53 protein-coding genes and 1 pseudogene (2 of these 54 running past the window's edge) are annotated in these 55,301 nt (G+C 65.2%); 28 read left to right on the plus strand and 26 right to left on the minus strand.

The window, feature by feature from the left end; translation table 11 throughout:
- Nucleotides 1-787 carry the 5' portion of a dihydrodipicolinate synthase family protein gene (locus D8676_RS09455; RefSeq protein ID WP_121580629.1) on the minus strand. It extends 125 nt beyond the left edge of the window, so only the first 787 of its 912 coding nucleotides appear in the window; it begins with the start codon at nt 785-787; its stop codon lies off the left edge, out of view.
- A gap of 102 nt (nt 788-889) precedes the next feature.
- Here D8676_RS09455 and D8676_RS09460 point away from each other — a divergent pair, with 102 nt between their 5' ends.
- On the plus strand, nt 890-1,543 hold the full coding sequence (locus D8676_RS09460; protein ID WP_121580630.1) for a GntR family transcriptional regulator: 654 nt from the start codon (nt 890-892) through the stop codon (nt 1,541-1,543).
- A gap of 15 nt (nt 1,544-1,558) precedes the next feature.
- Here the strand turns inward: D8676_RS09460 and D8676_RS09465 are convergent, their stop codons facing one another.
- A complete protein-coding gene (locus tag D8676_RS09465; RefSeq protein ID WP_245426689.1) occupies nt 1,559-1,858 on the minus strand; it encodes a hypothetical protein in 300 nt (99 codons plus the stop codon).
- 222 nt (nt 1,859-2,080) lie between these two features.
- A complete protein-coding gene (locus D8676_RS09470) occupies nt 2,081-3,577 on the minus strand; it encodes a CoA-acylating methylmalonate-semialdehyde dehydrogenase (protein ID WP_121580631.1) in 1,497 nt (498 codons plus the stop codon).
- Between the two features lie 142 nt (nt 3,578-3,719).
- Between D8676_RS09470 and D8676_RS09475 the strand changes: the two genes are divergently transcribed.
- From D8676_RS09475 to D8676_RS09490, 4 genes are all read left to right on the plus strand, one after another.
- Nucleotides 3,720-4,601, plus strand: coding sequence for a LysR family transcriptional regulator (locus D8676_RS09475; RefSeq protein WP_121580632.1), 882 nt, complete (start codon nt 3,720-3,722; stop codon nt 4,599-4,601).
- A gap of 120 nt (nt 4,602-4,721) precedes the next feature.
- Entirely contained in the window at nt 4,722-5,192 is a 471-nt protein-coding gene (locus tag D8676_RS09480; RefSeq protein WP_121580633.1) for a hypothetical protein, read from the plus strand.
- Entirely contained in the window at nt 5,189-7,327 is a 2,139-nt protein-coding gene (locus D8676_RS09485; RefSeq protein ID WP_121580634.1) for a phosphatidylserine/phosphatidylglycerophosphate/cardiolipin synthase family protein, read from the plus strand. The genes D8676_RS09480 and D8676_RS09485 overlap by 4 nt, the downstream gene beginning before the upstream one ends.
- Before the next feature lie 192 nt (nt 7,328-7,519).
- On the plus strand, nt 7,520-8,719 hold the full coding sequence (locus D8676_RS09490; protein ID WP_121580635.1) for an aromatic ring-hydroxylating dioxygenase subunit alpha: 1,200 nt from the start codon (nt 7,520-7,522) through the stop codon (nt 8,717-8,719).
- 26 nt (nt 8,720-8,745) lie between these two features.
- Here D8676_RS09490 and D8676_RS09495 read toward each other — a convergent pair whose 3' ends face one another.
- From D8676_RS09495 to D8676_RS09515, 5 genes and pseudogenes are all read right to left on the minus strand, one after another.
- Complete coding sequence (locus D8676_RS09495) at nt 8,746-9,624, minus strand: lipase family protein (protein ID WP_183097044.1); 879 nt, start codon at nt 9,622-9,624, stop codon at nt 8,746-8,748.
- A gap of 201 nt (nt 9,625-9,825) precedes the next feature.
- On the minus strand, nt 9,826-10,920 hold the full coding sequence (locus tag D8676_RS09500) for a metallophosphoesterase (protein WP_121580637.1): 1,095 nt from the start codon (nt 10,918-10,920) through the stop codon (nt 9,826-9,828).
- Nucleotides 10,917-11,546 carry a class I SAM-dependent methyltransferase gene (locus tag D8676_RS09505; RefSeq protein WP_121580638.1) on the minus strand — a complete coding sequence of 210 codons (630 nt, stop codon included), beginning with the start codon at nt 11,544-11,546 and terminating at the stop codon, nt 10,917-10,919. Before D8676_RS09505 ends, D8676_RS09500 begins: the two co-directional genes overlap by 4 nt.
- Before the next feature lie 133 nt (nt 11,547-11,679).
- Nucleotides 11,680-13,367: pseudogene (locus tag D8676_RS09510) on the minus strand (arylsulfatase).
- A gap of 550 nt (nt 13,368-13,917) precedes the next feature.
- Nucleotides 13,918-15,333: an aminotransferase gene (locus D8676_RS09515; protein WP_121580639.1), complete on the minus strand. Its 1,416-nt coding sequence runs from the start codon at nt 15,331-15,333 to the stop codon at nt 13,918-13,920.
- Nucleotides 15,334-15,693: 360 nt separating this feature from the next.
- Between D8676_RS09515 and D8676_RS09520 the strand changes: the two genes are divergently transcribed.
- From D8676_RS09520 to D8676_RS09535, 4 genes are all read left to right on the plus strand, one after another.
- The gene (locus tag D8676_RS09520) at nt 15,694-16,608 is read left to right on the plus strand and encodes an ABC transporter permease (RefSeq protein WP_121580640.1); all 915 of its coding nucleotides are present in this window, start codon (nt 15,694-15,696) and stop codon (nt 16,606-16,608) included.
- Nucleotides 16,605-17,417 (plus strand): ABC transporter permease, encoded by an 813-nt coding sequence (locus D8676_RS09525; protein WP_121580641.1) that lies wholly within the window; start codon nt 16,605-16,607, stop codon nt 17,415-17,417. The genes D8676_RS09520 and D8676_RS09525 overlap by 4 nt, the downstream gene beginning before the upstream one ends.
- Nucleotides 17,418-17,451: 34 nt before the next feature.
- A complete protein-coding gene (locus D8676_RS09530) occupies nt 17,452-18,522 on the plus strand; it encodes an ABC transporter ATP-binding protein (RefSeq protein ID WP_121580642.1) in 1,071 nt (356 codons plus the stop codon).
- 90 nt (nt 18,523-18,612) lie between these two features.
- A complete protein-coding gene (locus D8676_RS09535) occupies nt 18,613-18,984 on the plus strand; it encodes a nuclear transport factor 2 family protein (RefSeq protein ID WP_121580643.1) in 372 nt (123 codons plus the stop codon).
- A 21-nt stretch (nt 18,985-19,005) separates the two neighbouring features.
- Here the strand turns inward: D8676_RS09535 and D8676_RS09540 are convergent, their stop codons facing one another.
- Nucleotides 19,006-19,809: a transporter gene (locus tag D8676_RS09540; protein WP_121580644.1), complete on the minus strand. Its 804-nt coding sequence runs from the start codon at nt 19,807-19,809 to the stop codon at nt 19,006-19,008.
- A 188-nt stretch (nt 19,810-19,997) separates the two neighbouring features.
- Between D8676_RS09540 and D8676_RS09545 the strand changes: the two genes are divergently transcribed.
- The 6 genes from D8676_RS09545 (at nt 19,998) to D8676_RS09570 (ending at nt 23,472) form a co-directional block, all read left to right on the plus strand.
- Nucleotides 19,998-20,357: a metalloregulator ArsR/SmtB family transcription factor gene (locus tag D8676_RS09545; RefSeq protein ID WP_121580645.1), complete on the plus strand. Its 360-nt coding sequence runs from the start codon at nt 19,998-20,000 to the stop codon at nt 20,355-20,357.
- Entirely contained in the window at nt 20,354-20,836 is a 483-nt protein-coding gene (locus D8676_RS09550; protein ID WP_121580646.1) for an SRPBCC domain-containing protein, read from the plus strand. Before D8676_RS09545 ends, D8676_RS09550 begins: the two co-directional genes overlap by 4 nt.
- A gap of 70 nt (nt 20,837-20,906) precedes the next feature.
- Complete coding sequence (locus D8676_RS09555) at nt 20,907-21,626, plus strand: thioredoxin family protein (RefSeq protein ID WP_121580647.1); 720 nt, start codon at nt 20,907-20,909, stop codon at nt 21,624-21,626.
- 116 nt (nt 21,627-21,742) lie between these two features.
- A complete protein-coding gene (locus D8676_RS09560) occupies nt 21,743-22,159 on the plus strand; it encodes a GFA family protein (protein WP_121580648.1) in 417 nt (138 codons plus the stop codon).
- A gap of 82 nt (nt 22,160-22,241) precedes the next feature.
- On the plus strand, nt 22,242-22,757 hold the full coding sequence (locus D8676_RS09565) for a DUF488 domain-containing protein (protein ID WP_121580649.1): 516 nt from the start codon (nt 22,242-22,244) through the stop codon (nt 22,755-22,757).
- Nucleotides 22,732-23,472, plus strand: coding sequence for a hypothetical protein (locus D8676_RS09570; RefSeq protein ID WP_245426690.1), 741 nt, complete (start codon nt 22,732-22,734; stop codon nt 23,470-23,472). The genes D8676_RS09565 and D8676_RS09570 overlap by 26 nt, the downstream gene beginning before the upstream one ends.
- 34 nt (nt 23,473-23,506) lie before the next feature.
- Here D8676_RS09570 and gnd read toward each other — a convergent pair whose 3' ends face one another.
- The 6 genes from gnd to D8676_RS09600 all read right to left on the minus strand — a co-directional run bounded on the left by gnd (nt 23,507) and on the right by D8676_RS09600 (nt 30,101).
- Nucleotides 23,507-24,511: a phosphogluconate dehydrogenase (NAD(+)-dependent, decarboxylating) gene (gene gnd / locus D8676_RS09575; RefSeq protein WP_121580650.1), complete on the minus strand. Its 1,005-nt coding sequence runs from the start codon at nt 24,509-24,511 to the stop codon at nt 23,507-23,509.
- 77 nt (nt 24,512-24,588) lie between these two features.
- On the minus strand, nt 24,589-26,013 hold the full coding sequence (locus tag D8676_RS09580) for a sugar porter family MFS transporter (RefSeq protein ID WP_183097045.1): 1,425 nt from the start codon (nt 26,011-26,013) through the stop codon (nt 24,589-24,591).
- Nucleotides 26,014-26,113: 100 nt separating this feature from the next.
- Nucleotides 26,114-27,391: a flavin monoamine oxidase family protein gene (locus D8676_RS09585; RefSeq protein ID WP_121580652.1), complete on the minus strand. Its 1,278-nt coding sequence runs from the start codon at nt 27,389-27,391 to the stop codon at nt 26,114-26,116.
- Between the two features lie 25 nt (nt 27,392-27,416).
- Nucleotides 27,417-28,496, minus strand: a complete 1,080-nt coding sequence (locus D8676_RS09590; RefSeq protein ID WP_121580653.1) for an extracellular solute-binding protein — start codon at nt 28,494-28,496, stop codon at nt 27,417-27,419.
- Between the two features lie 24 nt (nt 28,497-28,520).
- Complete coding sequence (gene betI / locus D8676_RS09595) at nt 28,521-29,204, minus strand: transcriptional regulator BetI (protein ID WP_121580654.1); 684 nt, start codon at nt 29,202-29,204, stop codon at nt 28,521-28,523.
- Between the two features lie 105 nt (nt 29,205-29,309).
- Nucleotides 29,310-30,101 (minus strand): methyltransferase domain-containing protein, encoded by a 792-nt coding sequence (locus D8676_RS09600; RefSeq protein WP_121580655.1) that lies wholly within the window; start codon nt 30,099-30,101, stop codon nt 29,310-29,312.
- 181 nt (nt 30,102-30,282) lie between these two features.
- Here D8676_RS09600 and D8676_RS09605 point away from each other — a divergent pair, with 181 nt between their 5' ends.
- Genes D8676_RS09605 through D8676_RS09620 form a run of 4 tightly spaced genes read left to right on the plus strand, consistent with a single transcriptional unit; the run spans nt 30,283 to nt 34,950 of the window.
- Nucleotides 30,283-31,902: an NAD(P)/FAD-dependent oxidoreductase gene (locus D8676_RS09605; protein ID WP_121581069.1), complete on the plus strand. Its 1,620-nt coding sequence runs from the start codon at nt 30,283-30,285 to the stop codon at nt 31,900-31,902.
- Nucleotides 31,889-33,457 carry an NAD(P)/FAD-dependent oxidoreductase gene (locus D8676_RS09610; RefSeq protein WP_121580656.1) on the plus strand — a complete coding sequence of 523 codons (1,569 nt, stop codon included), beginning with the start codon at nt 31,889-31,891 and terminating at the stop codon, nt 33,455-33,457. Before D8676_RS09605 ends, D8676_RS09610 begins: the two co-directional genes overlap by 14 nt.
- A gap of 3 nt (nt 33,458-33,460) precedes the next feature.
- Complete coding sequence (locus tag D8676_RS09615; protein WP_121580657.1) at nt 33,461-34,699, plus strand: aminomethyltransferase family protein; 1,239 nt, start codon at nt 33,461-33,463, stop codon at nt 34,697-34,699.
- Between the two features lie 2 nt (nt 34,700-34,701).
- Entirely contained in the window at nt 34,702-34,950 is a 249-nt protein-coding gene (locus D8676_RS09620; protein WP_121580658.1) for a hypothetical protein, read from the plus strand.
- A gap of 8 nt (nt 34,951-34,958) precedes the next feature.
- Here the strand turns inward: D8676_RS09620 and D8676_RS09625 are convergent, their stop codons facing one another.
- Nucleotides 34,959-36,107 carry a Xaa-Pro peptidase family protein gene (locus tag D8676_RS09625; protein ID WP_121580659.1) on the minus strand — a complete coding sequence of 383 codons (1,149 nt, stop codon included), beginning with the start codon at nt 36,105-36,107 and terminating at the stop codon, nt 34,959-34,961.
- A gap of 241 nt (nt 36,108-36,348) precedes the next feature.
- Between D8676_RS09625 and ehuB the strand changes: the two genes are divergently transcribed.
- From ehuB to D8676_RS09650, 5 genes are all read left to right on the plus strand, one after another.
- Nucleotides 36,349-37,221 carry an ectoine/hydroxyectoine ABC transporter substrate-binding protein EhuB gene (ehuB, locus tag D8676_RS09630; protein ID WP_121580660.1) on the plus strand — a complete coding sequence of 291 codons (873 nt, stop codon included), beginning with the start codon at nt 36,349-36,351 and terminating at the stop codon, nt 37,219-37,221.
- A gap of 150 nt (nt 37,222-37,371) precedes the next feature.
- Nucleotides 37,372-38,100 (plus strand): ectoine/hydroxyectoine ABC transporter permease subunit EhuC, encoded by a 729-nt coding sequence (gene ehuC / locus D8676_RS09635; protein WP_121580661.1) that lies wholly within the window; start codon nt 37,372-37,374, stop codon nt 38,098-38,100.
- Nucleotides 38,097-38,756: an ectoine/hydroxyectoine ABC transporter permease subunit EhuD gene (gene ehuD / locus D8676_RS09640; protein ID WP_121580662.1), complete on the plus strand. Its 660-nt coding sequence runs from the start codon at nt 38,097-38,099 to the stop codon at nt 38,754-38,756. Before ehuC ends, ehuD begins: the two co-directional genes overlap by 4 nt.
- Entirely contained in the window at nt 38,753-39,532 is a 780-nt protein-coding gene (gene ehuA / locus D8676_RS09645; RefSeq protein ID WP_121580663.1) for an ectoine/hydroxyectoine ABC transporter ATP-binding protein EhuA, read from the plus strand. The genes ehuD and ehuA overlap by 4 nt, the downstream gene beginning before the upstream one ends.
- Complete coding sequence (locus tag D8676_RS09650; RefSeq protein ID WP_121580664.1) at nt 39,529-40,254, plus strand: GntR family transcriptional regulator; 726 nt, start codon at nt 39,529-39,531, stop codon at nt 40,252-40,254. Before ehuA ends, D8676_RS09650 begins: the two co-directional genes overlap by 4 nt.
- Here D8676_RS09650 and D8676_RS09655 read toward each other — a convergent pair.
- Complete coding sequence (locus D8676_RS09655) at nt 40,235-42,040, minus strand: ABC transporter transmembrane domain-containing protein (RefSeq protein WP_121580665.1); 1,806 nt, start codon at nt 42,038-42,040, stop codon at nt 40,235-40,237. The genes D8676_RS09650 and D8676_RS09655 overlap by 20 nt on opposite strands.
- A gap of 203 nt (nt 42,041-42,243) precedes the next feature.
- Between D8676_RS09655 and rpmE the strand changes: the two genes are divergently transcribed.
- Complete coding sequence (gene rpmE, locus D8676_RS09660) at nt 42,244-42,465, plus strand: 50S ribosomal protein L31 (RefSeq protein ID WP_121580666.1); 222 nt, start codon at nt 42,244-42,246, stop codon at nt 42,463-42,465.
- 151 nt (nt 42,466-42,616) lie between these two features.
- Here the strand turns inward: rpmE and D8676_RS09665 are convergent, their stop codons facing one another.
- The 4 genes from D8676_RS09665 to D8676_RS09680 all read right to left on the minus strand — a co-directional run bounded on the left by D8676_RS09665 (nt 42,617) and on the right by D8676_RS09680 (nt 47,840).
- Complete coding sequence (locus tag D8676_RS09665; RefSeq protein WP_121580667.1) at nt 42,617-43,195, minus strand: CarD family transcriptional regulator; 579 nt, start codon at nt 43,193-43,195, stop codon at nt 42,617-42,619.
- A 368-nt stretch (nt 43,196-43,563) separates the two neighbouring features.
- A complete protein-coding gene (gene fdxA / locus D8676_RS09670) occupies nt 43,564-43,902 on the minus strand; it encodes a ferredoxin FdxA (protein ID WP_121580668.1) in 339 nt (112 codons plus the stop codon).
- 146 nt (nt 43,903-44,048) lie between these two features.
- Complete coding sequence (locus D8676_RS09675) at nt 44,049-44,432, minus strand: RNA-binding S4 domain-containing protein (protein ID WP_121580669.1); 384 nt, start codon at nt 44,430-44,432, stop codon at nt 44,049-44,051.
- Nucleotides 44,433-47,840: a helicase-related protein gene (locus tag D8676_RS09680; RefSeq protein WP_121580670.1), complete on the minus strand. Its 3,408-nt coding sequence runs from the start codon at nt 47,838-47,840 to the stop codon at nt 44,433-44,435. It abuts the gene before it with no gap.
- 767 nt (nt 47,841-48,607) lie between these two features.
- Here D8676_RS09680 and aqpZ point away from each other — a divergent pair.
- Complete coding sequence (aqpZ, locus tag D8676_RS09685; protein WP_121580671.1) at nt 48,608-49,297, plus strand: aquaporin Z; 690 nt, start codon at nt 48,608-48,610, stop codon at nt 49,295-49,297.
- Nucleotides 49,298-49,375: 78 nt separating this feature from the next.
- Here the strand turns inward: aqpZ and D8676_RS09690 are convergent, their stop codons facing one another.
- Both D8676_RS09690 and D8676_RS09695 read right to left on the minus strand, forming a co-directional pair.
- Nucleotides 49,376-50,098 carry a beta-ketoacyl-ACP reductase gene (locus D8676_RS09690; RefSeq protein WP_121580672.1) on the minus strand — a complete coding sequence of 241 codons (723 nt, stop codon included), beginning with the start codon at nt 50,096-50,098 and terminating at the stop codon, nt 49,376-49,378.
- Between the two features lie 112 nt (nt 50,099-50,210).
- A complete protein-coding gene (locus tag D8676_RS09695) occupies nt 50,211-51,392 on the minus strand; it encodes an acetyl-CoA C-acetyltransferase (protein ID WP_121580673.1) in 1,182 nt (393 codons plus the stop codon).
- A 283-nt stretch (nt 51,393-51,675) separates the two neighbouring features.
- Here D8676_RS09695 and phaR point away from each other — a divergent pair, with 283 nt between their 5' ends.
- The gene (gene phaR, locus D8676_RS09700) at nt 51,676-52,278 is read left to right on the plus strand and encodes a polyhydroxyalkanoate synthesis repressor PhaR (RefSeq protein WP_121580674.1); all 603 of its coding nucleotides are present in this window, start codon (nt 51,676-51,678) and stop codon (nt 52,276-52,278) included.
- Between the two features lie 59 nt (nt 52,279-52,337).
- Here phaR and D8676_RS09705 read toward each other — a convergent pair whose 3' ends face one another.
- The 3 genes from D8676_RS09705 to D8676_RS27015 all read right to left on the minus strand — a co-directional run bounded on the left by D8676_RS09705 (nt 52,338) and on the right by D8676_RS27015 (nt 54,559).
- A complete protein-coding gene (locus D8676_RS09705) occupies nt 52,338-52,745 on the minus strand; it encodes a hypothetical protein (RefSeq protein ID WP_121580675.1) in 408 nt (135 codons plus the stop codon).
- Nucleotides 52,746-52,825: 80 nt separating this feature from the next.
- Entirely contained in the window at nt 52,826-54,076 is a 1,251-nt protein-coding gene (locus tag D8676_RS09710) for a PqqD family protein (RefSeq protein WP_183097046.1), read from the minus strand.
- Between the two features lie 147 nt (nt 54,077-54,223).
- Entirely contained in the window at nt 54,224-54,559 is a 336-nt protein-coding gene (locus D8676_RS27015; protein ID WP_183097047.1) for a hypothetical protein, read from the minus strand.
- 254 nt (nt 54,560-54,813) lie between these two features.
- On the opposite strand from D8676_RS27015, the gene glmM reads away from it, so the two are divergent.
- On the plus strand, nt 54,814-55,301 hold the 5' portion of the coding sequence (gene glmM, locus D8676_RS09720; RefSeq protein ID WP_121580677.1) for a phosphoglucosamine mutase. It continues 865 nt past the right edge of the window; the window shows 488 of its 1,353 coding nt (coding positions 1-488); its start codon is at nt 54,814-54,816; the stop codon falls past the right edge of the window.

Below are 55,301 nucleotides of genomic sequence, written 5' to 3' on the forward strand. Positions count from 1 at the left end.
CGTTGGTGCCGATCGCCAGCATTTCGGCGAGCTTGATGTTCTGGACGAGATAGGTCGAGACATCGAGATCGAGCAGCGGGCGGAACCAGCGGTAGATTTTCAGCGCTTCGTCGCGCCGGCCCTGCTTCATGAGCTGGTAGATCGCCACCGTCTCCTTCGGGAAGGCCACCACCAGGCCGGCCACCCAGCCGATCGCGCCGACCGACAGCGCCTCGAAGGCGAGGTTGTCGACGCCGGTGAAGAGGTCGTAGCGGTCGCCGAAATGGTTGATGATGTCGGTCGAGCGGCGGATGTCGTCGGACGATTCCTTGATGGCGACGAAACGCTCGTCCTTCGCCAGCCTCTCCATGTCGGCGATCGACACGTCGACCCGGTAGGCGATCTTGTTGGAATAGATCATCACCGGCAGGTCGCCGGCCTTGGCTACTGCCGAGAGCGCGGCAACCGTCTCGTCGGGGTTGGTGTGGTAGATCGGCGAGGGCACCACCATCAGGCCGTTCGCGCCGGCGTCCGCGGCGCGCTTGGCCATGGCGGCGGCCTCGCGGGTGCCGGCCTCGTTGACGGTCATCAGCACGGGCCTGCGGCCGGCGATTTTCTGGGCCGTTTTCAGCACCTCGATCTTTTCGTCCTGGGAAAGCATCGGGCCCTCGCCGAGCGAGCCGGCGACGATCAGGCCGTCGCATCCAGCCTCGATCTGCAAGGCGAAACAGCGCTCCATCTCGGCGTGGTCGAGGCGGTCATCCTCGGTGAACTTGGTCGTGACTGCTGGGAAAATACCGGCCCACATGGCAACCTCCATCTGATATATCACTGATATATCTTAAGGAGACATGCCCTGTCAATGCTGATTCCAATGTGATATATCAAAAATATATCAAAGGAGTTTAGCTTGAATTCCAACAACATAGCCCAGGAACCCGCGGCGAGCAGAGCCTATCACGCCCTGGAGAGGATGATCGTCACGCTCGACCTCCTGCCGGGAAGCGTGGTGACCGAGGGGGCACTGATCGACCGCCTCGGGCTCGGACGGACGCCTGTTCGCGAGGCCATCCAGCGGCTTGCCTGGGAGGGTCTGATCGAGATCAGGCCGCGCGCCGGCCTGGCGATCGCACCGCTGCATCCGGGCGACTGGGTGAGGGTGATCGACGCGCGGCGCAGCCTCGAACTGCTGCTGGCCCGCTCGGCGGCGCGCTTCGTCACCCGCAATGCGGCCGACCTGTTCCACGCCTCGGCGCTTGCCATGCGGCAGGCGGTCGTCGCAAATGACGTGCTGGCTTTCCTGCAGGCCGACAAGGCGCTCGACGAGGCGCTCGCATTTGCGGCTGACAATCCGTTCGCGGTGCGGGTCGCAGCACCACTCCAGAGCCACAGCCGCCGCTTCTGGTATCGCTACAACGCCGAAACCGGGCTGGCGGAATCGGCGGAGCATCACGTCGCCCTGATCCGCTCGATCCTCGAAGGCGACGAGGAAGGGGCGGCGGCGGAGGCCGACCGCCTCATGATCCTCCTGCGGGCATACGCCGAAGCCGCGGCCAGGCGGTAGGCCTGACCCGGCCGGTCAGGCGCCTTCGCCGAGTGCGGCGACGTTGAACTCAAAACCTTCGCCGGCGGAAACGACGCAGCTCTGGCCGTTGGTGTCGGTGGCGAGGATCGTCCAGCTGCCTTTCTCCGACACGAAGACCTCGATCACCGCGCTGCCGTCGATCTGCCCGACAGCGGTCGGGTTCTCCTTGAACTTGTCGGCCAGCGACTTCACCATTTCGGCGCGGGCGGCGCAGAAGTTCTGGGCGGGGGCTGGATTGGCGGTCATTAGCAGGCCGCCGATCAAGGCGGGAAAGAGGACGATCTCGCGTTTCATCTCGACATCTCCTTGGTCCAGGCGACGTTTGGGACTTCGGGAGCCTGCCTTGCGGCCAGTACAGTCGAGGTGGCGACCCGGTTGCAAGTCAAGCAAATCCGGGCTTCGGCCGTTCCATCACGAATCCGTAACAGCGAAATTCCGGATGTGATGGAACGAAAACGGCCCGGAGTTTTGCTCCGGGCCGTGAAGGACTTAGCCGCAGTGGCGGTTTCGTTCGGATCAGTTCATCGTCGGAATTACGAACTCGGCGCCGTCCTTGACGCCGGACGGCCAGCGCGAGGTGACCGTCTTGGTCTTGGTGTAGAAGCGGAAGGCGTCCGGCCCGTGCTGGTTCAGGTCGCCGAAGGACGAGGCCTTCCAGCCGCCGAAGGTATAGTAGGCGATCGGCACCGGGATCGGCACGTTGACGCCCACCATGCCGACCTGGACGCGGCTGGCGAAATCGCGCGCGGCGTCGCCGTCGCGGGTGAAGATCGCGACGCCATTGCCCATCTCGTGGTCGTTGGTGATCTTCAGCGCATATTCGTAGTTCGGCGCCCGCACCACCGAGAGCACCGGCCCGAAGATCTCTTCCTTGTAGATCTTCATCTCCGGCGTCACGTCGTCGAACAGGCAGCCGCCCATATAGTAGCCGTTCTCGTAGCCCTGCATCTTGAAGCCGCGGCCGTCGACGACCAGCTTCGCGCCTTCCTTCACGCCCGCGTCGACGTAACCCTTGACGCGCTCCAGCGCCTGGGCAGTCACCAGCGGGCCGAAATCGGCGGAACCGTCGGTCGAGGGGCCGACCTTGAGGCTCTCGACGCGCGGGATGAGCTTGTCCATCAGGCGGTTGGCGGTGTCGTTGCCGACCGGCACGGCGACCGAGATCGCCATGCAGCGCTCGCCGGCCGAGCCATAGCCGGCGCCGATCAGCGCGTCGACCGTCTGGTCCATGTCGGCGTCGGGCATGATGATCATGTGGTTCTTGGCACCGCCGAAGCACTGCACGCGCTTGCCGGCTGCGCAGCCCCGCGCATAGATGTACTGCGCGATCGGCGTCGAGCCGACGAAGCCGATGGCCTTGATGTCATGGTCGTCGAGGATGGCGTCGACCACTTCCTTGTCGCCGTTGACGACATTGAGCACGCCCGCCGGCAGCCCTGCCTCGATGAAGAGTTCGGCGATGCGCAGCGGCACGCCCGGATCGCGCTCGGACGGCTTCAGGATGAAGGCGTTGCCGGCGGCCAGCGCCGGGCCGATCTTCCACAGGGGGATCATGGCCGGGAAATTGAACGGGGTGATGCCGGCCACGACGCCGAGCGGCTGGCGCATCGAATAGGTGTCGATGCCGGTGCCGGCATTGTCGGTGAACTCGCCCTTCATCATGTGCGGGGCGCCGAGCGACACTTCCACCACTTCGAGGCCGCGCTGGATGTCGCCGCGCGCATCGGCGATGGTCTTGCCGTGCTCGCGGGCGAGGATGTCGGCGAGTTCCTCATAGTCGCGATGCACGAGATCGATGAACTTCATCAGGACGCGCATGCGCCGCTGCGGATTGGTGGCGGCCCAGGCCGGCTGCGCGGCCGAGGCGTTCTCGACGGCGGCGCGCAGCTCCGCGGCCGAGGCGAGCGCCACCGTGCCGCGCACGGTGCCGTCCATTGGCTGCATCACGTCCTGCTTGCGTCCGCTGGTGCCGGCGACGCGCTTGCCGCCGATGAAATGGCCGTATTCGATCATGACTCGCTCCCTGGCGTTTCTCTGGTGGCTCGGATTGTCCCGCTTTGCGCCTGTCTTTGCAACGCGAGCCGGCACGCAACCGTTGTGCGTTAAATAAAGAACGACGTTGGCGATCCCTTGAATTTCTGCATAGATAGATCCCATGAACTGGGACGACGTCAGAATCTTCCTGGCCGTCGCCCGCGCCGGCCAGATCCTCGGCGCGGCGCGGCGGCTGGAGCTCAACCACGCCACCGTGTCGCGCCGCGTCGCCACGCTCGAGGACGCGCTCGGTGCAAAGCTCTTTCGCCGGCTCACCACGGGCAGCGAACTGACGCCGGCGGGTGAGCGTTTCCTCGGCGTCGCCGAGCGCATGGAGGCCGACATGATCGCCGCCCGCTCGGAACTTGCCGGCGGCGACGAGGCCGTCTCCGGCACGGTCCGAATCGGCGCGCCGGACGGCTTCGGCGTCGCCTACCTCGCGTCGCGGCTCGGCACGCTGACCGCCCAGCACCCAGACCTGAAGATCCAGCTCGTGCCGGTGCCCCGTTCCTTCTCCCTGTCGCGGCGCGAGGCCGACATCGCCATCACCACCGAACGTCCGTCGGAAGGCAGGCTGGTGGCGCAGAAGCTCGTCGACTATTCGCTGGGCCTCTACGCCTCTCGCGCCTATGCCGACGCCAACGGCCTGCCGGCCAGCCAGGCAGAACTCAAGGCGCATCGCCTGGTCGGCTACGTGCCGGACCTCGTCTTCAGTCCCTCGCTCGCCTATGCGCAGGAGTTCAGCCCCGACTGGGACGCCGCCTTCTCGATCTCCTCGGCGCTCGGCCAGGTCGAGGCCGTGCGCTCGGGGGCGGGCATCGGCATATTGCACGCCTTCATCGCCCGCTCGCTGCCGGAGCTTGTACCAGTCGCCGCCGCAAAACCCATCCGCCGCGCCTACTGGCTCGTCTACCACGAGAGCGTGCGGCCGCTGAGGCGCATCCAGGCGGTAGCGGGTTTCATCACCAAGGCGGTGGAGCGCGAGAAGCGGCTCTTCGGCTGAGCACAGGCATCCGGGTGGAAATCGCACCGCCTTGCAACGCAACCGGAGCGGGACGCCACAGTTTGCGCTACATTGCCGGCTTGCTTGGGATGCCGCCCGCCCGGAAACACCGCCGACGCCATGCGTTTCGAATTCGCTGCCGCATCGATCGTCCTCGCCGCGCTCTCGGTTGCGGCCTGCTCGAATCCCTGGGGAACGAAGCCGGTGAGCGAACTGCCGAAGCCGCTTCGTTATGCCGTCGCCAAGCCGTCCAACTTCGTCTTCGGCAATTATTGCGGCCTCGGCACGCGCACCGGCGACCTCACCGCCAAACCGGTGGACAGGCTCGACATGATCTGCTTCCGTCACGACAGTTGTTATGTCGACCGCAAGAACCATTGCGATTGCGATTCCGCGCTGGTGCGCGACGCCTCCGCCGTCCGCGACGACGAGATGCTGCCGAAGAAGATGCGCCGGCAGGCGGCGCTACTCGTCAACACCTTCTCGCTCGGCGTCTGCAAGGTCTTTCCGCAAGGCTTCATGCCGCCGCGCCCGCGCGACAGACGCGAGCTCGGCCTGCCGCCGGCCCAGCCAGTGATGTCCACCGGATGAGGTCGGTCCGGCCGGCCGTCGCCACGGCGGCGCTTTGCTGCGCCGCCGTGTTGCTCGCCGCCTGCGCCGGCCCGCTTGCCGGCATCGACACGGACTGCCGGCTGGCGCCGGGCGAGACGCGTTGCAGCGTGGCGTCGCTGGAGACGGCGCTGCTGCCCGGCGTGGGGTCGGAGGACGCCGACTATGCCAGCGGCTTCCTGGCGCTGCTTGCCGAACAGAAGCTCGGCGAAGCCGACCGCGCCAACGGCACAGGGCCGTTCGGTCGCGACGTCGACACGATCACCAACCGCGACTTCCTCGCCGCCTATCGCGGGCTGGAGCGGGCCGCCGACAGGTCCCGCCTGCTGCCGTCGCGCAAGGCCAAGAGCGGCAGCTTCTCCGCGGCCTGGCGCCTGTCGCGCCAGACGCTCTATATCGACGCCGATGCGCTCGATCGCGACGCCGGCACCTTCTTCTTCTCCGGCCTGCAGGCGCGAGAGATCGAGATCGATGTCAGGCAGATCGGCGGCGGCCCTGCCAACATCTCGGGCCGCTGCGACGGCCAGATGGCCGTGGGGCCGGGCCGGCGCATCGTGCAGCCGGGCGAGACGCTGCATCTCAGCCTCACCGGTGCGGTCACCTCCGGCAGCGCCTCGGTGCTTTTTCCCGGTCCCGATCTCAGGCGCTGCGACCTTTCTGTCCGCTCGAAAGGGAAGATCCGCCGCCTGACATTGCTGCGCGAAGAGAAAGCCGACAGGAAGCTCGCCCGCCTCGACAGCCTCTACCAGCGCTGCCCGTCTCCCGACCCGCAAAAGCTCTCGCCGCTCGAGCGCGTCTTCCATGCCAGCCGCGAACTCTCGCAGACCTGCCCGATGGTGCTGGGCACGCCCCGCCTGCTTCTCAATTCACGCGAGGGGTTCAACGCCAAGGTCGAGGCGCTGGCCGGAACCCGACTGTCCGACGCCTTCTTCGACGCCGGCGATCCGGAGGCGCCGATCGATCTGACCCATGCGCCAAAACTCAAGCTGATCTACTTCTCCTATCTCGACTACAAGGCTGATTTTTCCGGCCGGGTCATGGAGCGGCTGATCCGCCACCACGCGGCGCGCGGCACCAAGGTGCGCATCATGGTCACCGACGTGTTGCAGCGGGAGAAGGACCGCGTGCTGCTCGAAAGGCTGGCGGCCGACCATCCCAATGTCCAGCTACAGGAGTTTTCCTGGAAACCGGCGACCGGCGCGCCGGTCGGCGAGCAGCTCTCGCAGTTCTACAAGACCCACCATGTCAAGATGCTGGCGACGCTAGCCGCCGACCGCAGGCGTTCGCGCGCCATCATCGGCGGCCGCAACATCCATGACGGCTTCCTCTTTCACGAGCCGCTCGACCTGTCGCGCTATCCCGAGCTGCACCAGTATGGCCGCACCAACGGGCTGTCGCTCAACTACTATTCAAACTGGAGCGACTTCGAGATCGAGTTCGAGCAGCCGAAGACGGTGGAGACGCTCGTCGCGCATCTCGCCACGCTCTGGCATCGCGACGCCAGGACCGACCTGGCGCGGCCCTTCTCAATCGAAGGCAAGACGGTGAGGCGACCGCCGGCCGGCGCCAGCGCGCGCCATTTCATCTCGGTGCCCTACGCAGACGGGCGGGCGCTCGAGGATTATTATGTCGAGCTGATCGACGCCGCCGCCGAGACTGTCGAGATCGTCAATCCCTATCTCAACCTGACGCAGAAGCTCGCCGACGCCTTCGGCCGCGCGATCGACCGCGGGGTCGCGATCACGCTGGTCACCCGCATCGACCTCAAGGGCGATTTCGGCGGCCAGTTCCTCACCGAGCTCAACGAGCTTTTCGTCGAGAAATATGCCAGCCGCATCACCATGTACGAATTCCGCGCGCCGGATGTCGTGCTGCATTCGAAGATCCTCATGATCGACGGCCGCTACGTCTCCGTCTCCTCGGTCAATCTCAACAACCGCAGCTTCATGCAGGACAGCGAGAACGGCATCGCCGTGCTCGATCCCGCTTTCTACCGGCGCATGAAGCCGGTCTTCGATTACTACGTGACCCGTTCGCGACGGGTCGACCCGGACGTCCACGTGCCGCTCTTCTATCGCTTCCTGTTCTCGACGCAGCATTTTCGCGAGGCGTTCTGACCGGCTTTCCACGACGGGGCGCTGCGAAACCGTCCCGGAAGGGCATCGGTTAACGCCCGGAAAACACGGGGCTTTCCGGGCCGGAATGCCAAAATGCTGCGCTGCGAAAATCTGAAATTCCCGTAAAGCATTGCAAATGAACGAAAAATGTGCGCATATTGAATGAACATTCAACAATTTCAGAGCGCTCACATGAACCCACATCTTCGGAACGTGGCCGTCCCGAACGATTGGGACAGGCGGGGTCTGCCAGGCTGGGCCTATCACAGCCCGGCCCTTCTCGAGCTCGAGAAGGAGCATGTCTTCCGCAATCACTGGCAGATCGCCGGCCATGTGTCCGACGTGCCGGATCCGGGCGACTATCTCACCATGGACGTCGTCGGCGAGCGCGCGCTCATCGTGCGCGGCAAGGACGGCGTGGTGCGCGGCTTCCACAATATCTGCCGCCACCGCGGCAGCCGCGTCGTCGCCGAGAACCAGGGCAACTGCAAGAACGCTCTGGTCTGCCCCTTCCACGGCTGGGTCTACAATCTCGACGGCACGCTGCGCGGGGCGGCCCGCCCGCGTTCCTTCCCGGACCTCGACAAGGACGAGTTCGGCCTCATGCCGCTCGACCTGGAAGTGTGGATGGGCTTCATCTTCATCCGCTTCCATCCTGGCCCGCAGCCTTCGGTCGCCGAGCTGATGAAGCCGGTCGAGGCCGAGATGGCGCATTACGACGCCGCCAACATGGTTCCCTCCTGGGGCATCTGGACCCAGACCTCGCCGGTCAACTGGAAGTCGGTGCGCGACGTCGACAATGAGGGCTATCACGTCGCCATGGCGCATCCGGCGCTGCAGGACCTCTACGGCGCGACCTATTTCGACGAGCCTTTCGTCGGCGGCGTGTCGCGCTCCTTCGCGACCTACAATCCGCATGCCGGCCGCCGCTGGAGCGTGAAGAACTACGTCAAGTTCGCGCCCGAGCCGGCGCGCCTGCCGGAGGTGCTGCGCAAGGCCTGGCTCTACTACGGCATCTTCCCCAACAACGTCATGGCGATGACGCCTGAATCGGTGCAGTTCTACCAGGAGTTCCCGCTGTCGACCGGCGAGACGGTGCTGCGCGGCGCGATCTACCGCTACAGGGACGAGACCCGCGAGCAGGCCGCGGCGCGCTACCTCGCCTTCCGCATTGACCGCGACACCATGGCCGAGGACGTGCAGCTCTCGGTGTGGTCGAACGAATCCATGCTGTCGCAGTCCTTTGCCGGCTTCTATCTCTCTGACCTCGAATACGGCGTGCGCACCCACCACGACCATCTGCGCGACCGGCTGCCGGTGCTCGGCCTCGAAACCGCGCCCGAGGAGAAGGACATGGCCAACCTCAACGCGGCGCTGCTCAGCCGGAGCTGAACGGCGCCGGCCGCAGGACCGGCGACCTAGTTGCTGGCCACCTTCTTCTTCGCCGCGACGTAGTTCTCGCGCTCGTCATAGGACACTTCGACCGCCCCTTTCGCCTTGAGCGAGAGGCGGTTCAGATAGTTGTCCATGTGGTGGTCCTTGAGATTGGCGAAATTCAGCGAGCGGCCGAACTCGCCGATCGAGATGCGGTCCGCATCATGGGTCGGCAGGAAAACGTAATGCGGCCCTTCTAGCAGGATGATCTCCGGGCCTGCATGCTCGTAGACGCCATAGACGCGGTTGACGATGGTGGTCGGCGGCAGCATGGGGACGATGTCGTTCTCGTCGACGACGCGGGTGAGCGACAGGAAGCCCAGCCTGCCGACGCCGTCGGTGGTGGTGAATTTCGGCTGGCCGAAGGTGATCACCCTGTCGACCTTGTAGCCGTCCTCGACCATGTGGATGGCGAGCAGCGCGGCAAGCGCGCCGCCCAGCGAGTGCCCGGTGATGTAGGTCCTGTAGCCCGGCTTCAGGTACGGCTTCATGTCGGCGTAGAGGACCCGCGCCGTCGCGTCGAAACCGGCATGGACGGGGATGGCGAGCGCCAGATCCTCGCGAATCCTCATCTCGACGTCCTCGATGAGGTTCTTCCGGTTGGCGGTCCCGCGTATGGCGATGTACTGGACCTTCGCCCTGTCGTCCCGCTCGATGAAATATTGCGCGTCGGTCTTGCCGGGCGCGCTGACGCGCACGGTGGCCGGATACTGGCCTCGGATGACCGCTTCCTCCGCATAGGCGGCCTTGGCCCGGCCGGCATAGGCGGTGAGCTCGACGAAATCGATCTTGGTCGGCGTGATGGTCGAGCCGAGCGCCTGCAGCTCGCGTTTTGAAACGCCGACGCAGGCGGTGAGTGCCATCAGGCACACCAGAACGATTGCCGGCTGCGCGAGGCGAGGCCGCATATGGGAACCCCCGTAGGACGTCGACCGAACCTGAATCCGGCTTCTTACCGTGTCGACGCTCAACCGGAATCTACATGAAACAGGCCGCCGCCGCCATGGAGGTCGATGCTTAGCATTGTTTGGATGGCAGATTCACGAATGCTGTGACCGACCAAGTCAGCCGAGCGGCTTCGACATCGCCTTCAGGAACCGCACGCCGCCATCGTCGGTCGCCTCGCCGAGCGCGACATCCATGAAGCCGTCGGTCACGCGGGCGAGGCCGAAGCCGCCCAGATAGGCCGCCGTCGGCTTGAACAGGTCGTAGCCGCCGCGGTTGTAGATCATCGGCGTGTCGTGCTCGTGGCCGTGGAATATGCCGGCGACGTTGTACGGCTTCACCGTGTCCAGCAATGCAGCGCGCTGCTCTTCGCTCCACCAGTGCGGCGGGCCGGCGCCCTCGTCGTCGAAGGTTACCGCCGTCGGGTCCCACCGCTCGATGGAGAAGGTGTCCCAGCCATAATGCTGGAAGAGCACGACCGGACGGCCGTCGCCGGCATGCTGCGCAAGGTCCTGCGCCAGCCAGCCGAGGGAGCTTGCCGCGCCCTTGTTGGTGTCGCCGCCGAAGCGATGGAGCTGCACCAGGTGCAGCCTGTCCCAGTTCCATGAATAGCAGTCGGAGGCGACGTCGTAATTGTCGGCGGGGGCGATCGGCTTGAAGAAGACGCCCGGCCTGTGGTTCAGCTCGACATAGTCGCGCAGCTCGCGGCGGTACCAGTCGACTTCGCCCTTGGGTCCGTCCTGGTCGAGGTCGTGGTTGCCGAGGCCGGCATAGACGGGGAAATGCACTTCGTCCTCGCCGTCTCCCCGCTGGTAGCGCCGGCTGAACTGGAGGATCTGGAAACCTTCCTCCGGCTCCGCCCGCTGGCCGCCGCCATCATCCGTCATGTCGCCGGCAAGCACGACGCCGCGCGGGGTGGCGACCCTCTCCCCGGCGGAGCGCAGGGGTGTCGCCGCGCCGTCGATCGTCGCGGGCCAGCTCGCTTCCCCGATGCGGTTCAGCGCGCGGATGTGGCGCAACAGGTTCTCGTCGGTCTTGCCCTCCTCCTTGCAGTTCGGGCTCAGCCCGTTGCGGGTGCGGCAGGCATGCACGTCGTTGATGAAGAGGAAGGTGACGTCGGTCGTGGATTGTGCGCGGGCAGAACGGCCGCCGAGCACAGCGAAACCTGCCATGCCGGCAAGCATGCTGCGGCGGGAAAGGCGCGGCGCGGTCATCGGGGCTCGACGCGCCTGAACAGGCTGAATTGGAAGGATTGCGGCGAGCCCCAGGGCGTCGTGTGGACGTTGCGGCGCTGGCCCACCAGCTCGAAGGAAGGCCCGAGCACCTCGGCCAGCCCGGCCGGATCGTAGCGCATGACCGGCAGGCCGCTGCAGCGCTCGGGCCCATCCAATGCGAAGGTGGCGATGACGGCATGGCCGCCGGGCTTCAGCGCGGTGCGAAGCCGCTCGACATAGGCGGCGCGAGCGTCGGCTTCGGTCAGGAAATGGAAGGCGGCCCTATCGTGCCAGATGTCGTAGCGGCGCTCCGGCTTCCATTCCGTCACATCGGCGGCGATCCACTCGATGTCGTCTGCGGCCGCGCCCACCCTCGCCTTGGCGGCGTCGAGCGCCGCCGGCGAGATGTCGAGCACGGTGATCCTGCCGACGCCTTCGCGCAGCAAGGCGTCCGCCAGCCGCGACGCGCCGCCGCCGATGTCGATTACGCTGGATGCCGGACCCGCGCCGGCCTGGCGGATGAGCTCCAGCGAAACCGCCGGCACGTCCTCGAACCAGCTTACGCCAGCTTCGCCCTTCGTCGCGTAAGCATTGTCCCAATGCGCCCGGTTTCCTTCGACGGACATTAGCAGCCCTTGCTCCTCACGGATCGCCTTCCAGTCTAGCACGTGTCGAGGGAAGGGAGTCAGGTCGCCGCGCCAATGCCCGAGACATGCCGGGCCGCTGCATGCAGAGCCGGCATGTCTGGACGCCGCGAGACTATTGCGGAGCGGCTTGCTGGACGGCGTCGCCGATCATTTTGTTCAGCGCGCCACGGACCTTGTCGAGGTCGAGATTCTCCTTGAAAGCCTCCCTCCTCTTCATGGCGTCCATCGTCGTTTCCATGACGTTCGCCGGGTTGAAGCTCGGCGGGAAGGAGCGCGGCGGGAAGTCCTTGAACGTCCCTACGAACTGGAAGACTTCGTCCATCACCCCGTACATCATGTGGACATGGTTCATCTGCCAGTCCCAGAAGGTGTTCGACGTGATGTCCGCTCTCTCGAACGGATCCTGGAAAAGATTGAATATCTTCTGCAGGCGCAGCGTGGTGAATGGCTCGGCCCAGACGCCCATCGTGCCTTCCTTGCGCTGCTCGGAGAACACGTACTTGTAGTCCCCTGGCGGAAGCCGACGAGCAGCCCGTCGTCGTCCGAGTAGAAGAACATGCCGCGGGCACTCTTCGTGCCGTTGTTGGTGGCGGCGCTGCCGGTCACAGCCGTCAGGAATGCCGACTGGTCGTAGCCATCCAGATGGACCTTGTAGTCTATGCCGTTGGCTGTGTAGCCGGCCTTCAGCTTTTCGACGATGGCGGGTTCACCCGCGATCGAGCAGAGCGTTGGAATCCAGTCATTGTGGCTCATCAGCTCGTTGGTGACTGTCCCTGGCGCGATCTTGCCCGGCCACCGAACAAGGCACGGCACCCGGAAGGCGCCTTCCCAGTTGGTATTCTTCTCGGAGCGGAACCAGGTCATGGCGCCGTCCGGCCAGGTGTTCATGTGGGGACCGTTGTCGGTCGAGTAGACGACGATTGTGTTGTCCGCGATCCCCATGTCGTCCAAAGACTTGAGCAGGTTCCCGACGATATCGTCGTGCTCCATCATGCCGTCGATATATTCGCTGTCGCCATGGGTGTAGCGGCCGCGATGGCTGTCGCGGACATGGGTGCGCAGATGCATTCGGGTCGAGTTGAACCAGCAGAAGAAGTTCCTGCCGTCGGCCTGCTGCCGCTTCATGAAGTCGATCGCCGCCGCCGAGGTCTCGTCGTCGATCGTTTCCATGCGCTTCTTGGTCAGCGGGCCGGTGTCCTCGATCGTCTGCTTGCCGACCTTGCCGAAGCGCGGATCCTCGGTGGGATCGTCGACGTCGGTCGCCTTGCAGCGCAGCACGCCGCGCGGCCCGAACTTGGCGAGGTATGCTGGGTCTTTCGGATAGTCGGGCAGTTCAGGCTCTTCCTCGGCGTTCAGATGGTAGAGATTGCCGAAGAATTCGTCGAAACCGTTGACCGTCGGCAGTGACGGGTTGCGGTCGCCGACATGGTTTTTGCCGAATTGCCCGGTGGCGTAGCCGAGATTCTTCAGGAGGCCGCCGATCGACGGATCGAGCTGGCTCATGCCCATCGGCGCGCCCGGGAAGCCAACCTTGCTCAATCCGCTCCGAATGATGTGCTGTCCGGTCAGGAACGCCGAGCGGCCGGCAGTGCACGACTGTTCGCCGTAGTAGTGCTGGAATTTTACTCCCTCCTTCGCAATACGGTCGATGTTAGGGGTCTCGTAGCCCATCAGGCCGTTCGAATATGTGCTGATGTTCGCAAGGCCGATATCATCGCCCCAGATGACGAGAATGTTCGGCTTGCCGCCGGCGGGAGCCGCTTCCTGCGCCCCTGCGACGCGCACGCCTGGCGTCGACATCAGGGCGGTGGTCGCGGCAAGCGTTCCTCCAAGCAATATGCTGCGTCGACTGACAGCGGTCGGAGAGCTGTCTCGATATACGCTGGGAGCAGGACTTTGTGGATCGGTTGAAACCTTGGTCATTGTGCTAACCCCTTGCCTCAATCATAAAATCACAAGTTGTGGTGCGGTATAAGAAAGCAGGATGGCTCATGAACCGGACGCCAAAGGCGACTCCGGCCAACATCGCTGTTGAACACACGGATCTCAGAGTTTGATGACAGCGGCCGACACGGCGCGAACCGAAAGGCCGTCGCTGATCGACTGCGACAGCCGTCGCTTTCGCAGAAGCCGCCAGCGTGGAGCAGGATTTTTGGACATACGCCGTCCCTCCTCGTTGCAACGACAACAAGTGTCAGCCCCTCAATATTTATAGAGGAGAATTGTAAGCTCGGCTACGGTTACTTGAGTGGGAAAGTATTGATCGGCGAGACGTCGATAATGGACCCGGCGTCTGCGGTCCGCAACGGGCCGCCTGCGAGAAAAGCAGTAGACCCATTGCGCATATGCCTCATCCCCGCCAGACGCCTTCTTTCCTGAGATCGTCCATGGTGCGCGAGATGCCTTCGCGCAGGATGGCGACGAGGTCGTCGACCTGCTCCCTGGTGATGACCAGCGGCGGGCTCATCACGCACATGTTGATCAGCGGCCTGACCAGCAGGCCGAGCTCGTGGCAGTGCTGGTCGATGCGCTTGCCGACATCCTTGTCGAGCTGCAGCGGGTCCTTGCTCTCGCGGTCGGCGACGCATTCGACGCAGCCCATGAGGCCGGCGCCGCGCACCTCGCCGACCAGCGGCAGCTCTTCCAGCGTCTTCAGCTTTGCCTGAAAATACGGACCGACCTCGCACGCGTGCTCGAGGATGCCGCCTTCCAGCAGATCGAGATTGGCGATCGCCACTGCGCAGCCGATCGGATGGCTGGTGTAGGTCAGCCCGTGGCCGAACATGGCGTCGGGATGGTTGGAGCGGTTGAGCCCCCTCAACAGCCGCTCCGAGATGACCACGCCGCCGAGCGGGAAATAGCCAGAGGTAACGCCCTTGGCGAAGGTGATCATGTCGGGCTCGATGCCGAACAGGTCTTCCGATGCGAAGACATGGCCGAGCCGCCCGAAGGCGGTCACCACCTCGTCCGAAACATAGAGGATGTCGTGTTCGCGGCAGATCTCGCGGATGCGTTTGAGATAATCCTTGGGTGGCACGATCACGCCGCCGGACGCCTGGATCGGCTCGCCGACGAAGCAGCCGATTTTGTCCGCGCCGATCCTCTTCACCGTTTCGCGGAACTCGTCGACCAGGAAATCGCTGAACGCTTCGAGGCTCATCCCCTTCGGCCGCCGGAACGGGTCGGGCGAGGAGAGCTTCACCACCAGATCGTCGGCGGCGTCCATCCAGTCGCGATCGCGCGGCCGGCCGTTCAGCGAAGCCGACAGATAGGTCGAGCCGTGGTAGGCGCCGCCTCTCGACAGGACCAGCTTCTTCTCGGGCCGCCCGCGCACATTGTTGTAGAACTGCATGAAGCGCAGCGCCGTCTCCACCGCCGAGGAACCGCCGGTCGTGTAGAAGACATGATTGAGGTCGCCGGGCGCATGCCCGGCGATGCGCCGCGACAGCTCGGCCGACGGCGTGTTCATCGTGTACCACGGCGTGTTGTAGGAGAGCTCGAGCGCCTGGTCGTACATGACGCGCGCCAGCTCCTCGCGGCGGTGGCCGACATTGATGCACCACATGCCGGCCGGCCCGTCGATGAGCTTCCTGCCGTCGCCGTCGATCAGGTAGATGCCGTCGCCGCTGGTCACCAGCGTGCGCGCTTCCGCGCCGATCGAGCCCGCATAGGGCCAAGGCTGGACGAGGTGGCTCTTCGCCAGCTCGACAGCCTCCGCCGCGGCATTGCCCGCTTCCGCCTCCCGATAGTCCCTGACTGCCGCCATGTCCCGTCTCCGCATCGGCCCCGGACCTCCTGCGCCGCCGCCCGCAGCACCGGAAAACCCGCCTGTTTTCACACGATATTGAATGTCCGTTCAATCAATATCGCAGAAATAGCGCTTGCTTTCAATCGCGGTCTGCGTTCATGATGACGGAAAGCCGGCAAGCGGGACGGGAACCTCGCTGCCAGTAGCTGGTGGGATGACGCGACACATCATGTCCGCGCAGAGAAAGTCCGGGCAGGCGACCGAGCCTTTCTGTAGACGGTGTCCGACCGGGCTGCCGCTCGACGCAGTTTCGGAAGCTTTCGGGTTCACGCGACCCCTGGCAATTCCGAAGGCAATTCCGAAAACCGGGCCGCTGCAATGACGGCGGTTGCGGAAGGACCGGTTTCGCGCCTGGGGCGCAGCCATCGAAAACCCCTTCTGCAATCCGAACAGGCCCAGGGCCTCGCGCTGATCAGCCCGACGCTTCTCTATGCGCTGATCCTGCTGGTCGCGCCGATCGCGGTCGTCATCGCCTACAGCTTCTGGACGCAGGACTATCTGACGATCGACCGCACCGTCACGCTGGAGCAGTACCGCATCGCGCTCACCGAGCCGATCTACCGCGACCTGCTCCTGCGCTCGCTCTTCGTGTCGCTCTCAGTCAGCTTCATCACCGTGGCGCTCGCCTATCCGATCGCCTACTACATCTCCTTCCACGGCGGCCGCCACAAGGCGCTCTGGCTCTTCCTCATCACTATACCGTTCTGGACGAGCTATCTGCTGCGCGTCATGTCGTGGAAGGTCATCCTCGGCTACAACGGCGTCCTGAATTCCGGCCTGATGGGTCTCGGCATCATCGACGAGCCGTCGACGGCGCTGCTCTACAACACCTCGGCCGTCGTCATCACGCTCACCCATGCCTGGGCGGCGTTCGCCATCCTGCCGATCTTCGTGTCGCTCGAAAAAGTCGACCGTACGCTGATCGAGGCCGCCACCGATCTCGGCGACGGGCCGATCCGCAGCTTCCTGCGCGTGACGCTGCCGCTGTCGCTGCCCGGCGTCATCTCGGCGCTGCTGATCGTGATGATCCCGACGGTCGGCGACTACGTCACGCCGAAACTCGTTGGCGGCAAGGACGGCGTCATGATCGCCACCGCGATCGAGGCGCAGTTCAAGCGCGGCGCCAACTGGCCGCTGGGCGCTGCGCTTTCCGTCGTCACCATGACGGTCGTAACCATGATGGCGCTGGCGATCGTCTTCGTCATCCGCCAGGCAGGTAGGCGCGCCCGATGAGAACGCTGCTGTCAAGATGGCTGCCGGCCTATGCCTTCCTCTACATCGTCTTCCTCTATCTGCCGGTGATCTTCCTGCCGATCTTCTCGGTCAACACGTCGGCCGTGCCGAAATTCCCGCTGATGGGCTTCACCTGGAAATGGTACGAGGAACTGCCGAGGACGCCGGCGCTGCTCGACGCCGCCTGGAACAGCCTGATGGTCGGCGTCACCGCGGCGATCCTCTCCACCGTGCTCGGCATCTGCGCGGCGCGGGCGCTGACGCGCTACCGCTTCCCCGGCCGCACCGCCGCCAATGGTCTCATCATGGCGCCGCTGGTGCTGCCGGAGATCATCCTCGCGGTCTCGCTCCTGATCGTCATGCTGTCGATCGGGCTGAAACTCTCGCTCTTCACCGTCGTGCTCGGCCACGTGCTGATCTGCATCCCCTATTCGGTGACGGTGCTCAACGCCGGCTTCGAGGGGTTCGACCGCAGCCTGGAGGAGGCTTCCGCCGACCTCGGCGAGACGTCCTTCGGAACGTTCCGGCGCGTCACGCTGCCGATGGTGGCGCCGGCCATCATCTCCTCGCTGCTCGTCTCCTTCACCATCTCGCTCGACGAGTTCATCATGGCCTTCTTCCTTGCCGGCACCGACGCCACCCTGCCGGTCTACATCTGGGGCCAGCTCCGCTTCGCCGCCAAGCTGCCCGGCGTGCTGGCGCTCGGCACGCTGCTGCTCGTCGGCTCCTTCATCCTTCTCACCATCGCCGAGGTTCTCCGCCGCCGCGCGGAGCGGCGCGTCCACGGCACGGGGGTCGCCATTGCCTGAAGCCACGCAAGCCGCCGGCGCAAGCGCCCGGACCATGATCGAGATTCGCGGCGTCACCAGGAGTTACGGCGCCTTCAAGGCGCTCGACGACGCCAACCTCGCCATCCGCGAAGGCGAGTTCTTCTCGCTGCTCGGTCCGTCCGGCTGCGGCAAGACAACGCTGCTTCGCATGATCGCCGGCTTCGACACTCCGACGTCGGGCTCGATCCACATCGACGGCCAGCCGATGGAGGGCATCCCGGCCAACCGGCGCCCGACCAACATGGTGTTCCAGAGCTACGCCATCTTCCCGCATCTCAATGTCGAGCAGAACGTCGCCTACGGGCTGAAGCGCCTGAGGCTCGACGCCGGCGAGGAGAAGCGCCGCGTCGAGGAGGCGCTGGCGCAGGTGTCGCTGTCGGGCCTCGGCAAGCGCGGCGCGACAGAACTGTCCGGCGGCCAGCGGCAGCGCGTCGCGCTCGCCCGCGCGCTGGTCATGCGGCCGAAGGTGCTGCTGCTCGACGAACCGCTGTCAGCACTCGACAAGAAGCTGCGCGAGCAGATGCAGGTGGAGCTGCGCCGCCTGCAGCAGGCGGTCGGCATCACCTTCATCCTGGTCACCCACGACCAGTACGAGGCGCTGGCGCTGTCGGACCGCATCGCGGTGATGTTCGGCGGCAGGATCGCGCAGGTCGCCTCGCCGAAGGAGATCTACCAGCGGCCGGTCAACCGCCAGGTCGCCGACTTCCTCGGCGGCATGAACTTCATGAAGGGGGACGTGGTCGAGACGAACGGCGCGACGATCACGCTCGACACGCCGGGCTTCGGCCGGGTCAGGACGGAGAAGCCTGCCGGCTTCGTCGCCAACGGCCATGCCACGCTCGGCATCCGCCCCGAGCGGCTGCGCGTGCTGTGGGACGATGCCACCGCCAGCCACGAGATCGAGGGCCGGGTGGTCGAGCGGCATTATTTCGGCGAGATCACCCACCTCGTGGTCGAGGTGCCGGGTTTCGAGAAACCGCTCTCGGTGACGGAGACCAACGATTTCGGCGCCGACGACCTGCCTCTCGGCGCCGCCATCCGCCTGGCATACGACCCCGACGCGCTTGTCGCGATGGGAGACTAGCGCTGTTTACCTCACCCTTGAGGGGACGTCGGCACGCGCAGGACGACGGGCGCCCGCAACGACTGCCAAATCGAGCTGCATGAGGTTCCAATGGACATCCGCTCAACCCTGGTCGCGATCTGCGACGCCTTCAACGCGCACGACCTCGACAGGATCATGGCGTTGTTCTCGGACGATTGCGTGCTCGAGATGCCGCGGGGCGACAAGCCCTGGGGCTCCCGTTCCGAGGGCAGGCAGGCCGTTCGGGAGGCACTGGCCGCTCGTTTCGCAGGCCTGCCCGACGTCCACTACGGCAATGCCGAACATTTCGTCGATGCGGCAGCCAACACCGGCATGTCGAAATGGACGCTCACCGGCACCACGCGCGAGGGCGTGCGAAAGGAAGTCCGCGGCTGCGACTTCTACACCTTTCGCGACGGCAAGGTGATCCGCAAGGACTCCTACTGGAAGATCGTGGAATAGCTTGGCTGCGGGACGCCCGGCTTATTTCCCCGTCGGGAAGAGGAACGTCACCACGCCGCGGAACCCGACGCCGTCAGGGCCGCTTTCGGGGCTCTCGGCCCAGTAGCGGACGCCGGCCGTGAAGCTGACCGGCTGCTGGTCGAACTTGACCAGCTTCGCCACGGTAAAGTTGATCGGCACCGACCACTCCTCCGTTTCCCAGTTGTAGGTGCTTTCCGTATTGACGCCGAAGGTCCAGGCGTTGTGCGTCGTGTAGGAAATGAATGGCTGCAGGAAGGTCGAATTGACGTCGGTGCGGTCGTCGTCGCCGGCGAAGGACCAGATGTGGTTGGCCAGCCCGCCGACCGTCCAGCCGCCCATCTGCTTGAGCACGACGGCGGTCGGCCCGGCGCCCCATTTGCCGGTGCCGAGCAAATCGTCGGTTCCGGTCGGCACCAGGAAGGCCGGCCCGACGCCCCAGATGATGCCGGACGGCCCGGGATGCTTGGGCGAGAAGAACAGGCTCTGGGTGATGTCGCCGAGGCCGGTCTGCTCGCCGGAATCGCCGGCGATGTCGTTCTGCCAGATGACGGGCAGGATGGTGCGCGAAATGACGTTCCATTCGTCGTTGAGCGAAATCGGAATGACTGGTTGGATGTTCAGCGTGAGCCTTTCGCCGTCATTCGGTCCGTACCCTTCGTCATAGTTGAACTGGAGGGGAACGCTGATCATCGCCGCCACGGGATTGGACAGTTTCTTGGCGAGATCGGCGCTGTCGTCCTGAGCGAAAACGGCCGCCGGGCTGAGGCCAAGGCCGACGACCAGCATAGAACAGAGGAGCCGCATTTTCTTAATCCCTCCAAGTAAACCGCGAGATTACTCGAAAGATTCCGGGCATCAATCCCTCCCGCACCGTCTTCCCTCCTTTATCCAAAACACCAGGCGCCCCTGTCCGGAAAGGGTCGCGTGAACGTATGCTGGCTGCAATTCCAATTAGTGTTGACTTATCGATTAGTATGCACTATTGAATTGGCATGACCGAAGCCGAGACCATCAACGCCGTCATGCGCGCGCTCGCCGATCCGACCCGGCGCGCCGTCTACGAGCGGATCGCCGGCTCCGAGGAGATCACGGTCGTGGAACTGACGCGCGGCAGCGGCGTCACGCAGGGCGCCGTCTCGCAGCACCTCAAGCAGCTCAGGCAGGCAGGTCTCGTCGCCGAGCGCCCGGAAGGGCGCAATGTCTTCTACCGGGCCGCGCCGGGCGGCCTTGCTCCACTGGCGGACTGGATGAACCACTACGCCGTCTTCTGGCGCGAGCGTTTCGACAGCCTGCGCGCCCTGCTCGAGGAAATCGATCCTCCACACGCTCCCCGCAAGGACCCCACCCGATGACCCGCGCCGCATTGAAGCCCGCCACCGACGACATCGTCGTCGATGAACTGTTCCCGCATGCGCCGGAGACGATCTGGAAGGCGCTGACGACCGGCGAGCTCATCGCCCGCTGGCTGATGGAAGCGCACGGCTTCGAGCCGGTGGTGGGCAACCGCTTCACCTACAAGACAACGCCCGCCGGTGCGTGGGACGGCACCATCCGCTGCGAGGTGCTTGAGGTCGTGCCGAACGAACGTCTCGTCTATTCCTGGAAGGGCGGCGACGAGGCGAATGTCGGCTACGGATCGAAACTCGAAACGGTCGTCACCTGGACGCTCGCCCGCGTCTCCAACGGCACCCGCGTGCGCGTCGTCCATTCCGGTTTCGTCCTGCCCAGGAACGAGACCGCTTACCGGAACATGAGCGACGGCTGGAAGACGGTCGTGCGCAGGCTCGACGCGACAGCCGCCGAACTCGGCCCGTCAGGAAAGGCGCACTGACGGTCGCCGGGGCGGGGATCGCGCCCTAGCTTGATGCCCATCCACAGAAAAAGCGAACAGGAGATCAGCCATGCAGAACCTGAGCGAGAACATGAAGAAGCCGCCGGTCGTGTCGCCGCAGGAATGGCAAGCCGCCCGCGAGCGCATGCTGGTTAAGGAGAAGGCTCATACACGCGCTCGCGACGCGCTGGCGGCCGAGCGTCGGCGCATGCCGTGGATGGCCGTGGAAAAGGATTATGCGTTCGATACGCCCGACGGCAGGAAGTCGCTCGCCGACCTTTTCGACGGCCGACGCCAGTTGATCGTCTACCGCGCCTTCTACGAACCGGATGTCGAAGGCTGGCCGGACCACGGGTGCAAGGGCTGCTCCATGGTTGCCGATCAGGTGGCCAAGGTTGCTCACCTCAACGCTCGCGACACCACGCTGGTCTTCGCCAGCAGGGCGCCGCAGGCCAGGATCGCGCAGCTGAAGAAGCGCATGGGCTGGGAAATGCCGTGGGTCACCATCACCGACGACTTCGACAAGGATTTTGGTGTCGACCTGTGGCACGGCACGAATGTGTTCTACCGTGACGACGACGGCCGCGTCTTCCTCACCTACTTCATCGACAATCGCGGTGACGAACAGATGGGCGGCACCTGGAACTATCTCGACATCACGCCGCTCGGCCGCCAGGAGGATTGGGAGGATTCGCCGGAAGGCTATCCGCAAACCGAGCCTTACAGCTGGTGGAACTGGAACGACAGCTACAAGCACGTCGAGACGGCGCTGCGCAGGGGCTGCTGCTGACGGTGCCGGCCGCCGCCTCGCGGCGGCGTTGCAGAAGTTCCCGACAATAACATCGTTGGCGGACCCGGCGCGGCCGGGCCCGTATCGCCTCCCCATGTCCTGCACAGGAGAGAAAAATGACAAAACCTTATACCGGCGGCTGCGCCTGCGGCGCCATTCGTTACGAGATCACAGGCGAGCCGATCGTGATGCTCGACTGCCAGTGCCGACAGTGCCAGCACGAGAGCGGCAGCGGCCATGCCTCACATGTGACGTTCCAGGCCGCCGAAGTGACGATCGAAGGCAAGGCGACGACATGGGACATGGTGGGCGACGGCGGCACCAGGAAGCGCCGCGCCTTCTGCCCGGTCTGCGGCTCGCCCGTCTACATGACCTTTTCCGATGCGCCGGACATTTTCATCGTCAAGCCGGCGAGCCTCGACGAACCCGAGCGCTACCGGCCGCAGATGGTCACCTGGGTCGCCGCCGCGCAGCCCTGGGACAAGGTCGACCCGGCGCTGCCGGCGTTCGACAGGATGCCGCCGCTGGGGTGAGGGATGAGGGCGCATCTTTGCGCGAAGGGCTGACGCAAGTCCCGAATGAGAGTATTCCGTACACGAACAGCCCGGAGCGATCATGACCACCATCTACACCATCGGATATGAAGGCACGGACATTGACCGATTTGTCGCAACTCTCCGGGTCGTCGGTATCAAGCGCATTGCAGACGTTCGTGCCGTTGCACTGTCCCGGAAGAAAGGCTTCTCGAAGAAGAGTCTAGCAGAGAGGCTCAGAGCCGAAGGCATCGATTACGTACACTTTGTAAATTTAGGTGACCCGAAACCTGGGAGAGATGCCGCACGGGCGGGACAATACAAAAAGTTTCGTGCTATCTACTCGAAGCACCTTGATTCAGAGGGCGCGCAGGTGTCCCTCCAAGAACTGCTGGATGTGGCGGGGGAAAAGCCAACATGCCTGCTGTGCTTCGAGCGCGATCCTGTGACCTGTCACAGAGCCATCGTCGCAGAAGAGATGACTGCGTTCGGCTTCGAGGCGCTGAACCTCTACGGCGACGACCCGGCGCGCTATGCACGTAACGCCCACAGACTGCCGGGTCACGATTCTCGTGAAGGCGCTGCCGCAGCCCAGTAAGAAGTATGGCGAAACGGTCTGCTGCGCCGGCATCACACCAGATGGCCACTGGAAACGTTTATACCCGATCAGGTTTCGTCATCTCGCCGGCGATACATCATTCGGTCGCTGGCAAACTATTCGATTCCGGTTTCGACCGCCAATGCGCGACAAGCGCGCCGAAAGTTGCAACGTTGAGGAGGATAGCATCGAGATTGTCGGCGCGATGCCCTCCAAGGAACAGTCGCGCTTTCTCGATCCGCTCGTGCTTCCTTCTGTGGCTGAGATCGAACGTCGACGCCAGTCGCTCGGGCTCATCCGACCTCGCGAGCCCCGCTTCTTCTACAAGCGTAAATCTCCTGTGGAACTCGCGGAGGAGAAGGCCGCGTATGTTCGCGCGGCCCGCCAGGGATCGCTGCTTGACAACGCACTCGAAGCGCTCGACCCAACCCCCTACAAATTTAAGTTTCAGTTCAGCGACGCCGAGCATCCACACATCTACACGAATGGTGATTGGGAAGCCCATGCGATGTTCTACAATGGGCGGAGACGTGGGCAGAGCGAGGCGGAAGTTCTTGAGTGGATGGAACACACATTCAACGTTGAATACCGAGCCAAAGGAATGGTTTTCGCCGTCGGCAATCAGGCTAAACGACCGCACGTCTGGCAGTTGCTTGGGGTGATCAGATTGAACGAACTCTCCGAAACAGAAAAGGCTCAGGCAAGTCTGTTTTAACGAGTCTCCTGGTTCAGTGAGTCTTAGCCTCCGCTCACCCCTTCTTCTCCTGATGCCCGCCGAACGCATGCCGCATCGCCGACAGGAGCTTGTCGGCGAATTCGGATTCGCCGCGCGACGAGAAGCGGTCGAACAGCGCCGATGACAGCACCGGCGCCGGCACGCCGGTGTCGATCGCGGCTTTCAGAGTCCAGCGGCCTTCGCCCGAATCCGACACGCGGCCGCCGAAATCCTTGAGGTCGGGATCGTCCTTCAGCGCGGCGGCCGTCAGGTCGAGCAGCCAGGAGCCGATCACCGAGCCGTGCCGCCACACTTCGGCGACCGCCGGCAGGTCGATGTCGAACTGGTAGTATTGCGGCTCAGCGAGCGGCGTCGTCTCGGCGTCGGCCGCACGCTTCTTCTTGCCGGCGTCGGCCGCCTGCAGGATGTTGAAGCCCTCGGCATAGGCGGCCATCAGCCCGTATTCGATGCCGTTGTGGACCATTTTGACGAAGTGGCCCGCCCCACTCGGCCCGCAGTGGAGATAGCCGCGCGGCGCGGTCCCCGCGTCCGCCGGAGGCGCCGCTTCCGCATCGGCCCCGGGGGCGAGCGAGGCGAAGATCGGGTCGAGATGCTGCACGGCCTCGGTCGGCCCGCCGATCATCAGGCAGTAGCCGCGCTCGAAGCCCCATATGCCACCTGACGTGCCGACGTCGATGAAGCCGATGCCGCGCCCGGCCAGCTCCGCGCCGAGGTCGACGGCGTCGCGGTAGTTGGAGTTACCACCGTCTATGATGATGTCGCCGGGTTCCAGAAGTTCCGCCACCTGGCGCACCACCTTGCTGGTGATGGCGGCGGGCAGCATCAGCCAGACCGCGCGCGGCCTGGCGAGTTTCTCGACGAACTCCTCCAGCGAGGCCGCGCCGATCGCGCCTTCCTTGACGAGGTCGGCGATGGCGGCCGCGTTGATGTCGTGGACGACGCAGTCGTGCTTGTCGCGCAGCAGGCGGCGCACCATGTTGGCGCCCATCCTGCCCAGTCCCATCATGCCAAGCTGCATTTTTCGCGACCTTTCCTTGCCTCTGTCGTCACAGCTTATCCGACAGGAACTTCAGCCGTTTGACAATCCGCCGGTGCTTACGCCAGCGCCGGCGCCGCCTGCCCTGTCCAGCTCCTTTCGATCTCCTCCAGCGACCGGCCCTTGGTCTCCGGCACGGCGCGCCAGATCCAGAGCCAGCCCGCGAGGCAGAAGAAGGCAAGCAGCCAGAAGGTCGCCGACGTGCCGATCGCCTCGATCAGCGTCAGGAAGAACTGGCTGACGAGGAAGGCCGAGCCCCAGTTGACGGCAGTCGCCACCGCCACGGCGCGGCCGCGCACCTGTCCCGGGAAGATCTCGTTGATGACGGTCCATACGACCGGGCCGAGCGAGAAGGCGAAGGAGACGATGAAGACGACGAGCGCGATCAAGGTCACGATGCCTGCCGTCGTCGGTCCGCCCCCCGCCAACTGGGTGTCGATCGACAGGAAGGCGATGCCGACCACCGCGAGCGCCAGCCCCATGCCGATCAGCCCGGCGAGCAGCAGCGGCCGCCGGCCGAGCCTGTCGATGAAGGCGATGGCGATGAAGGTCGCGGCGACGTTGACGCCGCCGACCGCCCAGGTGGTCGCCATGGTCTGCGCCTCGGGTGTGGCAAAGCCGGCAGAGGCAAAGATCTGGTTGGCGTAATAGATGATCGCGTTGATGCCGGTGATCTGCTGGAAGACGGCGAGGCCGAGCGCGATCGCCAGCGGCCGCCGCCATCTGGGATCGAAGACGTCGCGCCACGAGGCGCTGCCCGCCTCCTCGCCCAGCGTGTGCTCGATCGATGCGAGCCGCGCCGCCGCATCGGCCTCCGGCGCCACCCTGGCGAGCACCGCCCGCGCCTCGTCGCGCCGCCCGGCCTTGACCAGCCAGCGTGGCGATTCAACGCCGATCGCGCCGACCAGCACGAGCAGGATGCCGGGCACCACCGAGACGCCGAGCATCCATCGCCAGGAATCGTTCGCGGCGAGCGCGGAGTCGACCAGATAGGCGAGGAAGATGCCGATGGTGATCGCCAGTTGGTAGGCGGAGACGAAGCGGCCGCGATGCGAGGCCGGCGCCAGTTCCGAGCCGTATAGGGGTGCCGCCACGGCCGCCACGCCGACGCCGAAGCCGACCACCAGCCGCCCGGCGACAAGAATGACGACGCTTGGCGCGAAGGCCTGCAGAAACGCACCGAGGATGAACAGCAAGCCGGCGATCAGCACGGCGCGCCTGCGCCCGTGGCGGTCGGCGAGATAACCGCCGGCGAGTGAGCCGATCAGCGCGCCGAGCGTCACCCAGCTCGTCACCACCTCGGTGAGCAAAGCGCTCAGGCTGAAATGCTGCCTGATGCCGCCAAGCGCGCCGGAAATCACGCCCTGGTCGTAGCCGAACAGCAGCCCGGCCACGACGACCACGGCTAGCACGACCAGCAGCGGTCCGCTCAGTGTCCCGCTTTGCGGCCTCGGCACGTTGATCGACGGCTGCGTCACCGACATGGGTCTTCCCCCCGTCGCATGCGTACCGCGCGCCTGGCGCGGTCCGCTGTTTTCGTGCCACGCCGGGCGGCGCTTGTCCATTCCGCCGGGCGTGTCTGCCTCAGCCGCGCAGCCTGCCGCCGAGCGATGCGACGATCTCAGTCGCGGCCTGCCTGCCGGCCACGATCGCCCCTTCGATATAGCCGGGGAAAGACGGCGACAGCTCCGACGAGGCGAAGAAGAGCGGCGGCGCGCCGACCCGCAGCGCGTCCTCGGCGTGGCGCGCCCGCATGTCCACCACGAGGTCGCTGTAGGCGCCGCCCGACCAGCGGTCGCCGGTCCAGTCGCGGATCGTCAGGTCGCTCATTCCGCCAGCCTCGGGGCCGAGCGCCGCCACCAGCCTTGCCTCTATCTCCGCGCGCAGAGCCGTCTCGCCGCGCTTGCCCCATTCGGTCGCCAGCGGCCCGCCGATGAAGAAGGCAAGCTGCGGATGCGCCGCATCCCTGCTTGCGTCGAAAGCGAAGAGGCCGGGCGGCTCGCGCCACATCACCATGCCGCTCCGGCCTCGGTCACGCCAGAAGGCGCGATCGTAGCGCACCAGCACCTTGATCACCGTGCCGCTTCGCCAGGCACGGAGCGCGCCCGCCAGCGCAGGCGGCAAGGCCGGCACATAGGCGATGCGCGAGGCCATCACCGGCGGCACGGCGACCAGCACTGCGTCCGCCGTGATCGTTTCGCGCTCCGTCACTACGCGCACCGCGTCCGGACCGCGCTCGATGCGCGTCACCGGCGCCGCCAGCCGCACCCGCCCGCCGAGGCCGCGGGCGAGGTCGCCGGCCAGCGAATGCATGGTCTCGGCAAGCTGGTACTGCAACTCGCCGACCTCGTTGGTGATGCGGCGGTCATTGTCGATCAGGTGCCAGATCGGCAGGCTGCCGAGATCGAGGCACCAGAGTCCCTCGATCATCGAACGGAACGCCGCCTTCACGTCGGCCGGCTCGTCCTGCGCCGCCAGCCATGCGGCGACGCTCATGCCGGCGAGCCGCGGATCGTCGGGCGACAGCTGGTTCATGCGCTCGCGCAAAGCCGCCGAGCCATCGTAGGCGCGCTCGGCATCCTGGCGCGTCATCGCCGGCTGCGCGACATGGTCGCCGTCGAAATCGCTTCTCACCAGCGTCTTGCCGTGGTGCCGGGCCAGCGCCATCACCTCCGGCATGTCGTCGCAGATGAACTGGCCGCCGGTGTCGACCGTCTCGCCGAGCCCGTTCGCCCGCGCCTCGACCCGCCCGCCGACGCGGTCGCGCGCCTCCAGCACGGTGACCTCGACGCCCGCCTCGCCGAGCGCGGTGGCTGCGGCAAGCCCGCAGAAGCCGGCGCCGACCACGACGACCTCGGTCATGCGGCCGGCCTCCGGCGCCGTGGGCTCAGTAGCCGGCTTTGATCTTCTCGAACTCGTCGATCATCTTCTGCTTCAGATCGGCCGGCACCGGCGACTGGAACAGCGTCTTGTCGACGAACTTGTCGACATCGGCATAACCCGCCTCGGCGACCGCGGCGGGATCGACCGTCGCCATCGACTTGGCGTCGGCGTGGCCATAGCCCCAGTCGGTCAGCAGGAAGCTCGCCACCTCCGGCGCATTGATCGCGTTGAGGAAGTCATAGGCCTTGTCAGCGCTGCCCGGCGCATCCTTGAGGCGCACATAGCCGCACACCCAGGTCGACTGGCCTTCCGCCGTGTCGCGCGTGTTCTTGATCGGCGCGCCGGCCAGCGCCGACTGCACCGCGGCGTCGTTCCAGGCCCAGGCGATGTCGACCTCGCCGCCAGACAGCGCCTGCACGATCTCGGTCGTGTCGGTCCAGTAGAGCCGCACGTTCTTGTGCACTTCGCGCAGGAAGTCGGAGGCCTGCTTGAACTGCTCGTCGGTCATCTGCGTCCAGTCCTTCAGCCCGATGACGAGCGAGGCCAGCGCGTAGGCGTCGTCGACATTGTCGCCGATCGAGACGCGGTCCTTGAACTTCGGATCGGCGAGCGACTTCAGCGACTTGATGTCGTCGGCCGAGACTTTTTCGGAGTTGTAGGTGAGCAGCGTGTTGCCCCAGTCCCAGGGCATGAACCAGGCGGTGCCGTCGGCCGTGGTCGCCAGGTCCTTCATGCCCATGATGCCGGGGTTCATGTCCTTCCAGCCGTCGATCTTCGAGGTATCGAGCGGCTGCAGCAGCCCCGCCTCGCGCCATTTCACCACGCTCTGCGAGCAGGGATGCGCGAGATCGGTCTTGAAGCCCGAGCGCATCTTCTCGAAAGCCTCGTCCTCGTCGCCGAAGAAGGTGAAGGTCGGCGACTGGCCGTGCTTCTCTACATAGCCGGGATGGAATTCGGGCGCCTCGTAGCCAGACCAGTCGAAGATGACGAGTTCGCCGTCCTCTGCGGTGGCGACCAGCGCCGTCGAGCCGAGCAGTGCTGCCGCCAGGGCGACGCCGATGCCGATACGCTTTGCTGTCTTCATGTCCAGTTCCCCTTTATTTTCGTTTCATTCCGTTGCGGCCTTTCCTGCGCGCTGGCCGTCGCGCGAAAAATGCTTCGGAAACGCCGAAGCCAGGCATTCGCAGGCGGCCTGGTGCGCCGTTTCCCGCGTCACCTCCTCGGTGCCCATCATCAGCCGCAGCCACAGGCCTTCGAGCATGGCCGAAAGCCCGAGCGCGGTGGCCACCGGGTCAAAGTCGTAGCCGCCGTCCTCCTTGAGCTTGCGGCAGAGATCGATGAACACGTTCTGGTAGGCGCGGTCGCGCGCGCCGCAGAGCGCCTGGTAGGTGGGCCGCGATTTCGCCTCGCCCCAGAAGGCGCACCAGGCGGCGAGCTTGCGCTTGTTGCAGATCGAGCGGTCGAAGTCGGCCGCCACCAGCGTGTCCAGTTGCCGCGCCGGGTCGTCGCCCGCCTTCTGCAGCGCAGAACGCCAGTGCGCCGCATATTCGTCGGCCATGTATTGCAGCGTGGCGACGAGCAGCTTTTCCTTGCTCTCGAAATGGAAATTGACGATGCCGCGCGAGAGGCCGGCGCCGTCGGCGACGTCGGCCATCGTCGTCTCGGAGTAGCCGCGCCTGGCGAGCGAATCGATCGTTGCCTCGATCAACTGCTGGCGCCGCGTCTCCTTGGAGGCCTTTCGTCCGCGCTTTTCCGGTTCGGCGGCCGGCGGCTTGAGGGCTTCCACGTTCATGCCGGGACCGCGCCCCGACGCGCGCCCCTCCGGTCTTCCGGCCAAGTCCGTTCAGAGGATGACGGCGTTGGTGTTGGTGAGTGCATCTTGCGGCTTCTATCCTTGCTAACCCGGCTTCCAGCCGCGAAGATGAGTGGGCCGGTGCTCGCCCGAGTCAAGCACCTTCTGCATGGCCTCCCAGGTGCGTATGTTCTTGTCCACATAGGCGGTGCCGACGGCGGCTGCGACCTTGTCGTATAGAGGCCCCTTGAGCTGATCGAGTTCCCTGCGCGCGACCTCGCGGTACCAGGGGTTGCGGTCGCGCGTGACGACGTCGGCGAAGCCGGCGCGGCGCATCGCCTGCGCGTAGCGGCCCGGCGAGGCCATGGCGAAGGACAGGCCCTCGGCCGCGATATAGTCCTTCATCTCCTGCGACGGCTCGCCGTCATGCGAGATCATCCAGTTGGACGCGGCGAAAACCCCTCCGGGCTTCAGCACGCGGAAGATTTCGGCAAACAGCGCGTCCTTGTCGGGCACGTGCAGCAGCGCGTCCTTGGAGAACACCATGTCGAAGCTGCGGTCGGCGAAGGGCAGGGCTCCCGGCGGCGCCTGCACGAAGGTGACGCGGGCCGACAGCCCGCGCTTGGCGGCGCGCAGCCTTGCCGCCTCGACCACCGGCAGCTCGACGTCGAAGCCCATCGCGTGGGCGGCGCCGTGCCTGTCGACGAGATGCAGCGTGATGCCGCCCGAGCCGCAGCCGACGTCGAGGATCGTCTTATCCGCGAGCGACAGGCCTTCGAGCACGCGGTCCACTTCGTCAGGCCCGCCCGGCGACAGATAGCCGTCGCCCCACAGCGCTTCCAGGAAGCGTATGGCCTCGTCGTCATATTCGGGCGCGGCGTTCGCCGTCTCGATCATCGATCGTTTCCCAAATGCCCGGCCTCCAGGGCCGCCAACCAGCCCGCAAAGCCTAACCCAGCCTGCGCAGATTGCAACCATGTTTGTTGAACATTCATTCAATATGGCTGGACAAATATGGATTCCGCATGGCAGATTTTTCGCATGTCCGGCAATTCGGCGCCGGCAGATGAGGGCCGATGTGAAAACCTGGGACGCGATCGTCGTCGGCGGCGGCCATAACGGGCTCGTCAACGCCTGCTACCTGCAGCGAGCGGGCCTCGACGTCCTGGTGGTCGAGAAGAACGACTGGGTGGGCGGCGCGGCGACCAGCCGCGAGCTGGCGCCCGGCTTCCTCTATTCCAACTGCTCCTACGTCTGCTCGCTGTTCCGGCCGGAGATCATGCGCGACCTCGAGCTGCCGCGCTTCGGCCTTCAGGTCATCGCCTATGAGGGCGGCGCGGTGTTCACCCGCGACGGCGACTATCTCGCCAACTACCGCGACCATGATGCGCACCGCCGCGAGTTCGCGCGTTTCTCGAAGCGCGACGCCGAGGCCTATGACCGCTATGCGCGCGACGTGACGCGGCAGTGCCGCTTCATCCAGCCGCTCCTGATGCGCACCGCGCCGGACCCGACGAGTTTGCGGCCGCGCGATGTCGGCGAGCTGATGTATCTGGCGAAAAAAATCTGGGACCTCGGCCCCAGCCAGATGGCCGAGACGCTGCGCTTCTGGACGATGTCGATCTCGGACTTCCTCGACGAATATTTCGAGACCGACGTCATCAAGGCGAATTTCTCGATCTCCGGCATCATCGGGACCGCGCTCGGGCCGATGTCGCCCGGCACCGCCTATGTGCTCCTCCATCATTATATGGGCGAGGTCGACGGCTCGGTCGGCGCCTGGGGTTATGCGCGCGGCGGCATGGGCGCGATCACCAAAGCGCTGTCGGCAAGCTTCCAGGCCTCGGGCGGCACGATCCGTACCGGCGCGGAGGTCGACAAGGTGCTGGTCAGGGACGGCAAGGCCACGGGCGTCGTGCTTGCCAATGGCGAAGAAATCTTCGGCAAGCTGGTCGTCTCCAACGCCGACGTGAAGCGCACCTTCCTGAAGCTCGTCGAGGAGAAGGAGCTGCCGGACATCTTCCTGCGCCGTGTCAGGAACTTCAAGATCAGGGGCTCGTCCGGCAAGGTCAACATCGCGCTGGACTCGCTGCCCGAATTCCCCGCCTTGCCGAAGGACTCGCCCTGCTATCGCGGCGACATGCATTTCACCGATTCCGTCGAGCGCATGGAACGCGCCTATGACGACTGGAAGGCCGGGCGCTGGTCCGCCGACCCCTTCCTCGACATGATGATCCCGACCACGCTCGACCCGACGATGACGCCGCCGGGCAAACACTTCATGAGCTGCTTCGTGCAGTACTGCCCGCCCAAGGTCGAGGGGCGGGACTGGACCGACGCCGACCGCGACGCCTTCGCCGAGACCGTCATTGCGCAGATCGCCGACTACTCGCCGGGCTTCCGCGACCGCATCGTGCACATGGAGGTGCGCACGCCGCGCGAGCTGGAAGCCGAGGTCGGCCTGACCGAAGGCAACATCTTCCAGGGCGAGCTCACCTTCGACCAGCTTCTCTTCAACCGGCCGGTGCCCGGCTACGCGCAGTACCGCTCGCCGGTCGGCGGCCTCTATATGTGCGGCTCGTCCACCCATCCGGGCGGCGGCGTCATGGGGGCGCCGGGCCGCAACGCCGCCGCCGAGATCCTGCGCGACCTCTCGAAGCCGACCCGACACATGAGCCCCGCCCATGACGTCATTTGATGTTGTCGTCATCGGCGGCGGCCACAACGGGCTCGTCTGCGCGACGCTGCTGGCGAAATCCGGCCGCAAGGTGCTGCTGCTGGAAGCCGGCTCCGAGCTCGGCGGCGCAGCGCGCACCGAAGAATTCGCGCCGGGTTTCCGGGTATCCTCCGTCGCCCATCTGCTGAACCGGCTCCATCCGGACGTCGTGACGGGCTTGGATCTGGAAAAGCACGGGCTGAACTTCGTCCTGCCGGAGCAGATTCCATCCTTTTCTTTGTCGGCTAAGGATGGTCCTCTCGCGCTCACCGGCGCGTATGGCGAAGACCTTGTCGGAGCCTCCTCATCCGAGCAGGTGGCCTGGAGGGAACTGCGCGCGCAGCTCTTCCGCTACGCCGGCATATTGAAGCCGTTCCTGTCCCGCCGGCCGCCCGACCTCAGGGGCGGCAACTCGCTGTCGGAGACCCTTGCGCTCGGCCAGACGGCTCTGGCGCTCAAGAAGCTCGGCAAGGAGGACATGCGCGACTTCCTGCGGGTGATCCTGATGAACGTCGCCGACCTGCTCGACGAGCAGTTGACCGACGACCGGCTGAAGGGGCTGGTCGCCTTCGACGCGGTGCTCGGCAGCCATCTCGGCCCGCGTTCGCCGACCTCCCTGCTCGGTCTCTACTACCGGCTTGCCGGCGAGGTCGGCGGTCAACCGGGCGCGCAGCTCGTGCCGAAGGGCGGAATGGGCACAGTCGTCGCCGCGATGGCCGCTTCCGCCGCAAAAGCGGGCGTAATCCTGCGCACCGGCGCGCTTGTGAACAAAATCCGGGTCGAGAATGGCCGGGCCATTGGCGTAGTGCTTGAAAACACAGAGGAAATTACTGGTGCAGTGATCGTGTCGGCTGCCGATCCATCCACGACCTTCCTCGACATGGTAGGCTCGCGAGAGCTCGACACCGGCTTCGTGCGCAAGATAAAAAACATTAGAAATCAGGGGGATGCGGCGAAGCTGCATCTCGCGCTCGATCGTGCCCCCAGGTTCTCCGACCTCGATGCCGACGCCCATTGCGGCCGCCTCGTCATCGCCCCTTCGGTCGACCATGTCGAGCGCGCCTTCAACCCCTGCAAATACGGGGAGTTCTCGCCCGAACCGGTGCTCGAGATCACGCTTCCGAGCCTCGCCGACCCGTCGCTCGCGCCCGACGGCGCCTGCGTCCTGTCGGCCGTCATCCAGTACGCGCCCTATCGGTTGAAGGAAGGCTGGGAGATCGGAAAGCCAAAATTCTTCAAGGCCATCATGGACTTGCTGGAGCGCCATGCGCCCGGCATCGGCAGGCTGACGCGCCATGTCGAGCTTCTGACCCCTGCCGATATCGAGGAGCGCTACCGCATGCCAGGCGGCCACTGGCACCACGGCGAATTGCAGGCGGACCAGATGCTGATGTCGCGTCCGGCCTTCGGCACCGAGGGTTATGCAACGCCGGTCGACGGGCTCTATCTCTGCGGCGCCGGCTCGCATCCCGGCGGCGGCATCTCGGGCGCGCCGGGCCTGAACGCCGCCCGGCGGATCATGGCGCTGGAGCGCTAAGTCATGGCAAAGACTGCGAAAATTAGCTCGCCCTACGCCGCCCGCATCGCCGCGCGCGGTCATTTCCGGACGCTGCGCCTCGATACGCCGTTCCAGCCGCGCATCGACGCGCTGATGAAGCGCAACGACTGGTACGACTGGGGCGGCTACCGTGCGGCGAATTCCCTTTGGGATGAAGAACTTGAGTATTTCGCGATCCGCAGCCAGGCGGCGCTGTTCGACATCTCGCCCATGGTGAAATACGGCATCGAGGGCCCGGATGCCGAAGCCTTCCTCAACCGCGTCACCCTGCGCAACGTCTCCAAACTCAAGCCGGGTCGGGTCCACTATACGGCCTGGTGCGACGACGAAGGCCATGTGCTCGACGACGGCACGCTGTTCCGGCTGTCGGATGAGCGTTTCCGGCTCTGCTGCCAGGAGCGGCATCTGCCCTGGCTGCTCGACTCAGCGATCGGCTATGACGTTTCGGTAGCGGAACAAACCGAGGCGATCGCTGGCCTGGCACTGCAAGGGCCGACCTCCTTTGCGATTTTGCGCGCTGCAGGGTTTGCGGGCATCGAACGGTTGAAGGTTTTCGATCTCGCCGATTTCGAGCATCAGAACGGAACCGTAACAATCTCCCGAACCGGCTTTACGGGCGATCTCGGCTACGAGCTCTTCGTGTCGGCCGAGCTGGCATTGAGCCTCTGGGACCGGCTGATGGAAGCGGGACGGCTCCACGGTATCCGCGCCATCGGCTACACGGCGCTGAACCGCGCGAGGCTCGAAGCCGGCCTGATCGTCGCCAATGCCGATTTCTCGACGGCGGAACATGCGCTGAGGGCAGACCGGGTGCGCATGCCCGACGAGATCGGGCTGGGTTTCATGGTCGATCTGGAAAAAGGCCATTTCAACGGCCGCCGGGCCATCGAGATTGCGCGCAAGAACAAGAAACTGCGCCATATCCTGGTCGGGCTGGAGATCGAGGGCAACATTCCCGCCGACCACGCCATCGTCTATCATCGTGGGAAAAAGGAAGTGGGGCTGGTCAGCGCCGCCGGCTGGTCGCCTCTGGCGAAGAGGAACATTGCGATCGCCAGCCTCGCCCGGCCGTTCGGCGACACGGTAACCGACGATCTCTGGGTCGAAATCTACGCGCTGCGCGAGCTTAAATATGAGAAGCTGATGAAACGCGCGAAAGTCGTGCCGCGGCCGTTCATCAAGCTCGACCGGCGCACGGCCAACCCGCCCGCGGACTTTTGAGGATGACTGAAATCGACACCGAAGCCCGGGAACAGTGGGGGCTGGTCAACACGCCGCTCGGCGAGAGCTGGTCCGGCCGCACGCGCTACGCCGCCGCCATGTATTTCTACAAGCGGGGTGAGCTGCCGGCGGAAGTGCTCGAGGTCTACCGGCTCTGCTCGCGCCTCGATCATCAGGATCCGCTGGCCATCGTCCGCGACCGCGGCGTCGGCAAGGAATGGCTGAAGCGGATGGAAGCCGGCGGCGCCTGACGCCAAAACTAGCGGATGATCGGGCCTGCCTGCGTTCGCGTCAGCACCTCGGCGCCCGTATCGGCGAGGAGCACGGCATTCGATATGAAATGGTCGCCCTTGCCGGTCCCCATGAGCCAGGAAAGGATGTGGAAGCTCATGCCCGTCTCCAGCACGAGGTCGGAAGCGTGCCTGAGCCCGGTAACCGAATTGCCTCCGGTCCAGGATGGCGGCTGGCCGATGCCGACCAGATAGCCGCAGTGATGGCGGCGATAATGGGCAAGGCCTGCTTCGTCGACGACCTGCTGCCAGGCGGCGTAGACATCGCGCGCCCTGACGCCCGGCCGTAGTGCCGCGACGACCGCATCGAAAGCGGCTGCCGTGATTTCGGCCATCCGGGCATCCTCGTCGCTAATGCCGCCGATGCGGACCAGGCGCCCCAGCGGCGCGTGATAGCGCGAGACGCACCCGGACAGTTCGAGGAAAACCTTCTCGCCCTTGCCGTAGCGGCCGGCGCCCCAGGTGGTGTGTTCTTCGCCGAGGCGAGCTTCGGGACGGATGAAGGGGCCGAAACCCGGAGGGTGGCCGCCGGCCCTGGTCATGGCCGCAAGGCACTCCGCCGCCACGTCCTCTTCCCGCGCGCCTTCGGCGATAGCTGCGATCGCGGCCTCGGCCGCGGCATCCGTCACCGCCGCGGCTCGAAGCATCAGCGCCTGCTCCTCCCGGCTCTTCACCAGCCGCATCCTGTCGACCAGTCCGGAAATGTCGGTCCACCTTGCGTTGGCAGCTTCCCGCAACCTCAGCGCGAGGCCGTGGCTCAGCCCCGAAGTCCATTGCTCGACGCCGATCCCCTTTCCCACGAGCGAGCGGTCGGCGAGGATGCGGGCAGCGGCATCCGCCGCCGTCTCGCTGTCGCTGTGGCCCCGGAATTCGGCAGCGGTCACCCGGTTAGCGATCGTCACCGCTTCCATGGATCGGGTGACGAGCACTGGCATTCCATCGAGGGGCACGATCAGGAGGTGCGGCGCGAAATAACCCCAATGATCGAGGCCGGTGAAGTAGAAGACGTTCTCCGGAGACGCGATGATGGCTGCGTCGAGGTTCAGGCCGACAAGGGCCTGGCGAAGCCGCTCGATGCGCGCGGCGATCTCCTCCCTGCTGAACGGATTGCGGTCCATCAAACGCTCCTTTCCGTCAGCTTCACAGGCAATGGTCTGATAATGACGCATCGTCGCCTATCTATTGTGCACAACAACTCCGTACGCAATCTCAAACAGCCGTCATTTTGATGATTTTTGCCTGAGATGACATCTGAACTTGCAGGATGTTTTGTCTAGTTGTACACTTCTATTCATCGGGAGTGGTTTCGAAGAAAGCCGCCCAGGGGAAACTGCATCTATGGAGCAACGGGAGAAAAGCATGATCACGTCACCTCTATCTCGCCGCACCGTCGTCAAGGCCGCCGCCGCGCTTGCGCTCGCTGCGGCTTCGCTGGCGCCGGCATTGCCAGCGATGGCGCAGTCAACGCTCGAGCGCGCCAAGGCCGACGGCTATATCCGGGTCGGCTTCGCCAATGAGGCGCCTTTCGGCTTCGCCACGCCCGACGGCAAGCTGACCGGCGAGGCGCCAGAAGTCGCCAAGGCGGTTCTGGCCAAGATGGGCATCGCGCAGGTCGACGGCGTGCTCACCGAATTCGGCTCGCTCATTCCCGGTCTGAAGGCCGGCCGTTTCGACATCATCGCCGCCGGCATGTTCATCAATCCCAAGCGCTGCGCCGAGATCAATTTCTCCGAACCGTCCTACGGCATCGGCCAGGCAATGCTTGTGAAGGAAGGCAATCCGAAAGCCATCAAGGACTATTCGAGCTTCAAGGACAACGCCGACCTCAAGCTGGCGGTGATGGCCGGCGCGGTTGAGGGTGGTTACGCCAAGGATGCCGGCGTCCCCGAAGCGCAGGTCGTCTCGCTGCCCGACCAGTCGAGCCTGGTCGCCGCGGTGCAGTCGGGCCGCGCCGACGGCGCCGCACTGACGGCGCTTTCGATCGCCGACATGGCGAGCAAGGCCGAAGGGGTCGAATCCACCACGCCGTTCGGCGAAGTCGCCGGCAAGTCGGTCAAGGGTCATGGCGGCTTCGGCTTCCGCAAGGACGACGAAGATCTGCTGAACGCCTTCAACGCCGAACTGAAGGCGTTCCTCGGCACGCCGGAGCACATCGCGCTGGTCGAGCCGCTCGGCTTCGGCAAGGACTACCTGCCGAACAAGACCACCGCCGAACTCTGCGCGGGCGAATGATCCGGCGGGCGGCGCGCTGAAGCGCCGCCTTCTCCCTCGCTAAGTCGAGGAACCGGCTCGATTCCAGAGCCGGATCGTGCCCAGATTGAAGCCGTCGCGGCGTCGTTTACGGATGCCGCCGCCCGGGCTTTGCAAGCAGGAGGGAGATCGATGGGGATAGGCACGCTCGTAGCCATGCTGGTGACGACGCTCGTCGTGATCGGCGTGCTGGCGACGCAGGAAACCTACAGCCTGTTCCTGCCGGGACTGCTGCAGGGCGCCTGGCTGACCATCCAGATCACCATACTCGGCGCCCTCCTCGCCGTCGTCATGGGCGTGCTTGCCGCGCTCTCCCGGCTCTACGGCCCGGCGCCGCTAAGATGGCTGGCGACCGTCTATGTCGAAATCTTCCGCGGCACATCGGCCCTGGTGCAGCTCTTCTGGCTGTTCTTCGTGCTGCCGCAGTTCGGCATCCTGATCGACGCCTTCAGCGTCGCCGTGCTGGCGCTCGGCCTCAATGTCGGCGCCTACGGCTCGGAGGTGGTGCGCGGCGCCATCGGCTCCGTCGCCCGCGGCCAATGGGAGGCCTCGATCGCGCTCAATATGAGCCGCGCCCAGATGCTGCGCCGCATCATCCTGCCGCAGGCCTTCGTTGCGATGATCCCGCCCTGGGGCAACCTGTTCATCGAACTCCTCAAATCGACCGCGCTGGTCTCGCTGATCACGCTCGGCGACCTCGCCTTCAGGGCGCAGCAGATGAACCAGACGACGCTGAAGACAGTGCCGATCTTCACGCTTGTCCTGTTGATCTATCTCGTCATGTCGCTGGCGATCACCATCGGCATGCGGTTTCTCGAACAGCGCGCCTCGCTCGGGCTGGCGCGGGGCAGGTCGGCATGATCTGGGACTGGGCCTTCGCCCTCGAAATCCTGCCGACGCTGGCGCGCGCCGCGGTCGTCACCATCCAGGCGACGCTGCTCGGCTTCGTCATCGCCGCCCTGCTCGGCCTGGCCATCGCTGTCGCACGGATCGCCGTGCCGCGCGCCGGCTGGGCGATCTCCGTGCTGGTCGAGCTGATCCGCTCGACCCCGCTGCTCATCCAGATATTCTTCCTTTATTTCGTGCTGCCGAATTTCGGCATCGTGCTCGACGCCTTCGCTGCCGGGGTGATCGCCATCGGCGTCCACTACGCCGCCTATTGTTCGGAGGTCTATCGCGCCGGCTTCGACAACATCCCGCGCGGCCAGTGGGAAGCCTCGATCGCGCTCAACCTCTCGGCCTGGACGACGTTCAAGGATATCATCATCCCGCAGGCGATCCCGCCCGTCGTGCCGGCGCTGGGCAATTACCTGGTGGCGCTGTTCAAGGAGACGCCGCTGCTGTCGGCAATCGCCGTGCTGGAACTCATGCAGACCGCCAAGATCATCGGCTCGGAGACTTTCCGCTATACCGAACCGATCACGCTCGTCGGCCTGTTCTTCCTGGCGATGAGCCTGGTTTCAGCCATGCTGATCCGGGGTGTCGAGGAGTTGCTGAACCGGAGGACGATACGATGACGGAACAGCCCATGGTCCGCTTCGACAAGGTCTCGAAACGCTACGGGTCGCTGACGGTGCTGGACGGGCTCGACCTAGATATCGGGCGCGGCGAGAAGGTCTCCATCATCGGGCCCTCGGGCTCGGGCAAGACCACCGTGTTGCGCATGCTGATGACGCTCGAGACCATCAATGACGGCGTCATCTGGGTCGAGGGCGAGCCGCTGACGCACATGCAGAAGAATGGCAAGCTGGTGCCGGCCGACACCGCCCATATCCGCCGCATCCGCTCCAAGATCGGCATGGTGTTCCAGTCCTTCAACCTGTTCCCGCACATGACGGCGATGGCCAACTGCATCGAGGCGCCGGTGACGGTGCTCGGCATGAAGCGCGCCGACGCCGAGGCGCGGGCGGCGGAACTGCTGGAGATGGTCGGGCTCGGCCAGAAGAAGGGCCACTACCCGTCGCAGCTTTCCGGCGGCCAGCAGCAGCGCGTGGCGATCGCCCGGGCGCTCGCCATGCGGCCGAAGATCATGCTGTTCGACGAGGTCACCTCGGCGCTCGACCCGGAGCTGGTCGGCGAAGTTCTGGAAGTGATCCGGCGGCTTGGCCGCGAACACGACTTGACCATGCTCATGGTCACGCATCAGATGGGCTTCGCCAAGGAATTCTCCGACCGCGTCTGCTTCTTCCACCAGGGCAAGATCTGCGAGCAGGGTCCGCCGAACGAACTCTTTGGCGCACCGAAGAATGAGCGGACGCGGCAATTCCTGCATGCCGTCCTGGAGGCCGGATGACGCTGCACGCCGAGATCGAAACCGAACCCGCGGCAGTGCCGCGGCCACCTTCGGCGCGCGAACGCGCCGAGCGCATATACCGCATCCTGCGCGACCGTATCTGTCTTCTGGAATATCCGCCGGGCAGCCTGATCTCGGAGGAAGGGCTCGCACAGGAGTTTGAGGTCAGCCGCACACCGGTGCGGCGGGTGCTCGCCCGGCTGGAATCCGAGGGGCTGGTCCAGTCCGTGCACGGCGTCGGCACCCTGGTCACCGATCCTGACATCGAGGAGCTGCAGCAGGTCTATCACCTGCGCCTCGAACTCGCGCTGCTTATCGGCAAGCTGACGCCTACTCCCTGGACCCGGGAGGATATCGGCCGCATCCGGGGACTGATCGCGCGTTGCGACGTGGATTCATCCGGCTCCGACCAGCGCGCCTTCCTTCGGCTCAACCTCGAATTCTTCAACGAGCTCAATGCCCTGACCGGCAACCAGCCGCTGCGCGAGATCAGCGAGCGGCTTTATTTCCAGGTGGCGCGCGTGGTGTTGAAGCTGATGCCCAAACTCGGCGTCGAGGAGGAGTTCACCGCCTTTCGCCGCGAGATGGAGGAGGTGCTGGCCGCCGCCGAAATCGGCGACTGGGATGCGATCGGCCATATCAGGCGGGCGCATATCTCGATGAGCTTCCGCCGGATGATGCGCTACGCCCAGGAGGAGGCGCTCACTCCGCCGCGCCCCTGAAGGCGCTGGCGCCGGTCTCGAACTGCAGCTTGGCGAGACGGGCATAGATGCCGCCCTTCGCCACCAGGCTCTGATGCGTGCCTTCCTCGACGATGCGGCCACCATCCATGACCAGTATGCGGTCGGCGCGAAGAACCGTCGCCAGGCGATGCGCGATGACGATGGTGGTGCGTCCCTGCATCAGCCGTTCGAGCGCGGTCTGCACCAGCGTCTCGCTGCCGGCGTCGAGCGCCGAGGTTGCCTCGTCGAGCAGCAGGATCGGCGCGTCGCGCAATATGGCGCGGGCGATCGCGATGCGCTGGCGCTGGCCGCCGGACAGGGTGATACCGCGTTCACCGACCTCGGTGTCGAAGCCGTTCTCAAGGCGCTCGATGAACTCGTCGGCCAGCGCGTCCTTCGCCGCCTGCTCGATGTCGGCGTTGGATGCGCCGGGGCGGCCGAAGGCGATGTTGTCGCGGACGGTTGCAGCGAAGACGGTGACGTCCTGCGGCACGATGGCGATGCGGCCCCGCACGTCGGCCGGGTCGGCCTCGCTGACGTCGACGCCGTCGAGGACGACCCTGCCGCTGGCGGGATCGTAGAAGCGCAGGATGAGCGAGAAGAGGGTGCTTTTTCCGGCGCCCGACGGACCGACGACCGCGACCGTCTCGCCGGGCCGGACCGAAAAGGAAACGTCATGCAGCGCCGGCAGGTCGGGGCGTGCGGGATAGGCGAAGGTGACGTCGTCGAAGAGGATCGCGCCCTTGCCGGACGCCGGCAGCGGCTTCGGGTTCGGCGGCGCCGAGATCGCCGGCTTTTCGGCAAGGATCTCGGTCAGCCGCTCGGCCGCGCCGGCCGCCTGGGAGAGTTCGCCCCACACTTCCGAGAGAGCGCCGAGCGCGCCTGCGGCGAACACCGAATAGAGCAGGAACTGGCCGAGCGTGCCCGCCGACATGGTTCCGGTCAGCACGTCTTGTGAGCCGAACCAGAGCACCATCACCACCGAGGCGAAGATGGTGAATATGGCGAAGAAGGTCAGCACCGCGCGCGCCAGCACGGAGGAGCGCGCGGCGTTGAAGGCGGTCTCGACCGCATGCGAGAAACGCCCGGTGACGAGGCTTTCGTTGGTGAAGGACTGCAGCGTGCGCACCGACGAGATCTGCTCGCTGGCATAGGCGGTCGCGCCGGCCAGCGTGTCCTGCGCCTGGCGCGACTTCTTCCGTACGGAGCGGCCGAAGGCGACGAGGGGCAGGACGACGAGCGGGATCGCCGCAAGCACCAGTCCCGACAGTTTCGGGCTGGTGACGATCATCATGCCGACCGCGCCAAGCCCGAGGATGAGGTTGCGCAGCGCGACCGAGGCGGTGGCGCCGACCGCGGACTTTATCTGGGTGGTGTCGGCGGAGAGCCGCGAGACGATCTCGCCGGAGAGCGCCGCATCGAAAAAGGCAGGCGACAGCGTGGTCACATGGCTGAAGACATCGCGGCGGAGATCGGCGACGACGCGCTCACCGAGCGTGATGACGAAATAGTAGCGGCAGGCGGAGGCCAGGGCGAGCAGGGCCGCGATCGCTATCAGGAGGGTGAAATAATTGGCGACGAAGGTGGTGTCGGCGCTGCTGAAGCCGTGATCGATCATGCGGCGCACGGCGAGCGGCAGGGTCAGCGTGGTGGCGGCCGCGACGGTGAGCGAAATGAACGCGGCCACGACCAGCGCCGGGTAGCGCAGCACGTAGGGCATGATGCGTCGCAGAGGCCGCAGCGGCTGCCTCTTGCGGTCTTCGGCGAAAGTCGCCGTCAAAGCCATCTCGTTGCGTTTCCCAGGTCCAGACGCTTCCGCGTGGTGCGCAGCATGCGGCCTTGTGATTCAAGTTCGGCTGATGTATAGGCACGCCGACCGTTTTTGAAGCCGCCGCTGCCTGAATAGCTGCGGCTTGACGTTTTTCAAAAGAGACGCATCGACGCAGGCCCAACGGCCGACCCGGCGCGCCGAGGCAAAGGACGAGACCGATGAAGGACAAGATCCATCCCGACTACCACACCATCACGGTGGTGATGACCGACGGCACCAGCTACGAGACGCGCTCGACCTACGGCGCGGCCGGCGACACGCTGAACCTCGACATCGACCCGAACACGCATCCGGCCTGGACCGGCGGCCAGCAGAACCTGCTCGACCGCGGCGGTCGCCTGACGAAGTTCAAGAACCGCTACGCCGGCCTGACGATCTGAGATCCGGCTGCAGTCCCGCAGTAAAAAAGGCTCCGGTTTCCGGGGCCTTTTTCTTTTGGGCTGTCGCGTGTTCGGCTGTTCCAAATGAAAATGGCCGCGTCCTTCACAGGGCGCGGCCATCGATTTTCCTGTTCGCCGTGCGCAGGCGCGATCAGGCAGCCTCTTCCTGCTCGGCTTCCTCATTGTCGGCCTTGGCGCCGCGCTTCGGACCCTTGGCGAGGTTGACCTCGATGAGGCGCACGGCCTCGGTTTCCGACATGCGGTTCACGGCAGCGATCTCGCGCGCCATGCGGTCGAGCGCGGCTTCATAGAGCTGGCGTTCGGAATAGGACTGCTCCGGCTGGTTGTCGGCGCGGTAGAGGTCGCGCACCACCTCGGAGATCGAGATCAGGTCGCCGGAGTTGATCTTGGCGTCGTATTCCTGCGCGCGGCGCGACCACATGGTGCGCTTCACGCGGGCGCGGCCCTGCACGACTTTCAGTGCGCGCTCGACATAATCCTCTTCGGACAGCTTGCGCATGCCGATGGAGGTCGCCTTGGCGACCGGCACCTTCAGGCGCATCTTGTCCTTCTGGAAATCGATCACGAAGAGTTCAAGCTTGTGCCCCGCCACTTCCTGCTCGTCGATCGCCACGATCTGTCCGACGCCGTGCGCCGGGTACACGATGTACTCGCCGGTCTTGAAACCGTGGCGCGTCGCGGACTTCTTGTGCTGAGTGGTAGTTGCCATTACGCCCTGAACTCCTTGTTATGGCCACCGGCGGCGAGCCGGCAAACCTGCTACGGCCCCAGAGGCCGAACCCGTGCCAGCGGCAACAGGAGAATCCGACGGAACAGTTCCAAACCAGCATGACGCAATAAAACGTCTGCCTGGCCCAGATTATCCTGGTCCGAAGTCAGATTGCACCTTCTCAAAGATTAGGGCTTTCGCGCCTTGATTGACGTTTTGCCACCGGCATGTCCGGTACAGCTAGCACAAAAAGTCGCAAGAATCAAGAATTTGCTGCATACGCGAACGGTTCCGCCGCCGATTCGGCACGGTCAGGTCGGCATCGCTTGGCGGAAGGCCGGTCCGGACGACCGGCTTCCATGAAACCCTCAGTCACCTTCGCCGGGTTCGGCCGAGAAGTATTTCTCGAACTTGCCCGCCACGCCGTCGAACTCCTTGGCGTCCGCCGGCGGTTCCTTCTTGGCCGTGATGTTTGGCCATTTGGCGGCATATTCGCTGTTCACCTCAAGCCATTTGTCGAGGCCGGATTCGGTATCGGGCTTGATCGCGTCGGCCGGGCATTCCGGCTCGCAGACTCCGCAGTCGATACATTCGTCCGGATGGATGACGAGCATGTTCTCGCCTTCATAGAAGCAGTCGACCGGACAGACCTCGATGCAGTCCATGTATTTGCATTTGATGCAATTGTCGGTCACTACATAGGTCATCGGCGGCTCCGGGAATTTTCCCGCTTTTATAGTATTTTGGGTGAGTTAGCTCGTTTGCAAAGGGCTGGCAAGGTTCGTGGTTTCCGGCGCGCGGGTCCTGGCGAAATCTCTTTCCACCCGTACCGCCCAGGCTGCCGGCGCAACATTCATTCCCACCCGCGCAGCTTGTCCGTCTCGCGTCGCTCGCGCTTGGTCGGCCGGCCGCCGCCGGCGTTGCGCAGGGGAGGCATGGCGTTTGCCGGCGCTTCGCCTTTCGGCGCGGGCGGCGGCGACATGTCCTCATAGAGGGTCCTGGCCTCGTCGGCGGGGCCGCGACGCTTGCCGGCATCGACCACCTTGTAGACGAGGATGCGGCGGTCGAGGGTGATGGTGAGCACGTCGCCCGGCTTCACCAGATCCGATGCCTGCGACGCCTTGTCGCGATTGATGCGCACGCGGCCGGCTACCGCCAGCTTGGCGGCGAGCGACCGCGATTTCACCACGCGCGCGAAGAACAGCCACTTGTCGATGCGCTGGCGGGCAGCGTCCATCTACTTCTTGAGCTGGTCGCGCAGCGCGGCGAGCTTGGCGAAGGGCGACAGCGGATCGATCTTGGCGGGACGTTCCTCGCGCGGGGGGCGAGCCTGGAAAGCCGGCTTCTGGCCGCGCTCGGACTGGCCATCCTCCCGCTTCCCCTTGCGGAAATCCGGGCGTCCGCCCTCGCCTTTCGGACCCTTGAAGCGTTCGCGGTCGAATTTCGGCTTGCCGCCGCGGCCTGCGGCGTCCCCTTCGCGGCGTCCCTGGAAAGGTGGCCGTCCGCCCTGGCGATGCGGCGGGCGGTCGCCGGCGTCGGCGCCCTCCGCCTGCCCACGGCCATGGCGCGGGCGCTGGTCGTGCCGGCGATGGCCCTGGCGGTCGAAGCGGCCGGGCCGCCAGAGAAGGATGGGTTTCGGCTCTTCGGCGGTGGCCTCGCCGGAGCCGGCCGGTTCGGAGGCAACGGGCGCGACCTCTCCCTCAGCGGGAGTGTCGCCGGATGCCGTCTGGCCGGATGGGGGCGCTTCAACGGGTTCGGCGCTTTCTCCTACCTGCACGGGAATGGAGGTCGCGTCGAGCACGTCGCCGGAAACGTCCTCCGCGACCTGCGTCGACACCTCCGCGTCAAGGAGGGCGGGTGCCTCGATGGCGGGCGTTTCCGTGGTTTCGGGAGCCCAGGTGGTCGCTTCGAGCGGAGCAGCGTGGTCGGGCACGGTCGCGTCGACGGGGTCGGCGCCAACCGTCTCCTGGCCCTCCGAGGCGGCGGCGATCGCGTCGCCGGCATCGGCGTCCGGCGATGCCTCTCCCTCAGGGGTGGTGGAAGCCAAGGCATCCGATGCGGCCTTTGCCTCGGCTGCCTTCGCCGCCGCTGCTTCAGCCTTCTCGGCCTCAGCCTTGGCGGCGGCTTCCTGCGCGGCCTGGTCGAGTGCGTCGATCTTTGCCTTCACTTCGACGGCGGGCTTGGCTTCGGCGCGATAGCCGAGACCCTTCAGGATCTCTTCCATGTCGTCGGCATTGGCGCCCAGGATCGACATCATCGCCGGGGTCACCATGAAGGCCTGGCCGTCATAGGCGCCGTCGGGGCGCGCGCCGAGCCCTGCCTTCCAGGCGAGTGCGGGGCGGATGAGGTCGGCGAGCCGCTCCAGGATGTCGACGCGCACGGCACGGCGGCCGAGCGGACGGAAGCCGGCGAGCTTGTAGAAGGTCCGGTCGAAGGCCGGATCGATGACGACCGAGGTGCGGCCCGAGGCCAGCGCATGAACCACGTCGCCGAAGCCCGGCTTCTCCTTGCCGTCGTTCGCCAGCGCCCAGAGCAGGGTGATGAGGCCGGCTGGAGCCGGCTTGATCAGCGAGGGAATGAAAATGTGATAGGCGCCGAAACGCACGCCGAGACGGCGGAGCGCCGCGCGGCCGGCCTGATCGAGCGACTTGACGTCCTCGGCGATGTCGCGGCGGTTGATCAGGCCGAATTCCTCGACCAGCCGGAAGGCGATGCCGCGGCCGATGCCGGTGATCTGGTCGGCGTTCTTGAGGTCGACCAGCGGCTTCAGCAAGGACTCGATCTGGAAATTGACGAAACGCTCGGCGCGCGCCGCGACCTTGTCGCGTGCCGGGCCGGTGAGCTGTTCGTCGGCAAAGAGGATGACGCGCGGCCGCAGCGCGTCTTCGCCCGAGGCCAGCGTTCCGATCGGCGCGCCGATCCAGCGCAGCACGCCGTCGGAGCCGAGCGCGATGTCGCCATTGGCGGAAGCCGCGAAACGGTCGGCGCGGGCTTCGAACTCGGCGGCAAGCGCCTTCTGTGCCGCCGTTTTGACCGCCTTGGCGTCCTCGCCATTGGCGCTCTGATCGGCGGTGAAGCGGAAGCCCTGCAATTCGCCGACATGGTGTCCTTCGACCACCACCGTGCCGGTTGGGCTGATTTCGGCTTCAATCATGCTATTTTCCCGGAGGCGCCGCACAAGAACGGATGTCCTGCGATCAACGAAGCGTTTCGTCAACCGCTCATGCAGCGCATCCGACAATCTGTCCTCTATTTCGCGCGTCTTTTCCTGCCAGTGTGTCGGATCGGCAAGCCATCCGGGGCGGTTGGAGACGAAAGTCCAGGTCCGGATCTGCGCGATGCGCTGCGACAGCGTGTCGATGTCGCCGTCGGTGGAATCGGCGCGGCGCACCTGCTCGGCCATGTAGGTCTCGTCGACATGGCCCTTGCGGGCGAGGTCGTCATACATGGAAGCGATCAGGTCGGCATGCTGGGCCGGCGCGATCCTGCGATAGTCGGGGAGCGCGCAGGCTTCCCACAGCAGCGCCACGCGCTCGCGGCCGACGGCAAGGTCGCGTATGACTGGGTCGCGCGACAAATGATCGAGCGCCTGCTGGTCGACCGCGGGCAGGGCGCGGGTCAGGCCTTCCACCGGCGCCGGCGTCTCGATCGAGCGCTTGAGCGCGTCGATGCTTGCGAAGTCGAAGCCGACGGTGCGCCATTGCAGCACCTTCACCGGGTCGAAGTCGTGCGCCTCGATCTTCTTCACCAGTTCGTCGTCGAGCGGATCGACCTGGCCGGTGACGCCGAAGGTGCCGTCGCGCAGATGCCGGCCGGCGCGACCGGCGATCTGGCCGAGCTCTGCGGCAGAGAGATCGCGGAACTGATAGCCGTCGAACTTGCGGTTCTGCGCGAAGGCGACGTGGTCGAGGTCGAGATTGAGACCCATGCCGATCGCGTCGGTGGCGACCAGATAATCGACGTCGCCCGACTGGTAGAGCGCCACCTGGGCGTTGCGGGTGCGCGGCGACAACGCGCCGAGCACGACGGCGGCGCCGCCGCGCTGGCGGCGGACGAGCTCGGCAATGGCGTAGACCTCGTCGGCCGAGAAGGCGACGATCGCCGAGCGGGCGGGCAAGCGCGTCAACTTCTTCTGGCCGGCATAGGCGAGGTGCGAGAGGCGCGGACGCGTCACCACCGAGATGCCCTTGAGCAGCCTTTCCAATATGCCGCGCATGGTGGCTGCGCCGAGCAGCAGTGTCTCCTGCCGGCCCCTGAGATGGAGCAGCCGGTCGGTGAAGATGTGGCCGCGCTCGAAGTCGCCGGCGAGCTGGACCTCGTCGATGGCGACGAAGGCGGCGTCGGTCTCGCGCGGCATCGCCTCGACCGTACAGACCGAATAGCGCGCGCCGGGGGGTATGATCTTCTCCTCGCCGGTAATCAGGGCGACCTTGTGCGCGCCGACCTTCTCGCAGACGCGGCCATAGACTTCGCGGGCAAGCAGGCGAAGCGGCAGGCCGATCAGGCCGCTTTCATGCGCAACCATGCGCTCGATGGCGAGATGCGTCTTGCCGGTATTGGTCGGTCCGAGGACCGCGGTGACATCGCGGCCCGAGAGAACCAGAGGTGCGCCGGGCAGATCGTTCTTGTTGGGATGAATCGTCATCGGATCGGAACGTGGCCTTTTCTGGCTCCGCGTTTCGTTGGCGACGGGCCGTCGCGGTGTCCGGGAGGATATGGGGACACAATAGGGGACACATAGGCATTCGCGTGCGCCAGCGAAAGGGAAAAGTGCCGGCCAGGAGGTTCCGCGAAAGCGATCCGAGTTAAGGCTTGGAACGAGTCTGGAACGAATCAGCGACGAATCAGTGACTCCAGCTGATTCAGGTTTTGTTCGCCGCTAGATGTAGTCTTAGCGGCGCCGAGTCTCACCACATGCTGAATCGCTAAAATGACCGGGGAAGCGAATCCACGCGGAATCGCTCGAAGGCGTTAACGTTTCGGCCGGGCCACCTCGGCTGTGCCTGGATGATTCGCTCAAGAATATGAAATCATTAAGATTTCCTGCCGGAAACCAGATCCTTCGCGAAGGCTTTTCGGGACATCCCGTTAACGATCGGGCCAAAGGCGGAACGAATCGGCGACGAATCACTTCCCCGGCTGATTTCCCGTTCTGTTCACCACAACATGTTGTGCTCGCGGAGCCGGCCGTCGGCTAGTTTACGGACGGGCCGCCGACGAGTGTTCCGCGCCGCCGTGATGGCGTTAACCATTCTGTTCCGGGACGGGACAGTCCCTGCTGCGCCGCTTCGACAGGTCATTTCGCGAAATAGTTGTGACTATGGCCGGCTGCCACCTGCCGGAAGGCGCGGAGCCGATTGTCAGGACGACGCCGGAATGTTCATTACACGCGGGGCTTTGCAGGAGGGAAACATGTCTAAAAGGCTTCTCGCGGAATTTCTCGGAACGTTCTGGCTCGTCTTCGGCGGTTGCGGCAGCGCCGTGCTCGCCGCGGCGTTTCCGGAACTTGGAATCGGGTTCGTCGGTGTCGCGCTGGCCTTCGGCCTTACCGTGCTCACCATGGTCTATGCGGTTGGCGGCATTTCGGGCGGCCATTTCAATCCGGCCGTCTCGGTGGGCCTAATGATCGGCGGACGCTTCGAGGCTAAGGATCTCATTCCCTATGTGATCGCCCAGGTGATCGGAGCGATCGTGGCTTCGGCGGTGCTCTATGTCGTGGTCAGCGGCAAGGCCGACTTCGCCGGTATCGGCGGTTTCGCCACCAACGGCTATGGCGAAGCCTCTCCAGGCAAATACGGGCTCGGCTCGGCGCTGGTCATCGAGGTCGTGCTGACCTTCATGTTCCTGATCATCATCCTCGGGGCGACGCATGGCCGCGTTCCCAAGGGCTTTGCACCGATCGCCATCGGCCTGGCGCTGACGCTGATCCACCTGATCTCGATCCCGGTGACCAACACGTCGGTCAATCCGGCGCGCTCGACCGGCCCGGCGCTGTTCGTCGGCGGCATCGCATTGCAGCAGCTCTGGCTGTTCTGGGTCGCGCCGATCGTCGGCGCCGCGCTTGCCGGCATCACGCACAAGGCGCTGTTCGAAAAAGACTGAGCAGAGCTGAAAAAGGAAACGGCGCCATCGGCGCCGTTTTTTCTTCTACTACCTGGCAAGCAAGGCCGCCCATGGCGGTCAAGTCATGTACTGGCCGCCATTGGCGGTGAGGGTTGACCCGGTGATGAAGCCGGAATCCTCGGACGCCAGAAACACCACGCAGCGGGCGATCTCGTCGGGTTCGCCGAGGCGGCCGGCCGGAATGGCTGCCACGATCGTCTCCAGCACCTTCTCCGGCACAGCGCGCACCATTTCCGTGCCGATATAGCCCGGGCAGATCGCATTGACCGTGATGCCGGCCCTCGCGCCTTCCTGTGCCAGCGTCTTGGTGAAGCCGATGTCGCCCGCCTTTGAGGCAGCATAGTTCGACTGGCCCATCTGGCCCTTCTGACCGTTGATGGAGGAGATGTTGATGATACGGCCGAACTTGCGGTCGCGCATGCCGCTCCATAGCGGATGCGTCATGTTGAAGAGGCCGTTGAGATTGGTGTCGATCACGTCCTTCCACTGCTCGCGCGTCATCCGGTGGAACATTGCGTCGCGGGTGATGCCGGCATTGTTGACCAGCACCGATACCGGGCCGAGATCGGCCTCCACCCGGCCGATGCCGGCGGCACAAGCGTCGTAGTCAGCGACCGACCATTTGTAGACGGGGATGCCCGTCTCCGCCTTGAACTTATCCGCGGCCTCGTCATTGCCGGCATAGTTGGCGGCGACGGTGTAGCCGGCATTCTTCAGCGCGACCGAGATCGCGGCGCCTATGCCGCGCGAGCCTCCCGTCACCAGTGCGACGCGTGTCATGCAAAGTTCCTCCCTGTTGTAGGGAGTACGGAGCAGGCGAGCAGGGGAATAGGTTCGTTGAAGGCCGACCTAGATCCCCTGCTCTCCTACTGCCTTACTCCCCTGATTCCCCTCAGTTCATCGCTTCCACGCACATGGCGACGCCCATGCCGCCGCCGATGCAGAGCGTGGCGAGGCCCTTCCTGGCGCCGCGGCGCTTCATCTCGAAGACCAGCGTGTTGAAGACGCGGGCGCCGGAAGCACCGACCGGATGGCCGATGGCAATGGCGCCGCCGTTGACGTTCACGATCTCCGGGTTCCAGCCCATGTCCTTGTTGACGGCGCAGGCCTGCGCGGCAAAGGCTTCGTTGGCCTCGACGAGATCGAGGTCGGCAACCGACCAGCCGGCCTTCTCCAGCGCCTTGCGCGAAGCCGGGATCGGGCCGGTGCCCATGATCGCAGGGTCGACGCCGGCCGTCGCCCAGGAGACGATGCGCACCAGCGGGGTGAGGCCACGCCGCGAAGCCTCGTCCTCGGTCATCAGCACGACGGCGGCGGCGCCGTCATTGATGCCGGACGCGTTGGCGGCGGTTACCGTGCCGTCCTTGTCGAAGGCGGGCTTCAGCTTGGCGACGGTCTCCAGCGTGGTGCCTGCGCGGATATACTCGTCCTGGTCGACGATCGTGTCGCCCTTGCGGCCCTTGATGGTGACCGCGGTAATCTCGTCCTTGAACCTTCCCGCCTTCTGTGCGGCCTCCGCCTTGTTCTGCGAGGCGACGGCGAAACGGTCCTGCTCGTCGCGGGTCAGCTGCCATTGGCGCGCGACGTTCTCGGCGGTGATGCCCATGTGGTAGCCGTGGAAGGCGTCGGTCAGACCGTCCTTGATCATCGTGTCGACGAGCTTCAGGTCGCCCATCTTGACGCCGCTGCGCAGATATTGCGCGTGCGGGGCCATGGACATGGATTCCTGGCCGCCGGCGACGATGATCTTCGCGTCGCCCGAGGTGATCTGCTGCATGCCGACTGCGATGGCGCGCAAGCCTGAGCCGCAGAGCTGGTTGAGGCCCCAGGCGGTGGTCTCCTGCGGAATGCCGGCGGCCATGGCGGCCTGGCGGGCGGGGTTCTGGCCCTGCGCGGCCGTCAGGATCTGGCCGAGGATGACCTCGTCGACTTCCTTGGCGTCGACGCCGGATCGGGTCAGCGCTTCCTTGATGGCGACGGCGCCGAGCTCATGCGCGGGCACGTTGGCGAATGCCCCGTTGAACGAGCCGACCGGGGTGCGGGCGGCTCCGGCGACGACGATGGAAGCAGGCATGGTTTTCTCCAGAGTGTGAGGGTGCTTGGTAGGCGCACCGGATTTATGAGCATTTCTCCCGCGTTTCCACGGGCCGAGTCAAACCGGAAATCGGCGATCCGGCGGCGCAGGGACGGCGGCTACTGTTATGCTGCGCAGCATAATTTGCCGGCACTGCAACATAACAATTATCCCGCAGTGCACAAACTACTTGGAATTGCGATGCTTTTGGGCATATCCTGCCCGAAAGGCGCAATCGTTGCCGGGGGCTTACGAGGCTGCCTGGTCTTCTGGGAGGATGTCGATGCCCGCCAAAGACGAACCGGTGGTGATCAAGAAATACGCCAACCGCCGCCTCTACAATACGGGCACCAGCACGTATGTGACGCTCGAGGACCTCGCCGAAATGGTCAAGAAGGGCGAGGACTTCACCGTGCAGGACGCCAAGACGGGCGACGACATCACGCATCCCGTCCTCACCCAGATCATCTTCGAGCTGGAGAACAAGGACGGGCAGAACATGCTGCCGATCTCCTTCCTGCGCCAGCTCATCTCCTTCTACGGCGACCAGATGCAGATGGTGGTGCCGAGCTTCCTCGAACAGTCGATGATCGCCTTCGCCAAGGAACAGGAACGGTTCCGCGAACAGATGAAATCGGCCATGGGCAAGGGACCCATGGAGATGATGAAGATGACCCCGCCGATGAAGGCGATCGAGGAGCAGACGCGCCGCAACATCGAGCTGTTCCAGAACGCCATGCGCATGTTCACGCCGTTTCCCCCGACCGGCAGTCAGGCCGCGCCACCGGAGGGCGGTCGCGGAAAGGGCGGCGAGAAATCCGACGAGCTTTCGGAGCTGAAGCAGCAGATCGCTGCGATGCAGCGCAAGATCGACTCGATGGGTTGACGCGCCGCCTATCGAGGCGGCAGTGCTTCACTGCAGGTGGCTGAGAGCCGTCGGGGAGGTCAGTTGAAGCTGACGTCCCGTCCCGCCGCGCGCAGCGACACGGAAAAGCCGGCCAGCACGTCGATAAGCGAAATCACCATCAGGACGAAGAAGACCGGGTGCGCCGCACCCTCCACCAGCAGGAATTCGACCAGGAAGGCGACGAAGACGAAGGTCGACAACAGGTGGTCGACCACCGAGGCGTTCGAGGTGCGGGTCGACTTCACGATCTCGACGAAGAAGAGCAGAAGCGCGATCACGATCATCGATATTCCAAGCGTCATCGAGAATACGCCGCCCGACATCATGCGGAAGGAGAACAGCTCGGTTGCCCATGGGTCTCCGTTCGGCCCGTCGCCGAACAGGCCGGCCAGGCCGAGATTGTAGAGGATGAAGGACACGACCAGCAGCGGGACGCTCGTCAGCACGGCTTTCTCCTGAGAGGTTTTGTCCGCCCTGTAGAGAGCGCAATCGGCGGCGCGTCAAGGTCCGGCAGAGGGCGGCTGCTTCACAGTCCGCCCATCAGGGACACGTCCCGGACAGCTGCGCCGACCCGCTCGACCAAGCCTTCGCCGACAAGCGCCGACAGCAACCCGTCGATGTCGTCCGCCACCTTTTGACGAGGCGTTTCAGGGAAGGCGCCGGCAACGACATCGCAAAGCGACGACGCATCACGCGGCGTTTCGAGAAGGTTCCAGACGCCGAGGCCGAGCGGGTCGAGCATGTGAATGCCGTTGCCGCGGCTGTCCAGGAGGAAGCCGGACGCGTCGACCCGTTCCAATGTGACGGAAGGACTCCTCCGGTAGAGGGGCAGGCCGGGCTTCGGCGCGGGCGGACCGGCCTGTTTGACCCGTGCGCCCGACAACTCGTCGCGGATCACCGGATTGGCCCGGATCGGGCGCGGTGAGGCAGGTGCCTCTTTTCCAAACGCCACGTCGAGGCAGCGGACGGCGTCCTCCAGATCCGAATAGACGAGGCGTTGCACGGGAACGTGCCTGATGATCGAGGCGAAAGTGGAAAGCAGCAGCAGCGCGTCGCGATCGTCGCGCGTGTTGCGCGTGAGGATTTCGAGGAGCGTCCGGTCGAGCGGCGCGGGCTCCAGCCGCGCCCGCACAGGCCGATTGTTGCGTTCAAGCAGGACGACGGCGCCAAGTGGCAGCCGTTCGCCGAAGCGGATTTCCGCGTCCTTTGGCGCGGAGAGGTAGGCGTAATAGCCGTCGCTCAGGACCGTCCGGTCGCGCACATGGTTTTTGAATGCGCGGCTCGTCCGGCGGGGAAGTGGCAGCCGCAGCCGCGTCATGCATCCAGTCGAGACGGCTTCGCCGGCGGTAAGGTCGAACGGCAGGATGTCGTCGGCGAAGATGCGTCGTCCGCCAGCCGAAAGCCGCCCCATCAGCGTGCTCTTGCCGGCGCGATGCGCCGCGGGGAAGAGAACGAGGCGTCCGCCGAACTCGGCTGCCGCAGCGTGAAGGCAGACCAGTCCGGGCGAAGCGGCCGCCAGCGCATCGACCACCTCGACGACCAGCGAGCAGACGGCGCTGACGGCGGTCGGCTCATGGAAGGTTCCCCCGTCCTCGGGCCGCTCGATGATGATCTCGCCGCCGTCGGCGAAGATCCGGAGAAGCGGCTTCCCGGCCAATTTGCGGTCGCTCTTCATCGGCCAGCCGGTCAGAACCGATTGCAGCATCCCGGCGACGTGAGCCGTATCGGGGGAGAAGACGAGCGGCCTTTCCAGGCCATGCGGAAGAAGGACGAACATCAGGCGATCCGATGGAAGTCGGTGAGCCGGCATCGTTTCCGGCCGCCAACAGAGCAGGTGCGAAGCGGTTCCGGATGAAGCCTTGCCGGACAAGGAGACGGAGCAACGGAAGCGTATTGCCTCCGCTGCTCCGACACTGTCAGTCGGTCAGCTGAAGATACGGCGGAGGGGACGGAGGAGATTGCCGGCGTTGACCGAACGGCGTCCTCGTCCGCCGGAACCGCGCGAGCCCCGCGAACCGCCGGAGCCGCGCGAGCCGCGTCCGCCGGAACCGCCGCTGCCCCTGCCGCCACGGCCACCGCCGCCGCCCGAGCCGCCACCGCTTCCGCCGGATGCCCTTGCCTGGTCGAGCGAAAGCAGGGTCGGCGCGGCATAGGCGGCGGCTCCGGTGATGCCGAGCAGCGCCAGCATGCGGCGGCGGCTCATATCCTTTCCTTCGACGTCGGGATGGTTGTCCGACTTGTCAAAAATCCTGTCCGACATGGCATTTCTCCTTTCAGGTTCTGCGGCCGGACCCTTGTGCCTGGGACACAGGCTCCGATCCGGCTGGAAGAACGGGAGAATTCGTCGCTTATTCCACGCCGCGGGCGATTTTTACCAACCGCACAAATCGACAATGATTTCTAAGGGGTTCGTAATATAGAATCATCAAATGTGATTGCGAGGCGTGTGCCATTCTGTGGCAGAAACCGCGCCAAAGGCGCCAGAAAGCGTCAAGCTTTTCGGGGACGACAAAGATGAGCGGCAAATATTTCGGCACGGACGGCATCCGTGGCAAGGCCAATACATTTCCGATGACGGCGGAAGTGGCGATGAAGGTCGGCATGGCCGCCGGCCTGTCCTTCCAGCGCGGCAATCACCGGCACAGGGTCGTGCTCGGCAAGGATACGCGCCTGTCCGGCTACATGATCGAGAACGCGATGGTGGCCGGGCTGACCGCCGCCGGCATGGACGTGTTCCTGCTCGGGCCCATTCCGACGCCCGCCGTGGCGATGCTGGCGCGCTCGCTGCGCGCCGACATCGGCGTCATGATCTCGGCCTCGCACAACCCCTATTTCGACAACGGCATCAAGCTGTTCGGGCCTGACGGCTACAAGCTCTCCGACGAGATCGAGCAACGCATCGAGGCGATGCTGGAAGACGGCGTCGAGATGGCGCTGGCCGATTCCGAAGGGCTCGGCCGGGCGAAGCGGATCGACGGCGTGCACGACCGCTACATCGAATT

Source organism: Mesorhizobium sp. YM1C-6-2 (assembly GCF_003666685.1).
Lineage (GTDB): Bacteria > Pseudomonadota > Alphaproteobacteria > Rhizobiales > Rhizobiaceae > Mesorhizobium_K.

What these genes read in the sequence shown, in the direction of transcription:
- ehuD (WP_121580662.1), top strand. Translation starts at nt 38,097, where the DNA reads ATGATCTGGGACTGGGCCTTCGCCCTCGAAATCCTGCCGACGCTGGCG.
- D8676_RS09530 (WP_121580642.1), top strand. Translation starts at nt 17,452, where the DNA reads ATGATCGAGATTCGCGGCGTCACCAGGAGTTACGGCGCCTTCAAGGCG.
- D8676_RS09550 (WP_121580646.1), top strand. Translation starts at nt 20,354, where the DNA reads ATGACCCGCGCCGCATTGAAGCCCGCCACCGACGACATCGTCGTCGAT.
- D8676_RS09590 (WP_121580653.1), bottom strand. Translation starts at nt 28,496, where the DNA reads ATGAAGACAGCAAAGCGTATCGGCATCGGCGTCGCCCTGGCGGCAGCA.
- D8676_RS09655 (WP_121580665.1), bottom strand. Translation starts at nt 42,040, where the DNA reads ATGGCTTTGACGGCGACTTTCGCCGAAGACCGCAAGAGGCAGCCGCTG.
- D8676_RS09465 (WP_245426689.1), bottom strand. Translation starts at nt 1,858, where the DNA reads ATGAAACGCGAGATCGTCCTCTTTCCCGCCTTGATCGGCGGCCTGCTA.
- rpmE (WP_121580666.1), top strand. Translation starts at nt 42,244, where the DNA reads ATGAAGGACAAGATCCATCCCGACTACCACACCATCACGGTGGTGATG.
- D8676_RS09680 (WP_121580670.1), bottom strand. Translation starts at nt 47,840, where the DNA reads ATGACGATTCATCCCAACAAGAACGATCTGCCCGGCGCACCTCTGGTT.
- ehuB (WP_121580660.1), top strand. Translation starts at nt 36,349, where the DNA reads ATGATCACGTCACCTCTATCTCGCCGCACCGTCGTCAAGGCCGCCGCC.
- D8676_RS09490 (WP_121580635.1), top strand. Translation starts at nt 7,520, where the DNA reads ATGAACCCACATCTTCGGAACGTGGCCGTCCCGAACGATTGGGACAGG.
- D8676_RS09500 (WP_121580637.1), bottom strand. Translation starts at nt 10,920, where the DNA reads ATGACCGCGCCGCGCCTTTCCCGCCGCAGCATGCTTGCCGGCATGGCA.
- D8676_RS09505 (WP_121580638.1), bottom strand. Translation starts at nt 11,546, where the DNA reads ATGTCCGTCGAAGGAAACCGGGCGCATTGGGACAATGCTTACGCGACG.
- D8676_RS09620 (WP_121580658.1), top strand. Translation starts at nt 34,702, where the DNA reads ATGACTGAAATCGACACCGAAGCCCGGGAACAGTGGGGGCTGGTCAAC.
- D8676_RS09475 (WP_121580632.1), top strand. Translation starts at nt 3,720, where the DNA reads ATGAACTGGGACGACGTCAGAATCTTCCTGGCCGTCGCCCGCGCCGGC.
- D8676_RS09695 (WP_121580673.1), bottom strand. Translation starts at nt 51,392, where the DNA reads ATGCCTGCTTCCATCGTCGTCGCCGGAGCCGCCCGCACCCCGGTCGGC.
- aqpZ (WP_121580671.1), top strand. Translation starts at nt 48,608, where the DNA reads ATGTCTAAAAGGCTTCTCGCGGAATTTCTCGGAACGTTCTGGCTCGTC.
- D8676_RS09535 (WP_121580643.1), top strand. Translation starts at nt 18,613, where the DNA reads ATGGACATCCGCTCAACCCTGGTCGCGATCTGCGACGCCTTCAACGCG.
- D8676_RS09520 (WP_121580640.1), top strand. Translation starts at nt 15,694, where the DNA reads ATGACGGCGGTTGCGGAAGGACCGGTTTCGCGCCTGGGGCGCAGCCAT.
- D8676_RS09555 (WP_121580647.1), top strand. Translation starts at nt 20,907, where the DNA reads ATGCAGAACCTGAGCGAGAACATGAAGAAGCCGCCGGTCGTGTCGCCG.
- D8676_RS27015 (WP_183097047.1), bottom strand. Translation starts at nt 54,559, where the DNA reads ATGTCGGACAGGATTTTTGACAAGTCGGACAACCATCCCGACGTCGAA.
- D8676_RS09585 (WP_121580652.1), bottom strand. Translation starts at nt 27,391, where the DNA reads ATGACCGAGGTCGTCGTGGTCGGCGCCGGCTTCTGCGGGCTTGCCGCA.
- D8676_RS09710 (WP_183097046.1), bottom strand. Translation starts at nt 54,076, where the DNA reads ATGTTCGTCCTTCTTCCGCATGGCCTGGAAAGGCCGCTCGTCTTCTCC.
- ehuC (WP_121580661.1), top strand. Translation starts at nt 37,372, where the DNA reads ATGGGGATAGGCACGCTCGTAGCCATGCTGGTGACGACGCTCGTCGTG.
- fdxA (WP_121580668.1), bottom strand. Translation starts at nt 43,902, where the DNA reads ATGACCTATGTAGTGACCGACAATTGCATCAAATGCAAATACATGGAC.
- D8676_RS09560 (WP_121580648.1), top strand. Translation starts at nt 21,743, where the DNA reads ATGACAAAACCTTATACCGGCGGCTGCGCCTGCGGCGCCATTCGTTAC.
- D8676_RS09565 (WP_121580649.1), top strand. Translation starts at nt 22,242, where the DNA reads ATGACCACCATCTACACCATCGGATATGAAGGCACGGACATTGACCGA.
- D8676_RS09515 (WP_121580639.1), bottom strand. Translation starts at nt 15,333, where the DNA reads ATGGCGGCAGTCAGGGACTATCGGGAGGCGGAAGCGGGCAATGCCGCG.
- D8676_RS09600 (WP_121580655.1), bottom strand. Translation starts at nt 30,101, where the DNA reads ATGATCGAGACGGCGAACGCCGCGCCCGAATATGACGACGAGGCCATA.
- D8676_RS09495 (WP_183097044.1), bottom strand. Translation starts at nt 9,624, where the DNA reads ATGGCACTCACCGCCTGCGTCGGCGTTTCAAAACGCGAGCTGCAGGCG.
- D8676_RS09610 (WP_121580656.1), top strand. Translation starts at nt 31,889, where the DNA reads ATGACGTCATTTGATGTTGTCGTCATCGGCGGCGGCCACAACGGGCTC.
- D8676_RS09470 (WP_121580631.1), bottom strand. Translation starts at nt 3,577, where the DNA reads ATGATCGAATACGGCCATTTCATCGGCGGCAAGCGCGTCGCCGGCACC.
- D8676_RS09650 (WP_121580664.1), top strand. Translation starts at nt 39,529, where the DNA reads ATGACGCTGCACGCCGAGATCGAAACCGAACCCGCGGCAGTGCCGCGG.
- D8676_RS09580 (WP_183097045.1), bottom strand. Translation starts at nt 26,013, where the DNA reads ATGTCGGTGACGCAGCCGTCGATCAACGTGCCGAGGCCGCAAAGCGGG.
- betI (WP_121580654.1), bottom strand. Translation starts at nt 29,204, where the DNA reads ATGAACGTGGAAGCCCTCAAGCCGCCGGCCGCCGAACCGGAAAAGCGC.
- D8676_RS09485 (WP_121580634.1), top strand. Translation starts at nt 5,189, where the DNA reads ATGAGGTCGGTCCGGCCGGCCGTCGCCACGGCGGCGCTTTGCTGCGCC.
- D8676_RS09480 (WP_121580633.1), top strand. Translation starts at nt 4,722, where the DNA reads ATGCGTTTCGAATTCGCTGCCGCATCGATCGTCCTCGCCGCGCTCTCG.
- D8676_RS09615 (WP_121580657.1), top strand. Translation starts at nt 33,461, where the DNA reads ATGGCAAAGACTGCGAAAATTAGCTCGCCCTACGCCGCCCGCATCGCC.
- D8676_RS09540 (WP_121580644.1), bottom strand. Translation starts at nt 19,809, where the DNA reads ATGCGGCTCCTCTGTTCTATGCTGGTCGTCGGCCTTGGCCTCAGCCCG.
- D8676_RS09525 (WP_121580641.1), top strand. Translation starts at nt 16,605, where the DNA reads ATGAGAACGCTGCTGTCAAGATGGCTGCCGGCCTATGCCTTCCTCTAC.
- ehuA (WP_121580663.1), top strand. Translation starts at nt 38,753, where the DNA reads ATGACGGAACAGCCCATGGTCCGCTTCGACAAGGTCTCGAAACGCTAC.
- D8676_RS09545 (WP_121580645.1), top strand. Translation starts at nt 19,998, where the DNA reads ATGACCGAAGCCGAGACCATCAACGCCGTCATGCGCGCGCTCGCCGAT.
- D8676_RS09625 (WP_121580659.1), bottom strand. Translation starts at nt 36,107, where the DNA reads ATGGACCGCAATCCGTTCAGCAGGGAGGAGATCGCCGCGCGCATCGAG.
- gnd (WP_121580650.1), bottom strand. Translation starts at nt 24,511, where the DNA reads ATGCAGCTTGGCATGATGGGACTGGGCAGGATGGGCGCCAACATGGTG.
- phaR (WP_121580674.1), top strand. Translation starts at nt 51,676, where the DNA reads ATGCCCGCCAAAGACGAACCGGTGGTGATCAAGAAATACGCCAACCGC.
- D8676_RS09690 (WP_121580672.1), bottom strand. Translation starts at nt 50,098, where the DNA reads ATGACACGCGTCGCACTGGTGACGGGAGGCTCGCGCGGCATAGGCGCC.
- D8676_RS09675 (WP_121580669.1), bottom strand. Translation starts at nt 44,432, where the DNA reads ATGGACGCTGCCCGCCAGCGCATCGACAAGTGGCTGTTCTTCGCGCGC.
- D8676_RS09665 (WP_121580667.1), bottom strand. Translation starts at nt 43,195, where the DNA reads ATGGCAACTACCACTCAGCACAAGAAGTCCGCGACGCGCCACGGTTTC.